The organism is Streptomyces sp. NPDC041205, from assembly GCF_055591765.1.
Genome location: NZ_JBVIZH010000009.1, coordinates 1 through 57,671 on the forward strand (window position 1 = coordinate 1; position 57,671 = coordinate 57,671).

The 57,671-nt window shown below is 74.3% G+C and carries 16 protein-coding genes and 2 pseudogenes (1 of these 18 running past the window's edge); 7 read left to right on the forward strand and 11 right to left on the reverse strand.

All coding sequences use genetic code 11. The features are described from left to right. Positions 1-3: 3 nt before the first annotated feature. From ACZ6BG_RS31745 to ACZ6BG_RS31755, 3 genes and pseudogenes are all read left to right on the forward strand, one after another. Positions 4-4,023: pseudogene (locus ACZ6BG_RS31745) on the forward strand (amino acid adenylation domain-containing protein); the annotation flags it as partial. Positions 4,024-4,086: 63 nt separating this feature from the next. Then, on the forward strand, positions 4,087-4,602 hold the full coding sequence (locus tag ACZ6BG_RS31750) for a phosphopantetheine-binding protein (RefSeq protein WP_469008159.1): 516 nt from the start codon (positions 4,087-4,089) through the stop codon (positions 4,600-4,602). Position 4,603: 1 nt separating this feature from the next. After that, the gene (locus tag ACZ6BG_RS31755) at positions 4,604-21,043 is read left to right on the forward strand and encodes an amino acid adenylation domain-containing protein (RefSeq protein ID WP_469007704.1); all 16,440 of its coding nucleotides are present in this window, start codon (positions 4,604-4,606) and stop codon (positions 21,041-21,043) included. A 185-nt stretch (positions 21,044-21,228) separates the two neighbouring features. On the opposite strand, the gene ACZ6BG_RS31760 is transcribed toward ACZ6BG_RS31755, so the two are convergent. From ACZ6BG_RS31760 to ACZ6BG_RS31795, 8 genes and pseudogenes are all read right to left on the reverse strand, one after another. Next, positions 21,229-22,422 (reverse strand): alpha-hydroxy-acid oxidizing protein, encoded by a 1,194-nt coding sequence (locus tag ACZ6BG_RS31760; protein ID WP_469007705.1) that lies wholly within the window; start codon positions 22,420-22,422, stop codon positions 21,229-21,231. After that, on the reverse strand, positions 22,419-23,204 hold the full coding sequence (locus tag ACZ6BG_RS31765) for a thioesterase II family protein (protein ID WP_469007706.1): 786 nt from the start codon (positions 23,202-23,204) through the stop codon (positions 22,419-22,421). Before ACZ6BG_RS31765 ends, ACZ6BG_RS31760 begins: the two co-directional genes overlap by 4 nt. Before the next feature lie 17 nt (positions 23,205-23,221). Continuing rightward, the gene (locus ACZ6BG_RS31770; RefSeq protein WP_469008160.1) at positions 23,222-26,101 is read right to left on the reverse strand and encodes an SDR family NAD(P)-dependent oxidoreductase; all 2,880 of its coding nucleotides are present in this window, start codon (positions 26,099-26,101) and stop codon (positions 23,222-23,224) included. A gap of 60 nt (positions 26,102-26,161) precedes the next feature. Beyond that, positions 26,162-29,719: pseudogene (locus tag ACZ6BG_RS31775) on the reverse strand (type I polyketide synthase); the annotation flags it as partial. A 71-nt stretch (positions 29,720-29,790) separates the two neighbouring features. Further along, positions 29,791-44,007: a type I polyketide synthase gene (locus tag ACZ6BG_RS31780; RefSeq protein WP_469007707.1), complete on the reverse strand. Its 14,217-nt coding sequence runs from the start codon at positions 44,005-44,007 to the stop codon at positions 29,791-29,793. A gap of 84 nt (positions 44,008-44,091) precedes the next feature. Continuing rightward, entirely contained in the window at positions 44,092-45,264 is a 1,173-nt protein-coding gene (locus ACZ6BG_RS31785) for a cytochrome P450 (RefSeq protein ID WP_469007708.1), read from the reverse strand. Positions 45,265-46,308: 1,044 nt separating this feature from the next. Further along, positions 46,309-47,037 carry a sigma-70 family RNA polymerase sigma factor gene (locus tag ACZ6BG_RS31790; RefSeq protein WP_469007709.1) on the reverse strand — a complete coding sequence of 243 codons (729 nt, stop codon included), beginning with the start codon at positions 47,035-47,037 and terminating at the stop codon, positions 46,309-46,311. A gap of 322 nt (positions 47,038-47,359) precedes the next feature. Next, positions 47,360-48,277 carry a hypothetical protein gene (locus tag ACZ6BG_RS31795; protein WP_469007710.1) on the reverse strand — a complete coding sequence of 306 codons (918 nt, stop codon included), beginning with the start codon at positions 48,275-48,277 and terminating at the stop codon, positions 47,360-47,362. 672 nt (positions 48,278-48,949) lie between these two features. Here ACZ6BG_RS31795 and ACZ6BG_RS31800 point away from each other — a divergent pair. Both ACZ6BG_RS31800 and ACZ6BG_RS31805 read left to right on the forward strand, forming a co-directional pair. Further along, entirely contained in the window at positions 48,950-50,089 is a 1,140-nt protein-coding gene (locus tag ACZ6BG_RS31800) for an MFS transporter (protein WP_469007711.1), read from the forward strand. Further along, positions 50,082-51,338 (forward strand): sugar ABC transporter permease, encoded by a 1,257-nt coding sequence (locus ACZ6BG_RS31805; RefSeq protein WP_469007712.1) that lies wholly within the window; start codon positions 50,082-50,084, stop codon positions 51,336-51,338. Before ACZ6BG_RS31800 ends, ACZ6BG_RS31805 begins: the two co-directional genes overlap by 8 nt. 51 nt (positions 51,339-51,389) lie before the next feature. Here ACZ6BG_RS31805 and ACZ6BG_RS31810 read toward each other — a convergent pair whose 3' ends face one another. Then, positions 51,390-52,553 (reverse strand): acyl-CoA dehydrogenase family protein, encoded by a 1,164-nt coding sequence (locus tag ACZ6BG_RS31810; RefSeq protein ID WP_469008162.1) that lies wholly within the window; start codon positions 52,551-52,553, stop codon positions 51,390-51,392. 229 nt (positions 52,554-52,782) lie between these two features. Here ACZ6BG_RS31810 and ACZ6BG_RS31815 point away from each other — a divergent pair, with 229 nt between their 5' ends. Both ACZ6BG_RS31815 and ACZ6BG_RS31820 read left to right on the forward strand, forming a co-directional pair. Continuing rightward, positions 52,783-54,771: a CoA transferase gene (locus ACZ6BG_RS31815; protein ID WP_469007713.1), complete on the forward strand. Its 1,989-nt coding sequence runs from the start codon at positions 52,783-52,785 to the stop codon at positions 54,769-54,771. 82 nt (positions 54,772-54,853) lie between these two features. Continuing rightward, positions 54,854-56,701, forward strand: coding sequence for a class I adenylate-forming enzyme family protein (locus ACZ6BG_RS31820; RefSeq protein ID WP_469007714.1), 1,848 nt, complete (start codon positions 54,854-54,856; stop codon positions 56,699-56,701). A gap of 119 nt (positions 56,702-56,820) precedes the next feature. Here ACZ6BG_RS31820 and ACZ6BG_RS31825 read toward each other — a convergent pair whose 3' ends face one another. Both ACZ6BG_RS31825 and ACZ6BG_RS31830 read right to left on the reverse strand, forming a co-directional pair. Then, entirely contained in the window at positions 56,821-57,636 is an 816-nt protein-coding gene (locus ACZ6BG_RS31825; RefSeq protein ID WP_469007715.1) for a metal ABC transporter solute-binding protein, Zn/Mn family, read from the reverse strand. Next, positions 57,579-57,671, reverse strand: the 3' end of a protein-coding gene (locus tag ACZ6BG_RS31830; RefSeq protein WP_469008165.1) for a metal ABC transporter permease. It continues 792 nt past the right edge of the window; only the last 93 of its 885 coding nucleotides appear in the window; its start codon lies beyond the right edge, outside the window; it ends in the stop codon at positions 57,579-57,581. Before ACZ6BG_RS31830 ends, ACZ6BG_RS31825 begins: the two co-directional genes overlap by 58 nt.

Consider the following 57,671-nt stretch of genomic DNA (forward strand, 5'->3'; position numbering starts at 1 on the left):
GCGATGGTCCTGGACCTGCCCGAAGGCATCAGTGCCGAGCAGCTCACGGCCACCCTCTCGGCCGTGTTCGACCGGCATGACCTGCTGCGGGCGCGGCTGGTCGAGGACGGCGGGGGCGGCCTGGAGGTCGCCGCGCCGGGGTCCGTCGATGTCGCCGCGCTTCTCAAGCGAGTGGAATCCGATGGGGTTTGGGAGGGTGAGGCCTGGCATGCGGAGCTGATGGCCGAGCTGGAGACGGCTGCCGCGTCGTTGGAGCCGGGGGCGGGGGTGGTTGCGAAGTTCGTGTGGTTCGACCCGGCCGGGGACACGCCGGGACGGTTGCTGATCGCGTTGCATCACCTGGTGGTGGACGGGGTGTCCTGGCGCATCCTGATGCCCGACCTCGCGCTGGCCTGGGAGCAGGTCCGCGACGGGCGCGCCCCTGAACTCGCGCCGGTGGCGACGTCGATGCGGGCCTGGGCGCACGCCCTGGCCGAGGAGGCCGCAAGCGATAAGCGCACCGCCGAACTCGCCCTGTGGCAGTCCATTGTGGAGGGTCCCGACCCGGTCCTGGGCATCCGCCGCCTGGACCCGGCCCTGGACACCATCGCCACCCTCACCGAAACCCGCGTCCAACTCCCGCCACAGCTCACCGAGGCGCTGCTCACCACCGTCCCGGCGGCTTTCCACGGCGAGGTCAACGACGGCCTCCTGGCCGGTCTGGCTCTGGCGCTGGCCCAGTGGCGCCGCACCCGCGGCACCGAGGAGTCTTCTTCCCTGATCCGGCTGGAGGGCCACGGGCGTGAGGAGGCCGCCGCGCCGGGCGCGGATCTGTCGGAGACGGTGGGCTGGTTCACCAGCGTCTTCCCCGTCCGCCTCGACCTGACCGGCACCGACCTCGACGAGGCGATCAGCGGCGGTCCGGCCGCCGCCCGCGTCCTGAAAACCGTCAAGGAGCAGCTGCGCGCGATCCCGGACAAGGGCATCGGCTACGGGCTGCTGCGCCACCTCAACCCCGACACCGCGCCGGTGCTGTCCGCGCACGGACACGGCCAGGTCGGCTTCAACTACCTCGGCCGTTTCTCCGCGCACAGCGACATGCCCGCCCACGCCCAGAACCTCGGCTTCACCCAAGCCACGGGCATCACCGGACTCGACGCCCTGGACGCGGCCCAGGACCAGGCCATGCCCGCCCCGGCCGAAGTCGACATCAACGCCTCCGTCACCGACACCCCCCAAGGCCCCCAGCTCACCGCCCTGTTCACCGCCCCCGCCGGCGTGCTCGCGCAGGAGGAGGTCCGTGAGCTGGCCGACCTGTGGTGCACCGCCCTTGAGGGTCTGGCGCGGCGCGCCGCCCAGTCCGGCGCCGGTGGTCTGACGCCGTCCGACATTCCCCTCGTCAACGCCACCCAGGCCGACATCGAAACCTGGGAAGAGCACTACCCCGGCCTCTCCGACGTCTGGCCCACCTCCCCCCTCCAATCCGGCCTCCTCTTCCACACACTCATGGCCGACGACACCGAGTCCTCGTTCGACGCCTACCAGGTGCAATACGCCCTCCAGCTCTCCGGCCGGATCGACCCGGCACGGATGCGCGCCGCCGGACAGGCCATGCTCGACCGCCACCCCGCCCTGCGCACCGCCTTCGTCAACGACGCGTCCGGCGACCTCGTCCAACTCGTCATCGACGGCATCGAGCTCCCCTGGCAGGAAGTCGACCTCAGCGGCACGCCCGAGGGCGAACGCGACGCGGCGTTCGAGAAGTTCATGGCGGACGACCTCAAGGCCCACTTCGAGATCACCAAGCCGCCGATGCTGCGGCTCTCCCTGGTCAAGCGCGAGGCCGAGCGGTTCGAGCTGGTCCTCACGGCGCACCACGCGCTGTTCGACGGCTGGTCGCTGCCCCTGCTCGTCCAGGACGTGCTCCGCTTCTACGGCACCGGCGGCGACACCTCGGGCCTGCCGCCCGCGCGGACGTACCGCGACTACCTCGCCTGGCTGGCCCAGCAGGACCCCGAGGTGTCCGCCGAAGCCTGGCGGCGCGAGCTGGACGGCGTCGACGAGCCGACCCTCCTGGCCCCTGGCGCGGAAACCGGAAGCCACAGCTCCGGCATCGCCCAGGTCGACGTACCGCTGACCCCGGCCGAGGCCACCGAGCTGACCCGGCGCGCCGCGGACCTCGGCGTCACCCTGAACACCCTCGTACAGGGCTCCTGGGGCCTGCTCCTCGGGCAGTTGACGGGGCGTCAGGACGTGGTGCTCTCGTCCACGGTCGCCGGGCGTCCGCCCGCGCTCGCCGGGGTCGACTCGATCGTCGGCATGTTCCTCAACACCCTTCCCGTACGCGTCCAGTGCGCCCCCGGCGACACCCTCGCCGACCTGCTCACCGGCCTCCAGGACCGGCAGGCCGCCCTCCTGGACCACCACCACTACGGCCTCACCGAGATCCACAAGACCACCGGCCTCAAGGCCCTGTTCGACACCCTTGTCGGGTTCGAGTCCTTCCCGCTGGACCGCGGCACGATCAGCGAGGTCAGCGCGGCCGCCGGCATCACCATCACCGGCATCCGCGCGTTCACCGCGAGCCACTACCCGGTGACCGTCTTCGTCTACCCGGACGGGGAGCACCCGCGCCTGAACGTCCAGTACCAGCGGGACGTTTTCGACCAGGACGAGGCGGACACCCTCGCCGCGCGCTTCGGCCGGATCCTCGCCACCGTCGCCGCCGACCCGCACCAGGCCGTCCGCGCCGTCGACGTGCTCGACCCCACCGAGCGCGAGCGTCTCCTCGTCGGGCTCAACGAGACCGCCGAGCCGACGCCCGAGCTGACGATCCCCGGCTTCTTCGAGGAGCAGGCGGCGAAGACCCCGGACGCCGTCGCCGTCGTCTTCGACGACCAGCAGCTCACGTACGCGGAACTCGACACCCGCGCCAACCGCCTCGCCCGCGAACTGATCAAGCAGGGGGCGGGCCCCGAGACCATCGTCGGCCTCGCCCTGCCGCGCTCAGCCGACCTCGTCGTCGGCATGCTCGGCATCCTCAAGTCCGGCGCCGGATACCTGCCGATCGACCCCAAGTACCCGAGCGCGCGCCTCGGTTCGATCCTCACCGAGGCCGCCCCGCGGTTCGTGCTCACCGACTCGGCGACGACCGGGGTGCTGCCCGCCTCCGACGTCCCGCACGTGCACCTCGACGAGCTGGCGCTCGACGACGCGCCGGGCGGACCCGTCACCGACGCCGACCGACACTCGCCGCTCAACCCCGACGGCATCGCGTACGTGATGTACACGTCGGGCTCCACCGGCACCCCCAAGGGCGTCGTCATCACGCACGCCAACGTCGTCAACGGCGTGACACGGCTTGCGGCGCGGGTCGCCGGGGGCCCCGGCTCCCGGATGCTCGCGGGCACCTCCGTCAACTTCGACGTGTCGGTGTTCGAGACGTTCACGACGCTCTGCTCCGGCGGCACCGTCGAGGTCGTCCGGGACGTCCTCGTCCTCACCGAGCGCGACAGCTGGTCGGGCAGCGTGATCAGCACCGTGCCGTCCGTCTTCAACGAACTGCTCGAGCAGATCGCCGCCAAGACCAAGGTCGAGACGCTGGTGTTCGCCGGTGAGGCGCTGCCCGCCGCGCTGGTGGGCCGCATCCGCGAGGCCATGCCCGGTGTGAAGGTCGTCAACGCCTACGGCCAGAGCGAGAGCTTCTACGCCACCACCTTCGCCCTCGCCGCCGACGAGCCCTGGACCGGCTCGGCCAGCGCCCCCATCGGCACGCCCATCGGCAACATGCGCACCTACGTCCTCGGCCCGGGCCTCACCCCCGTACCGGAAGGCGTCGTCGGCGAGCTGTACGTGGCCGGGAACATCGGCCGCGGCTACTACGGCCGGTCCGTCCTCACCGCGGACCGCTTCGTCGCCGACCCCTACGGCCCGGCCGGAGCGCGCATGTACCGCACCGGCGACCTGGCCCGCTGGAACGCCGACGGACAACTGGAGTACGTCGGCCGCGGTGACGCGCAGGTCAAGGTGCGGGGCTTCCGCATCGAGCCCGGCGAGGTCGAGGCCGCCCTCACCGCCTTCCCCGCCATCGCGCAGGCCGCGGTCGTCGTGCACGACGGCGGCGAGAGCGTCGGCAAGCGGCTCGTGGGCTATGTCGTGCCCACCGAGACGGACGGCGCGAGGAGCACGGTCGACATGACCGAGCTGCGTGACTTCATCATGGGCCGCCTGCCCGAATTCATGGTGCCCGCCGCGGTCGTGGTCCTCGACCGCTTCCCGCTGGCCCCGAACGGAAAGCTGGACCGCAGGGCCCTGCCCGAGCCGGAGTTCGCGGGCGCGGCCTACCGCGCGCCGCGCAACGAGAAGGAAGAGACGCTCTGCACGCTGTTCGCCGAGGTCCTCGGCGTGGAGCGGGTCGGCATCGACGACGACTTCTTCGACCTGGGCGGGAATTCCCTGTTGGCCACGCGGCTGACCAGCCGCATTGGCAAGGCACTCGGAGTCAGTGTGCCGATCCGGGCGATCTTCGAATCGCACAGCATCGCCGAACTATCGCGCACGGTGCAGAACGCCACGGCGTCGCGCCGACCCAAGCTGCGCAGGATGAACAGGAGTGGACAGTAAAATGATCCCGTTGTCTTTCGCGCAGCGACGGTTGTGGTTCATCAGCCGCTTCGAGGGCCCCTCGGCGACGTACAACCTTCCCTTCCTGCTCCGCTTCAGCGGCGACCTCGACACCGCCGCCCTGGAGGCGGCCGTACGCGACGTGGTGGAGCGGCACGAGAGCCTGCGCACCCTCATCGTCGAGAACGCCGACGGCGTTCCGGCGCAGGAGGTCCTCGCGCTCGCCGACGCCCGCCTGGAGATGCCGCTCGTCGAGGTGGCCCCCGAGGCCCTCGAGGCCGCCATCGCCAAGGAGGCCGAGTACGTCCTCGACCTCGCCACCGAGATACCCCTGCGCCCGACCCTGCTCAAGTCCGGCGAGCGGGAGCACGTCCTCGTGCTCCTCATCCACCACATCGCCAGCGACGGCGAGTCCATGGGCCCGCTGGCCCGTGACCTCGCCACCGCCTACCGCGCCCGGCTCGCGGGCGCCGCGCCGGACTGGGAGGAACTCCCGGTCCAGTACGTGGACTACACGCTGTGGCAGCGCGAGCTGCTCGGCGACGAGAACGACCCCGAGAGCGTCCTCGCCGCGCAGGTCGAGTACTGGCGCGGCGAGCTGGCCGGTGTTCCGCAGCCGCTGCAACTGCCCGCCGACCGGCCCCGCCCGCCCGTCGCCAGCCACCAGGGCGACGGCGTCAGCCTGCACGTCGACCCCGACCTGGTCGCGAAGGTCGAGCGGCTGGCGCGCGAGCGCGACGTGACCGTACCGATGGTCATGCAGGCCGCCCTGATGGTCACCCTCCAGCACCTCGGCGCCGGTGAGGACATCGCGCTCGGCTCCACCATCGCGGGCCGCACCGACGACGACCTCACCGAACTCATCGGCTTCTTCGTCAACACCTGGGTGCTGCGCGGCGACCTCTCCGGCGCCCCGACGTTCGAGCGGCTGCTCGCGCAGGTGCAGGACAAGGCGCTCGCGGCGTACGACAACCAGGACGCGCCGTTCGAGCGCCTGGTGGAGATCCTCAACCCCGAGCGCTCCACCGCCTACCACCCGCTCTTCCAGGTCATGTTCACCTGGGAGACCGAGGTCGGCACCACCCTCGAACTGCCCGGCCTGACCACGCGCCTTGAGATGCTGTCGACCACGACGGCCAAGTTCGACCTGGAGTTCAACTACTTCCACGACCCGGCCAAGCAGTCGATGCTGGTGTACCTGGAGTACGCCACCGAACTGTTCGACCGGCGCACCGCCGAAGCCATCACCGAGCGCTACGTCCGTGTCGTGCGCCAGCTCGTCGAGAGCCCCGCCGCCCCCGTCACCCGCGTCGACGTCCTCCAGCCCGGCGAACGCGAGCTGGTCCTCGGCCAGTTCAACGACACCGCCGCGGCCGTGCCCGCGCTCACCGTGCCCGGCGCCTTCGAGAAGCAGGCGGCGGCCACCCCGGACGCCGTCGCCGTCGTGCACGAGGACACGGAGCTGACGTACGCGGAGCTGAACGCCCGCGCCAACCGGCTCGCCCGCGACCTCATCGGCCGCGGCGTCGGCCCCGAGAGCGTGGTGGGCCTGTGCCTGCCGCGCTCCGCGGACCTCGTCGTCGGCATGCTCGGCATCCTCAAGGCGGGCGGCGCCTATCTGCCGATCGACCCCAAGTACCCGAGCACCCGACTCGACTTCATCCTCTCGGACGCCGAGCCGCACCTGATCCTCACCGACGCCGACACCGTCGGCGTGCTGCCCCAGGGCCCGGACGACGCCGCGCCGCGGCTCTTCCTCGGCGACGTCGACCTCGACACCGTCACCGCCGCCGACGCGGAGCTGACCGACGCCGACCGGACCGCGCCCCTCGGCCCGGACCACGTCGCGTACGTGATGTACACCTCCGGCTCCACCGGCACGCCCAAGGGCGTCGCCATCACGCACGGCAACGTCGTCAACGACGTCACGGGGCTCGCGTCCGCCGTGGGCGTCCAGGCCGGTTCCCGGGTGCTCGCGGGCACCTCCATCAACTTCGACGTGTCGGTCTTCGAGACCTTCACCACGCTGTCCACCGGCGGCACCCTCGAAGTGGTCCGCGACGTCCTCGTCATCGGCGAGCGCGGCGGCTGGACCGGCGGCGTCGTCTCCACCGTCCCGTCCGTCTTCGCCGAACTCCTCGACCAGGTCGACGGCAAGATCAACGTCGACGCCGTCGTCTTCGCCGGCGAGGCGCTGCCCGCCGCCCTGGTGCAGCGCGTGCGCGAGGTCATCCCCGGCGTGCGCGTGGTCAACGCCTACGGCCAGAGCGAGACCTTCTACGCCACCACCTTCGCGGTGTCCGAAACCGACCAGTGGCACGGCACCAGCAGCGCCCCCATCGGCAGCCCGCTCGGCAACGTCCGCACCTACGTCCTCGGCCCGGGCCTGGAGCCCGCCCCCGTCGGCGTCGCGGGAGAGCTCTATGTCGCGGGTGTCGTCGGCCGCGGCTACCACGGCCGCCCCGACCTCACCGCGGACCGCTTCGTCGCCGACCCCTACGGCCCGGCCGGGTCCCGCATGTACCGCACCGGCGACCTCGCCCGCTGGAACGCCGACGGCCGCCTGGAGTACGTCGGCCGCGGCGACGCGCAGGTCAAGGTCCGCGGCTTCCGCATCGAGCCCGGCGAGATCGAGGCCGCGCTCACCGCCCACCCGGGCGTCGCCCAGGCCGTCGTGACCGTCCACCAGAGCCGCGGCAGCAAGCAGCTCGTCGGCTACGTCGTGCCCGTGGGCTCCGACGACGGCGCGGTGGGCTCCGGCGACGTCGACAGCCTCGGCGAGCTCGACGTCGACCTGACCATGGTCGTCTCCTCGCGCGAGCTGCGCCGCTTCGTCTCCACGCGCCTGCCCGAGTTCATGGTCCCGTCCGTCTTCATGATGCTGGACCGCCTGCCGCTGGCCCCGAACGGCAAGCTGGACCGCAAGGCCCTGCCCGAGCCGGAGTTCACCGGCGGCCAGTACCGCGCCCCGCGCACCCCCACCGAGGAGGTCCTCACCGGCGTCTACGCCGAGGTCCTCGGCCTGGACCGGGTCGGCATCGACGACGACTTCTTCGCCGTCGGCGGCGACTCCATCCGCTCCATCCAGGTCGTCTCGCGGGCCCGCGCCCAGGGCGTCGAGGTCAGCCCCCGGCAGATCTTCGAGTGCCGCACCGTGGCCGAGCTGGCCGACGTCGCGGCGGCCGGGGGACAGGCCACCGTCCTGGAGGAGCTGGAGGGCGGCGGCGTCGGCTGGATGCCGCTGCTTCCCGCCGGGCACTTCCTCGAGGAACTGGGCGGCGGCAGCGACCGCTTCTCCATGTCGATGGTCCTCGACCTGCCCGTCGGCATCGACGAGGCGGGCCTCGTCGCCACCCTGGGCGCCGTCGTCGACCACCACGACATCCTGCGCTCGCGCCTGCTCACCGACGGCGACGGCGGCCTTGAGGTCACCGCGCCCGGCACCGTCGATGTGGCCTCGCTCGTCCACCGCGTCCCGTGCGACGGCCAGTGGGACCAGGCGTGGCGCGAGCGCGCGTTCACCGAACTCGACGCCGCCACCGCCCGCCTGGACGCCGCCGCCGGCAGCATGGCGCGGTTCGTGTGGTTCGACGCGGGCGCCGACAAGCCGGGCCGCCTGCACGTCGTCCTGCACCACTTCGCCATCGACGGCGTGTCCTGGCGCGTTTTGCTGCCCGACCTCGCCGCCGCCTGGGAGCAGATCAAGGCGGGCAGGACACCCGCGCTCGACCCCGTCTCCACCTCCGTGCGCCGCTGGGCGCACGCCCTGGTGGACGAGGCCGCGACGCCGGAGCGCACCGCCGAGCTCGAGCTGTGGAAGTCCGTCGTCGCGGGGCCCGACCCGGTGCTCGGCAGCCGCCACCTCGACCCGGCCACCGACACCGTCTCCACCGTGGAGCACGTCGTCGTACAGGTGCCCGTGCCCGTCACCGAGCAGCTCCTGACCACGCTGCCCGCGGCCTTCCGCGGCGGCGTCAACGACGGCCTGCTCGCCGGCCTCGCCCTCGCCGTCACCCGCTGGCGGCGCGCCCGCGGCGTGGACGAGCCGACGGTGCTCCTTCGCCTGGAGGGCCACGGCCGCGAGGAGTACGCGGTGCCCGGCGCGGACCTGTCCCGCACCATGGGCTGGTTCACCAGCATGTTCCCGCTGCGCCTCGACATCGGCGGCATCGACGTCGAGGAGGCCTTCGCGGGCGGCGCCGCCGCGGGCGCCGCGGTCAAGGCCGTCAAGGAGCAGGCACTCGCCATCCCCGACAAGGGCCTCGGCTACGGCCTGCTGCGCTACCTCAACCCGGAGACCGCCGAGATCCTGCGCCGCTACTCCACCGGCCAGATCGCCTTCAACTACCTCGGCCGCTTCTCCACGTCCACGGACATGCCCGACCACCTGCGCGGCCTCGGCTTCAGCCAGGCCGAGGGCACCGCCGACATCCTCGCCGACCTCGACGCGGACATGCCCGCCCTGTCGGTGTTCGACGTCAACGCCCTGGTCCTGGACTCCGACGAGGGCCCGCAGCTCAACGCCCGCATCGGCTTCCCCGCGGGCGTCCTCTCCGCCGCCGACGTGCAGGACCTCGCCGACCTGTGGATCCAGGCCCTCGAAGGCCTCGCCCAGCATGTGTCGGCGCCCGGCGCGGGCGGCCTCACGCCGTCCGACGTGCCGCTGGTGACGACCACGCAGGCCGACATCGAGCTGTGGGAGCGCCGCTACCCGAGCGTGTCCGACGTGTGGCCGCTCACCGCCGCCCAGTCGGGTCTGCTGTTCCACACGATGCTCTCGGACGCCTCCTTCGACGCGTACCAGATGCAGCTCGTCTTCCACCTGTCCGGCAAGGTCGAGCCCGCCCGCATGCGCGCGGCCGGACAGGCCCTGCTCGACCGGTACGCGAGCCTGCGCACCGCGTTCGTCACGGACACCGAGGGCAACCAGGTGCAGCTCGTCCTCGACGAGGTCCCGCTGCCGTGGCTGGAGTTCGACTACAGCTCCCTCGGCGACGCCGAGCGCGACGCCGCCCTGAAGAAGCTCCTCGCCGACGACCACGCCAAGCACTTCGACCCCGTGAACCCGCCGATGCTGCGGATGACCCTGGTCACCCTCGGCGACGACCGCGCGGAGCTGGTGTTCACCGCCAACCACGTGCTGTTCGACGGCTGGTCCGTGCCGCTCCTCCTGCAGGACCTGCTGCGCCTGTACGGCTCCGACGGCGACGCCTCCGAGCTGTCGCGCGTCCGCGGCTACCGGGACTTCCTGGTCTGGCTGAACCAGCAGGACCGAGCCGAGGACACCCGCGTCTGGGCCGAGGAGCTGGCCGGGGTCGACGAGCCCACCCTGCTCGCCCCCAGCGCCCGCCCCGGCGCGGAGCCGGGCGGCATCGGCCAGGTCGACGTGCCGCTGGCCGCCGAGTCCGCCCGTGAGCTCGCCCGCCGCGCCGCCGAGCTCGGCATCACCATGAACACCGTCGTGCAGGGCGCCTGGGGCCTGCTCCTCGCGGAGCTGACCGGCCGCAGGGACGTCGTGTTCGGCGCCACGGTGTCCGGCCGTCCGCCGGTCGTGCCGGGCGTGGACTACATGGTCGGCCTGTTCATCAACACCCTTCCGGTGCGGGTGGACTGCGCGCCGCGCGAGTCCCTCGCCGACGTCCTCACCGCCCTGCAGAACCGGCAGGGCTCGCTCCTCGACCACCAGCACTTCGGTCTCAGCGACATCCAGAACGCGGTCGGCCTGACCTCGCTGTTCGACACGATCGTCGTCTTCGACTCCTACCCCGTCGACTCCGTCGGCATCACCGACGCCTACTCGGCGGCGGGCCTTGAGGTCACCGGCATCAGCCCGCTCAGCGGCACCCACTACCCGCTGATCGTCTCCGCCGACGCCGAGCCGCACCTGCGCCTCGGCCTGCAGTACCAGCACCACCTCTTCGAGCGCGCGGACGTCGAGGCCATCGCGGCCCGCTTCCACCGCATCCTGCTGCAACTCGTCGAGGACCCGCGGATCCCCGCGGGGCACGTCGACGTCCTGGAGGCGCAGGAGCGCGAGCACGTCCTGTACGGCCTGAACGCCACGGCCGCCGAGACGCCCGCCCTCACCATCCCCGGCCTGTTCGAGCGGCAGGCCGCGGCGACCCCGGACGCGGTCGCGCTCGTGCACGGCGACACCTCGCTGACGTACGCCGAGCTGAACGCCCGCGCCGACCGCCTCGCGCGGGAGCTGATCGCCCGTGAGGTCGGCCCGGAGACGATCGTGGGCCTGGCGCTGCCGCGCTCGGCCGACCTGATCACGGGTCTGCTCGCGGTCCTGAAGGCGGGCGGCGCCTATCTGCCGATCGACCCGAAGTACCCGAGCTCCCGCCTGGACCACATCCTGTCCGACGCGGCGCCGAAGCTGCTCCTCACCGACGCCGACACCGTGGGCGTGCTGCCCGAGACGGACATCCCGCGCCTGTTCCTCGGCGACGTGGACCTCGCGGCCACCACCGCCGGGGCTCCGTTGACGGACGCCGACCGCAGGGCCCCGCTCAAGCCGGACAACGTGGCGTACGTGATGTACACCTCCGGCTCGACCGGCACCCCGAAGGGCGTGGCGATCACCCACCACAACGTGGTGAACGGCGTGACCCGCCTCGCCGAGTCCGTGGGCATCGACGCCGGCACGCGCGTCCTCGCGGGCACCTCGGTCAACTTCGACGTGTCGGTCTTCGAGGCCGTCACGACCCTGTCCCAGGGCGGCACCCTGGAGGTCGCACGGGACGTCCTGGTCATCGGCGAGCGCAACGGCTGGACGGGCGGCGTGATCTCCACGGTCCCGTCGGTCTTCGCCGAGCTCCTCGACCAGGTCACCGGCGAACTCGCCGTGGAATCCGTGGTGTTCGCGGGTGAGGCGCTGCCCGCCGCGCTGGTGGAGCGGGTGCGCGAGGCCGTCCCGGGCGTCCGGGTGGTCAACGCCTACGGCCAGACGGAGTCGTTCTACGCGACGACGTGGGCGCTGCCCGCGGGCGACGAGTGGGACGGCACCGGCAGCGCCCCGATCGGCGCTCCGCTCGGCAACATGCGCGCCTACGTGCTCGGTGCGGGTCTCGCGCCCGTCCCCGTGGGGGTCGTGGGTGAGCTGTACATCGCGGGCAATGTGGCGCGCGGCTACTTCGGCCGCGCGGACCTGACCGCGGACCGCTTCGTGGCCGACCCCTACGGTCCTGCGGGTGCGCGGATGTACCGCACGGGTGACCTGGCCCGCTGGAACGCGGACGGGCAGTTGGAGTACGTCGGCCGTGACGACGCGCAGGTGAAGGTGCGGGGCTTCCGCATCGAGCCCGGCGAGGTCGAGGCCGCCCTGACGGCCCACCCGCAGGTCGCCCAGGGCGTGGTCGTGGCCCGCGGCACCGGCACCACCGACAAGCGCCTCGTGGCGTACGTCGTCCCGGCCGGGACCGTCGAGGACATCGACATCACGGCGCTGCGCGAGTTCGTGGGCGGAAAGCTGCCCGAGTTCATGGTGCCGTCGGCGTTCGTGGTCCTTGAGCGCCTGCCGCTGGCGCCGAACGGCAAGCTGGACCGCAAGGCGCTGCCCGAGCCGGAGTTCACCGGCGCCGAGTACCGCGCCCCGCGCACTCCGCAGGAAGAGGCCCTGTGCGGCCTGTTCGCGGAGGTCCTCGGCCTGGAGCGGGTCGGCATCGACGACAACTTCTTCACCGTCGGCGGCCACTCGCTGCTCGCCACCCGCCTCGTCAGCCGCATCCGCACCACGCTCGACGTCGAGATCCCGATCCGCGTCGTCTTCGCCTCGCCCACCGTCGCGGAGCTCGTCGAGCACCTGACCGGCGGCGGCAGCGTCCGCGCGCAACTGCGTCGGGCCGAGACCCGCCCCGAGTTCGTGCCGCTGTCGTACGCGCAGCGCCGCCTGTGGTTCATCGACCGCTTCGAGGGCCCCTCGGCGACGTACAACACGCCGTTCCCGCTGCGCCTGACCGGCACCCTGGACACCGCCGCGTTCGAGGCCGCCGTCAACGACGTGGTCACGCGGCACGAGAGCCTGCGCACGCTGATCATCGACGACAGCGAGGGCGTGCCCTTCCAGAAGGTGCTGCCCGCCGCCGACGTGCACATCGACGTGCCCGTCGTCGACGTCGCCCCCGACGCGCTCGACGACGCCATGGCCGAGGCCGCCGGGTACAGCTTCGACCTGGCCGGTGAGGTCCCGACGCGGGCCACCGTGTTCCGCTGCGGCGAGGACGAGTTCGTCCTGCTGCTGCTCTTCCACCACATCGTCAGCGACGGCGTGTCCATGGGCCCGCTGTCCCGCGACCTCGCCGCGGCCTACACCGCCCGGCTCGCGGGCGCGGCCCCGGCGTGGCCGGAACTGCCGGTGCAGTACGTGGACTACACGCTGTGGCAGCGCGAGCTGCTCGGCGCCGAGGACGACCCGGACAGCGTGCAGTCCGGGCAGGTCGACTACTGGCGCGAGGAGCTCGCGGGCGTGCCCCAGCCGCTCCGCCTGCCCACCGACCGGCCCCGCCCGCCGGCCGCGAGCCACCGCGGCGCCACGGTCGAGTTCGCCCTCGACCGGGACGTCATGGACGCCGTCGAGGAACTGGCCCGGCGGCGCGGCGCGACCGCGTCGATGGTGCTCCAGTCCGCCCTGACCGTGCTGCTGCACGGCCTCGGCGGCGGTGACGACATCACGATCGGCGCGCCGATCGCAAACCGCACCGACGAACTCCTCGCGGACCTGGTCGGCTTCTTCGTCAACACCTGGGTCCTGCGCGCCGACCTGTCGGGCAACCCCACCTTCGAGGACCTGCTCGACCAGGCCCGCGACAAGTCCCTGGCCGCCTACGACAACCAGGACGTGCCGTTCGAGCGCCTGGTGGAGGTGCTCAACCCGGAGCGGTCCACGGCGTACTCGCCGCTGTTCCAGGTGATGTTCGCCTGGCAGAACTTCAACCGGAACGACTTCGCCCTGCCCGGCCTCGACGTGCGGTTCGAGCGGATCCGCAACGAGAGCGCCAAGTTCGACCTGTTCTTCAACATGGCCGACATCCCCGGCTACGGCGTCGTCGGCCACCTGGAGTACGCCACCGACCTGTTCGACCACGCGAGCGCCCAGGAGATCACCGACCGGTTCATCCGCGTCGTGGGCCTCCTCGCGGCCGACCCGGCGCAGCGCGTCGGCGCCGTCGAGCTGGTCGAGCCCGCCGAGCGTGACCTGGTCCTGCGCGGCTTCAACGACACCGCGCAGCCGACGCCGGACCTCACCATCCCCGGCCTGTTCGAGAAGCAGGCGGACAAGCACCCGCACGCCGTCGCCGTGGTCGACGGCGACACGTCGTGGACGTACCGCGAACTGGACGCGCGCGCCAACCTGTTGGCGCGGGAGCTGATTCGGCGGGAGGTGGGCCCGGAGACGATCGTGGGTCTGGCGCTGCCGCGGTCGGCGGATCTGATCGTGGGTCTGCTGGGTGTGCTGAAGGCCGGTGCGGCGTATCTGCCGATCGACCCGAAGTACCCGAGTGCGCGGCTGGACTACATCCTGTCCAACGCGCGGCCGAGGCTGCTGCTCACCGACGCGGACACCGTCGGCGTCCTGCCCGTCAACGACGTGCCGCGGCTGTTCATCGGCGACCTCGACCTGGAGCCGAGGAAGCGCAACGTCAAGGTCCGCGACAAGGACCGCAGGGCCGCGCTCAAGCCGGACAACGTGGCGTACGTGATGTACACCTCCGGCTCGACCGGCACCCCGAAGGGCGTGGCGATCACCCACCACAACGTGGTGAACGGCATCACCCGCCTCGCCGCGTCCGTGGGCATCGACTCGTCCACGCGGATGCTCGCCGCGACCTCGGTCAACTTCGACGTGTCGGTCTTCGAGACCTTCACGACCCTGTCCCAGGGCGGCACCGTCGAGGTGGCCCGCGACGTGCTCGTCATCGGCGAGCGCGGCGGCTGGACGGGCGGCGTCGTCTCGACCGTCCCGTCGGTCTTCGCCGAGCTCCTCGAGCAGGTCGACGGCGAACTCGAGGTCGACTCGGTGGTGTTCGCCGGTGAGGCGCTGCCCGCGGCCCTCGTCGAGCGGGCCCGCGAGGCCATCCCCGGCGTCCGCGTCGTCAACGCCTACGGCCAGACCGAGTCGTTCTACGCGACGACGTTCGCGCTGCCCGCCGACCAGGAGTGGACCGGCGCGGGCAGCGCCCCCATCGGCGCCCCGCTCGGCAACATGCGCGCCTACGTCCTCGGTTCGGGCCTCGCGCCCGTGCCCGTCGGCGTCGTGGGCGAGCTGTACATCGCAGGCAACGTGGCGCGCGGCTACTTCGGCCGCGCCGACCTGACCGCGGACCGCTTCGTCGCCGACCCGTTCGGCCCCGCGGGCGGCCGCATGTACCGCACCGGTGACCTGGCCCGCTGGACCCCCGAGGGCCAACTGGAGTACGTCGGCCGCGACGACGCGCAGGTCAAGGTGCGCGGCATCCGCATCGAGCCCGGCGAGGTCGAGGCCGCGCTCGCCGCGCACCCCGGTGTCGCCCAGGCCGTCGTGGTCGTCAAGGACGGCCGCGGCAGCAAGCAGCTCGTCGGCTATGTGGTCCCCGCCGGTGAGCAGATCGAGGACGTCAACGCCGACCTCGACCTGACCGCCGGTGTCTCGGTGGAGGAACTGCGCAAGTTCGTCTCCGCGCGCCTGCCGGAGTTCATGGTGCCCGCGGTGTTCGTGGTCCTCGACCGCCTGCCGCTGGCCCCCAACGGCAAGCTGGACCGCAAGGCCCTGCCCGAGCCGGAGTTCACGGCAGGGGAGTACCGGGCGCCCCGCACCGCCGAGGAGAAGGTCCTCGCCGGGGTGTACGCCGAGGTCCTGGGCCTCGGCCGGGTCGGTGTCGACGACGACTTCTTCGCCGTCGGCGGCGACTCCATCCGCTCCATCCAGGTGGTGTCCCGCGCCAAGGCGCAGGGCATCGAGATCACCCCGCGGCAGATCTTCGAGTGCCGCACGGTGGCCGACCTCGCCGTCGCGGCCGTCGAGAACCGCCTCGCGGGCGCCGGCGCGGTCCTGGAGGAGCTGGAGGGCGGCGGTGTCGGCTGGATGCCGCTCCTGCCCGTCGCCCGCTACATGACCACCGAACTCGGCGAGAACACCGACCGGTTCTCCATGTCGACGGTCCTCGACCTGCCGAAGGACATCGACGAGGCGGGCCTCTTCGCGACCCTCACGGCCGTTGTCGACGCCCACGACGTGCTGCGCTCGCGCTTGATCACCGAGGGCGACGGCGGCCTGGAGGTCACCGCGCCCGGCACTGTCGACGTGGCGTCGCTGGTGCACCGGGTGGAGTGCGACGGCGAGTGGTCGGCGGAGGCCTGGCAGCGGCTCGCCGCCGCCGAACTCGACGCGGCCACGGGCCGGTTGAACCCGGCGGCGGGGGTGATGGCGCAGTTCGTGTGGTTCGACACCGCGGGTGTCGAGGCGGCCGGGCGGCTCATCGTCGTGCTGCACCACCTGGTGGTGGACGGTGTGTCCTGGCGCATCCTGGTGCCGGACCTGGCCGCGGCCTGGGAGCAGGTCAAGGCGGGCAGGGCGCCGGAGCTCGCGCCCGTGGCGACCTCGCTGCGCCGCTGGGCGCACGCCCTGAAGGACGAGGCGCACAGCGAGACCCGTACTGCCGAACTCCCCCTGTGGGAAAGCATGCTGGACGGCGATGACCCGGTCCTCGGTTCGCGCCCGCTCGACCCGGCGGTGGACGTCACCGCCACAGTGGAGACCGTGTCGGTCAAGCTGCCGGTGGCGGTGACGGAGTCGCTCCTGACGACCGTCCCGGCCGCTTTCCACGGCGGCGTCAACGACGGCCTGCTCGCCGCGCTCGCCCTCGCGGTGTCGCGCTGGCGGGACGAGCGGGGCGTGTCGGAGTCCTCGACGCTGATCCGCCTCGAAGGCCACGGCCGCGAGGAGTACGTGGCTCCGGGTGCGGACGTGTCGCGCACGCTGGGCTGGTTCACGAGCATGTTCCCGGTACGTCTGGACGTGGCGGGGCACGACGTGGCGGAGGCGTTCGCGGGCGGCAGGGCCGCGGGGTCGGTCGTCAAGGCGGTCAAGGAGCAGCTGCTGTCCGTGCCGGACAAGGGCATCGGCTTCGGTCTGCTGCGCTACCTCAACCCGGTGACGTCGCTGGCTCTGGAGGGGCGGCCGACGGGGCAGATCGCGTTCAACTACCTGGGCCGGTTCTCCGCCGACGACATGCCCGAGGAACTGCGCGGCCTCGGCTGGAGCATCGCCCCCGACACCGACGCGCTCATCGCCGACCTCAACGCGGAGATGCCCGCCCTCGCGACGGTGGACTTCGCCGCGTACGTCACGGACAGCGCCCAGGGACCGGAGCTCACCGCGAGCATCGGCTTCCCGACCGGTGTGTTGTCCCGCGCCGAGGTGCAGCGCCTGGCGGACCTGTGGTGCGAGGCCCTGGACGGCCTCACCCGCCACGCCGCCACCCCGGACGCGGGCGGCCTCACGCCGTCCGACGTGCCGCTGGTCAACGTGGAGCAGTCCGACATCGAGGCCTGGGAGAAGAAGTACCCGGGCGTCTCGGACATCTGGCCGCTCACGACGATGCAGTCGGGCCTGCTGTTCCACAGCATGCTCGGCGCCGGCGACACCGACGGCCCGGCCGACGCCCGCGACGCGTACCACATCCAGCTCGTGATGCACCTGTCCGGACAGGTCGACCCGGCCAGGATCCGCACGGCCGGGCAGGCACTGCTCGACCGGTACGCGAACCTGCGGGCCGCGTTCGTCACCGACGCGCGCGGCGAGCAGGTCCAGTTGATCGTGGACGGCGTCGAACTCCCCTGGAGCGAGGCCGACCTGAGCACGCTGCCCGAGGACGAGCGCGAGGAGGCGTTCGAGAAGCTCCTCGCCGAGGACCAGGTCACCCACTTCGACCCGGCCACCGCGCCGCTGCTGCGGATGTGCCTGGTCAAGCTGGACGACAACCTCTCCGAGCTGGTCTTCAGCGCCCACCACGTGCTGTACGACGGCTGGTCCTTCCCCATGCTCATCCAGGACCTCCTGCGCCTGTACGGCTCCCACGGCGACCCCGCGGACCTGCCGCGCGTGCGCAGCTACCGCGAGTTCCTGGCCTGGCTCTCGCAGCAGGACCGGGGCGAGGCGGCCCGGGCCTGGGCCCAGGAGCTGGACGGGGTCGAGGAGCCGACGATGCTGGCTCCGGGTGCCTCGGAGGAGCAGGGCGGCCTGGACATGGTCGAGGTGCCGCTGCCCACGGAGGACGCCCGCACCCTCTCGCGGCGCGCCTCGGAGCTGGGCATCACCCTGAACACCCTGGTGCAGGGCGCCTGGGCGCTGGCCCTAGGCCAGTTGACGGGACGTCAGGACGTGACCTTCGGCGCCACCGTCTCCGGACGCCCGCCGTCGGTCACGGGCGTCGACACCATGGTCGGCCTGTTCATCAACACCCTGCCCGTCCGTGTCGCGGCCGAGCCCGGCCAGACCCTCGCCCAGCTCCTCACCGGCCTCCAGGACCGCCAGGCCGCCCTCCTCGACCACCACCACTACGGCCTGTCGGACATCCAGCAGGCGACCGGACTCAGCACGCTCTTCGACACCATCGTGGTGTTCGAGTCGTTCCCGGTCGACCACGCGGGCATGAGCGACGCCAACGCCACGGCGGGCATCGCGGTGACGGGCCTGCGCGCGTCCAGCGGGACGCACTACCCGCTGATCGTGGGCGCCGACGCCTCGCCGCACCTGCGCATGGGCCTGCAGTACCAGGACACCATGTACGACAAGGACGTGGTGAAGGGCATCGCGGGCCGTCTCGGCCGGGTGCTCCAGCAGATCGCGGCCGACCCGGAGACGCCCGTCAAGGACGTCGACGTGCTCGAGCCGGGGGAGCGGGAGCGGCTGCTCGGGGCGTACAACGACACGGCCGCCGAGACGCCCGCACTCACCGTGCCCGGCCTGTTCGAGGAGCAGGCCGCGCGGACCCCGGACGCGGTCGCGGTGGACTTCGGCGACACGTCGTGGACCTACCGCGAACTGGACGCGCGCGCCAACCTGTTGGCGCGGGAGCTGATTCGGCGGGAGGTGGGCCCGGAGACGATCGTGGGTCTGGCGCTGCCGCGGTCGGCGGATCTGATCGTGGGTCTGCTGGGTGTGCTGAAGGCCGGTGCGGCGTATCTGCCGATCGACCCGAAGTACCCGAGTTCGCGGCTGGACTACATCCTGTCCAACGCGCGGCCGAGGCTGCTGCTCACCGACGCGGACACCGTCGGCGTCCTGCCGGACAACGACGTGCCGCGACTGTTCATCGGCGACCTCGACCTGGAACCGAAGCAGCGCAACACCAAGGTCCGCGACCAGGACCGGGTGACGCCGCTGCGGCCGGACAACGTGGCGTACGTGATGTACACCTCCGGCTCGACCGGCACCCCGAAGGGCGTCATGGTCACGCACGCCAACGTGGTCAACGGCATCACGCGGCTCGTCGAGCGTGTCGGCGGCGCGGGCTCGCGGATGCTCGCGGGCACCTCGGTCAACTTCGACGTGTCGGTCTTCGAGACCTTCACGACGCTGTCGACCGGCGGCACCCTCGAAGTGGTCCGGGACGTCCTGGTCATCGGCGAGCGCAACGGCTGGACGGGCGGCGTGATCTCCACGGTCCCGTCGGTCTTCGCCGAGCTCCTCGACCAGGTCACCGGGGAGATCAGCGCCGAGTCCGTGGTGTTCGCCGGTGAGGCGCTGCCCGCCGCGCTGGTGGAGCGGGTGCGCGAGGCCGTCCCGGGCGTCCGGGTGGTCAACGCCTACGGCCAGACGGAGTCGTTCTACGCGACGACGTGGGCGCTCCCCGCCGACCAGGAGTGGGCCGGCACCGGCAGCGCGCCGGTCGGCACCCCGCTCGGCAACATGCGGGCGTACATCCTCGGACCGACCCTCACCCCCGCACCCGAGGGCGTGGTAGGCGAGCTGTACGTGGCGGGCGCCGTCAGCCGCGGCTACTTCGGCCGCGCCGACCTGACCGCGGACCGCTTCGTGGCCGACCCCCACGGTCCGGCCGGATCGCGGATGTACCGCACGGGTGACCTGGCCCGCTGGAACGCGGACGGGCAGTTGGAGTACGTCGGCCGTGACGACGCGCAGGTGAAGGTGCGGGGCTTCCGCATCGAGCCCGGCGAGGTCGAGGCGGCGCTCACGGCGCACCCGCAGGTGGCGCAGGGCGTGGTCGTGGCCCGCGGCACCGGGACGGTCGACAAGCGCCTCGTGGCGTACGTCGTCCCGGCCGGGGAGCGGGACGTCGACACGTTCGACATCACGGCGCTGCGGGAGTTCGTGGCCGGGAAGCTGCCCGAGTTCATGGTGCCGTCGGCGTTCGTGGTCCTTGAGCGCCTGCCGCTGGCGCCGAACGGCAAGCTGGACCGCAAGGCGCTGCCCGAGCCGGAGTTCACGGGGGTCGAGTACCGCGCCCCGCGCACTCCGCAGGAGGAAGTCCTGTGCGGCCTGTTCGCGGAGGTCCTCGGCCTGGAGCGGGTCGGCATCGACGACAACTTCTTCACCGTCGGCGGCCACTCGCTGCTCGCCACCCGGCTCGTCAGCCGCATCCGTACGGTCCTCGGGGTCGAGATCCCGATGCGGGTCGTGTTCCAGTACTCCACGGTCGCGGACATGGCCGACTGCCTGACCTCGGGCAGGGAGTCGTTCAGCTTCACCGACCCGTTCGGTGTGGTGCTCCCGATGAAGACCGACGGCGACGGCGGACCCCTGTGGTTCATCCACCCCGGCGTCGGCCTGTCCTGGGTCTACCTCGGCTTCGCCACGCAGCTCGGCGACCGGCCCGTCCACGGCATCCAGGCGCGGGGCTTCGACGGTTCCGAACTGCCGGGCTCCATCGACGAGATGGTCGCGGACTACCTGGAGCAGATCCTCGCCGTCCAGCCGGAGGGTCCCTTCCGACTCGTCGGCCTGTCCATCGGCGGCACCCTGGCGCACGCCCTCGCGGGCGAACTCCAGGCGCGCGGCCACGAGGTGGCGCTGCTCGGCCTGCTCGACTGCGTGCCCGCGGAGTGGTTCGCGCGGAACAACACGTCGCTGGAGATGGCCGAGGTGGAGGACGTGCTCGCCGGGTACATCCCGCACACGGGCCCGGAGGGCGGCGCCGCCGGCGACGCGGACGGGGCCGACGGCGGCGAGCGGAACTCGCTCGTGAAGAACGCGTCCCTCATCGCCGTCCGGCACACCGACATGATGATGGAGTACACGCAGCCGAAGTACCGCGGCGACGCGGTGTTCTTCAACGCGACGCTGAACCCCGACGAGTCGTACGCCCCGCAGTGGGCGGCGTACATCGAGGGAACGGTGGAGGAGCACGACATCCACTCCACGCACATGGGGATGTATCTGCCGCGGCCCGCGGCGGAGATCTGCCGGATCCTCAGCCGTCACCTCGACAGCGAGTAGGGGGCGGGAGCGGGCAGGACGAAACCCCGGAGGGGGCGAGGCCGGAAGGCCTCGCCCCCTCCGGGGTTTCCTGCGCCGGGTACGCACGACGGCGTCCACCGCGGCGGCGTACACAGCGAAGCGGTCCTGAGCCGCGCCTTCCGGCGCCGCTCAGGACCGCTTCAGTGGGTTGTGCGGGCCGCCCGCTAATGCGCGAGCGGACCCGACGGGACCACCAGGTCCCGGGTGATGTCCGCGATCGTCCTGCTCCCCGTGAGGGTCATCGCCAGGTCCAGATCGGCGAGCAGGCACCTCAGGACGTGTTCCACGCCCGCCTGTCCGTCAAGGGCGAGACCGTACAGGTACGGCCTGCCGAACAGGATCGCGTCCGCGCCGAGCGCGAGCGCCTTGACCACGTCCGTGCCGGTGCGCACCCCGGAGTCCATCAGGACCGGGACGTCGGGCCCGAGGGCCGCGCGCACCGCGGGCAGCGCGTCGAGCGCGGCCACACCGCCGTCCAGCTGGCGGCCGCCGTGGTTGGAGACCACGACACCGTCCGCGCCGGACGCGAGCGCCTTGCGGGCGTCGTCCGGGTGCTGGATGCCCTTGATGAGGATGGGCAGCGTCGTCCACGACCGCAGGCGCGGCAGATCGTCCCAGGTGAGCGTCGGGTTGGCCGAGATCTTCGCCCAGTGCCCGACGGCCGCCATCGCCCCGCCGCCCTCCGGCAGTTGGGCCTGGAACGCCGGGTCGCTGGTGAAGTTGGCGATGCCCTGGCCGTGCACGAACGGGATGTACGCGGTGTCCATGTCGCAGGGCCGGTAGCCGAAGGTGGGGTTGTCCACCGTGACCACGATCGCCGAGTACCCGGCCGGTTCGATCCGGCGGACCAGGGACTCGGCCACCTCCGGGTCGTTCGGCCAGTACAGCTGGTACCAGCGCGGCTCGCTCCCGGCCGCCTTCGCCACGTCCTCCATGGAGTGCGAGGAGAAGGACGACAGGACGAACGGCAGGCCGACCTCGGCGGCGGCGCGGACCGAGGCCAGCTCGCCCTCGGGGTGCGCCACCGTCTGCGCGGCCACCGGCGCGAGCAGCACCGGCGCGTCCAGGCGCTGCCCGAACAGGGTCACCGACATGTCCCGCTCGCTGACGCCCTTCCACATGCGCGGCAGCAGCCGCCAGCGCTCGAACGCCTCGCGGTTGACGTGGCCGGTGGTGCCGGTGCCCGCGTCCCCCGCGATGTAGGCGTGCGCGTGCGGTTCGAGGACCGCGCGCGCCGCCTCCTCCAGCGTCGTCAGGTCCGTGGACAGCTTCGGCTTCTGCCCGGAGATCCCGGCCAGATAGATCTGCCGGACCATCTCGGCCCGGGGCGGCCGCGCCTGACCGGTCTGCTCGCTCATGCGCCGCCCGCCTGTCCCGCCGTGCCGGGGGCCGCGGCCCGCGCCAGGTCCTCGCGGATGACGCGGGTGAGCAGCGGGACCACCGCCGGGTCGGGCTCGGTGAGGGCGAAGTGGCCGCCGGGAAGCAGCTCCAGGCGGTACTCGCCCGTGGTGTGCCGCTCCCAGTCGGCCATCTGCTCGGCCGTGTTCTTCGGGTCGTCCTCGGCGAGCAGGACCGTCAGCGGCGCCGTGACGGCGGCGCCGTCCTTGGCCTGGTAGCGGCCGAGGACCTCCTGGTCGCCGCGCATCAGCCGGATCATCTCGCCGACCATCTCGGGGTCGTTGAGGATGATGTCGGGTACGCCGCCGAGCCACCGGATGTGGCCGAGGATCTCCTCGTCGGAGTGCGCCCCGTCGGCGTGCGCCCGCCAGTCCGCCGACGGCGGCCACGCCGCCGACGCGAACAGGCGGGCCAGGCCGGCCCGCTCCTGCAGGAGCCGGGCCGACTCGAAGGCCACGAGCGAGCCGAAGCTGTGCCCGAGCAGGAACAGCGGCCGGTCGTCGAAGTCGGCGAGCGCGTCCACGATGCCCGTGGCGAGCGTCGTCACGTCCTCGGCGAACGGCTCGGACCTGCGGTCCTGCCGCCCCGGGTACTGCACGGCGAGCAGTTCGACATCGGCGGGCAGCGCCGCCGACAGAGCGGTGAACGCGATCGCGGGACCGCCGGCGTGCGGGAAGCACACCAGGCGGGCCTTGGCGTCGGGCTTCGCATGGAACGTACGAATCCATTTGTTGCGACTCATGGTGTGGGTCCCGTTCCTCAGGAGCCGAGCTTGGTGAGCAGGGCGTTCAGACGGTCGGTCACGGTGTCGCGCACCGCGTCACCGAGCTGAGCCCCGGTGACCTCGGCGAACACCGACTCCAGCTTGGTGATCTCGTCGAGCAGCGCCTGCGGGTCACCGGCGGCGTCCGCGGGGCTCGCGGCGGCGCTCTCGGCCTCGTCGGCCCCCGCGGCTCCCTCTACGTAACCCTGCTCCGCCTTCAGGTGCTCCACGAGCTCGGCCGGGGTCGGCCAGTCGTAGATGAAGGTGGCGGGCAGCTTCACGCCGGTGGTGGCGCCGAGCCGGTTGCGCAGCTCCACCGCCGTCAGCGAGTCGAAGCCGATCTGGTCGAAGGCACCGTGCGGGTCGACGACCGCCGCGGACGCGTGGCCGAGGACGGCCGCGACCTCCTGCAGGACCGTGTCCAGGAGCCGGTCGCCGGTGCCCGCGCTCTGGGCGGGGGCGTCGGCGGTGGCCGCGGCGGCCTTGCGGGCGGCGGCCGGGACCAGGTTCTTCAGGAGCGCCGGGATGGTGCCGCCGTTCGCGAGCTGGTCGCGCAGACCCTCCAGGTGCCACGCGGCGGCCACGGCCACCGCGGAGTCCCTGCGGACCGCCGCGTCGAGCAGTTCCAGACCCCGCTCCGACGTCAGCGGCGCGACGCCGATACGGCTCATGCGGGTGATGTCGGTCTCGGTCAGGCCGGAGCCCATGCCGCCGACGCCCTCCCACAGGCCCCACGCGATGGACACGCCGGGCTTGCCGATGGAACGCCGGTACTCGACGAGGCCGTCGAGGAAGGAGTTGCCCGCGGCGTAACCGCCCTGCGCGGGCGAGCCCATGGTGCCCGCGAGCGAGGAGAACAGCACGAACGCGTCCAGACCCAGGTGCTCGGTCAGCTCGTGCAGGTTCAGCGCCGCGTCCACCTTCGGGCGCAGCGACCGGTCCAGGCTCTCCGGGGTGAGGTCCGCGAGGATGCCGTCGTCCAGGACGCCCGCCGCGTGCAGGACGCTGCCGACGTGCACGCCGTCCGCCGCGAGGGAGTCCAGAGCCGCGGCGAGCGCGTCCCGGTCCGCCGCGTCGCACGCCACCACGCGCACGTCCACGCCCTGCGCGCGCAGCTCGTCGATGTCGCGCTGCGCCTCCTCCTTCGGCGCGCCGCGGCCCATCAGGACCACGCTGCGCGCGCCGTGCTCGGCCACGAGGTGCTTGGCGACGAGGCGGCCGAGCCAGCCGAGGCCACCGGTGATGAGGGCGGCGCGGGTGGTGTCGTACGGCTCGTCCGGGTCGGACAGGGCCAGGACGACCTTGCCGATGTGCCGGGCCTCGCTCAGGTACCGGAAGGCCTCGGGGGCGCGCCGGATGTCCCACACCGAGATCGGCGGGGCCTTGAGCGCGCCCTGCTGGAACAGCTCCAGGAGTTCCAGGAGCATGCCCTGGATGCGGTCGGGGCCGGGCTCGCGCACGTCGTAGGCGCGGTAGTCGACGCCCTCGTGCCGCGCGGCCACCTCGGCCGGGTCGCGCCGGTCGGTCTTGCCCATCTCCAGGAACCGGCCGCCGCGCGGAAGCAGCCGCAGCGACGCGTCGGCGAACTCGCCCGCGAGGGAGTTCAGGACGACGTCGACGCCCTTGCCGCCGGAGACGCCCAGGAAGGACTGCTCGAAGTCGAGCGTCCGGGAGGAGGCGATGTGGTCGTCGGCGACACCCGCGGCACGCAGCGCGTCCCACTTGCCCTGGCTCGCCGTCGAGTAGACCGTGGCGCCCAGGTGCCTGGCGATCTGGATGGCCGCGGTGCCGACGCCGCCGGCGCCCGCGTGGATGAGGACCGACTCGCCCTTGCCGAGCCGGGCGAGGTCCACCAGGCCGTAGTACGCGGTCAGATACGTCACCGGGACCGCGGCGGCCTGCCGGAACGACCAGCCGTCGGGGATCCGGCACACCAGGCGGTGGTCCGTCACCGTGTTCGGGCCGACGCCGTTGATGAGGCCCATCACCCGGTCGCCGGGCTTGAGGTCACTGACGCCGGGGCCGACCTCGACGACGACACCCGCGCCCTCGCCGCCACCGCCGTTGTCGGACGCGTTGGCGTCGACGGAGGCGTGGATGACGCCGAGCGCGAGCAGCGCCTCACGGAAGTTCAGACCCGCGGCGCGCAGACGCAGCCGGATCTGGCCCTCCTTGAGCGGCTCGGCGATCTCCGGCCACGGCTCGAAGGACAGGTTCGCGAACGACGACTTGGCGACGTAGTCCAGGTACCAGTTCGGCTCGTTCAGCGGCGGGCGCAGCGTGGTGCCCGCGGCCGTGGTGCTCAGGGCCGGGCGGTAGCCGGTGCCGCCGCGCAGCGCGAGCTGCGGCTCGTCGGCGGCGACGGCGACCGCGCCCGCGAGCGCCGCCCGCGAACCGGCCGTGCCGTCCTCGTCCAGGAGCGCGAAGCGGCCCGGGTGCTCGGCGACCGCCGAACGCAGCAGACCCCACACCGCGCGCTGGCCGAGCCGTCCGGTGGGCTGCTCGGCGTCCACGGCGACCGCGCCGCGCGTGACCGCGACCAGGCGGGTCGTCGACAGACGGTCGTCGGCGAGGAGGAGCTGAGCGGTCGTCAGGACGTGCCGCAGGGACGCGCGGACGGCCGCCGGGTCCGGCGTCTCGTCGGCGGCGCCCGCCGCGACGGGCAGCAGGATGACCTCGGGGGCCTCCTCGCCCTCGTCCAGGGCGTTGGACAGGGACGCCTGGTCGGCGAAGCGGCGCGGGACGACGCCGTGCGTCGCCTCGTCCGCGAAGTCGCCGATGACCGCCCACAGGTCCGTGTCACCGGACGCGGGCAGCTCCGAAAGAGCCTCCCACGACGGCACGTACAGGCCGTCGCGGTCGCTCGCGGACGCCATCGCGGCCGGGCGCAGCGCCAGCGAGCCGATCGACGCGACCGGCTTGCCCGCGGCGTCGGCGACGTCCACGGAGATCGCGTTCTGGCCGGCGGGGGCGAGCCGCACGCGCAGCGCGGCGTCGGCGGAGCCGAGGGTGCGGGCGTTGTTCCAGGCGTAGGGCAGCAGCGTCTTGCCGCCCGAGGTGTCGGTCAGGCCGCCGGCCGCCGACGGGTGCAGGGCCGCGTCGAGCAGCGCCGGGTGCAGGCCGTAGCCGCCCGTGCCGGGCTGCTTGTCGTCCGGCAGCGCCACCTCGGCGAACACCTCGTCGCCGCGCTTGTACATCGCCTTGACGCCGCGGAAGACCGGGCCGTACGACAGGCCCTTCGCGGTGAGGTCGGCGTACAGGTCGTCCAGGGCGACCGGCAGCTCATCGGCGTCCCGCGGCGGCCACACCGTGAGGTCGGCGGGGGCCGCCTCGTCGGTGGCCTTGGCGACGGAGCCGCTGGCGTTGCGCAGCCAGCCGCCCAGATCGGCCTCCCCCTCGCGGCGCGAGTGGATCGTCACCTCACGGCTGCCGGTGGCGTCCGGGGCCGCGAGGAACACCCGCAGCTGCACCTCGGTGTCCTCGGCGACGATCAGCGGCGCCTCCAGGAGCAGCTCCTCCACGACGTCGTAACCCGCCTCGCGGGCGGAGCGCGCGGCCAGGTCGAGCAGGGCGGTGCCCGGCACCAGGACCTGGTCGCCGACCTTGTGGTCGGCCAGCCACGCGTGCGTGGCCAGGGACAGGCGGCCGGTGAGCAGCAGGCCGTCGAGCTCAGGGAGTTCGGCGACGGCCGTCAGCATCGGGTGGTCGAGAGCGACCAGGCCGGCCGAGCGCACGTCACCGGCGACGACGCGCTTGTCGAGCCAGTACGGGCGGTGCTGGAAGGCGTACGTCGGCAACTCGACGCGGTGCGCGCCGTGGCCCGCGAACACCGCGGCCCAGTCGACGTCGCCGCCGCTCGTGTGGGTGCGGCCGAGCGCGGCGAGCAGCGTCTCGGTCTCCGCGTGCCGGCGGCGCAGCGAGGGGATCAGCTCGTGCGCGGAGCGCGCGGTGCGCTGCTCGGCGAGGCAGTCCGCGGCCATCGCGGTGAGGTCACCGGACGGGCCCATCTCCAGGAACCGCACGCAGCCGTCGGCGGCGAGGCTGTGCACGCCGTCCTGGAAGCGGACGGCGCTGAGCATGTGCCGCACCCAGTAGTCGGGGTCGGCCAGCTCGTCGGGCTCCACCGGCTGCCCGGTGAGGTCCGAGACGACCGTCAGCTCCGGGAAGCGGAACTCCAGGCGGGCGGCGAGCGCGCGGAACTCGGCGAGCGCGGGCTCCATCAGCGGGGAGTGGAAGGCGTGGCTGACCTTCAGCCAGGTCGCCTTGCCACCGGCCTCCTCGAACGGCTTGACGGCGGCGGCCAGCGCCTCCTTGTCGCCGGACAGCACGGTCGCGGCGGGGCCGTTGACGGCGGCGAGCGACACCTTGCCCTCGAACCCGGCGAGGAGCCCCGCCGCCTCCTCCTCGGAGGTGCGCAGCGCCACCATGGCGCCGCCCGCGGGCAACTGCTGCATGATGCGGCCGCGGGTGACGGCCAGTTGGGCGGCGTCCTCCAGGGACAGCACTCCGGCCGCGTGCACGGCCGCGAACGCGCCGACCGAGTGGCCGAGCACGGCGTCCGGGCGGATGCCCCACGACTCGAAGAGCCGGAACAGCGCCACCTCGACGGCGAACAGCGCGGGCTGCGTGTACTCGGTGCGGTTCAGGAGCTCGGCCTCGGGCGTGCCCTCGGCGGCGAAGACCACCTCGGACAGCGGCTTGGCCAGGTGCGGGTCGACCACGGCGCACACGGCGTCGAAGGCCGCGGCGTACGCGGGGAACGTCGCGTACAGCTCCTTGCCCATGCCCGGGCGCTGCGAGCCCTGCCCGGCGAAGAGGAACGCGGTGCGGCCCTCGACCGCCTTGCCGCGCACGACCTCGGCGCCCGCCGTGTCGTCGGCCAGGGCGCGCAACTGGGTGAGCAGGGACGCGCGGTCGGCGGCCGTCAGGACGGCGCGGTGCGCCAGGTGGGCGCGCGCGGTGGCCAGGGACAGGCCGAGCGGCACGAGGCCCTCGGCGGTCACGGAGGGCTCAGCCGTCAGGTGCTGGTGCAGCCGGTCGGCCTGGGCGCGCAGGGCGGCCTCGGTCGTGGCCGAAAGGACGTGCGGGACGGCGGGCAGCGGCTTGGCGGCCGGCTCCTCGGCGGGCCGCTCGGCGGGCTCGGGGGCCTGCTCCAGGATGACGTGCGCGTTGGTGCCGCCGATGCCGAAGGAGGACACGGCGGCGCGGCGCGGCCGGTCGACCTGGGGCCACGGCTTGGCCTCGGTCAGCAGCTCCAGGGTGCCGGTGGACCAGTCGACGTTCGGGCTGGGCTCGTCCACGTGCAGCGTCTTGGGCATCACGCCGTGCTGCAGCGCCATCGTCAGCTTGATGAGGCCACCGACACCGGCGGCCGCCTGGGCGTGCCCGATGTTGGACTTCAGGGAGCCGAGGTACAGCGGGTTGTCCGCGGTGCGGGCCGCGCCGTACGTGGCGAGCAGCGCGTTGGCCTCCAGCGGGTCGCCGAGCGGCGTGCCCGTGCCGTGCGCCTCCAGGAGGTCGACGTCGGCGCCGCTCAGGCCGGTCCCGGCAAGCGCCTGCTTGATCAGGGCTTCCTGGGCCGGGCCGTTGGGCGCGGTCAGGCCGTTGCTCGCGCCGTCCTGGTTGACGGCCGAGCCGCGCACCACCGCGAGGACGGGGTGGCCGAGGCGGCGCGCGTCGGACAGGCGCTCGACGAGCAGCAGGCCCGCGCCCTCCGCCCAGGCGGTGCCGTCGGCGGACGCCGCGAAGGACTTGCAGCGGCCGTCCTTCGACAGGCCGCGCTGACGGCTGAACTCCACGAAGGAGTTGGGGGTCGCCATCAGCGTCGCGCCGCCCGCGAGGGCCAGCGAGCACTCGCCGCGGCGCAGCGAGTTGACGGCCAGGTGCAGCGCCACCAGGGACGACGAGCACGCCGTGTCCACGGTGATCGCCGGGCCCTGCAGGCCGAAGGTGTACGACACGCGGCCGGAGGCGACGCTGCCGGTGCTGCCGATGGTCAGGTACGCCTCGTACTCCTCCGGGGCGGGGGACAGGCGCGCCGCGTAGTCGTCGTACATGGTGCCGACGAACACGCCGGTGCGGCTGCCGCGCAGCGTCGCCGGGTCGATGCCCGCGCGCTCGAAGGCCTCCCAGGCGGTCTCCAGGAGGAGCCGCTGCTGGGGGTCGATCGCGTGCGCCTCACGCGGGGAGATGCCGAAGAACTCGGGGTCGAACTGGGCGGCGTCGTAGAGGAATCCGCCCTGCTCGACGTAGGAGGTGCCGGCGTGGTCGGGGTCCGGGTCGAACAGGTTGGACAGGTCCCAGCCGCGGTCGGTGGGGAAGGCCCCGACCGCGTCGACCTCGTCGGTGACCAGCTGCCACAGGTCCTGCGGCGAGCTGACGCCGCCGGGGAAGCGGCAGCCCATGCCGACGATCGCTATCGGTTCCTCGTCGCGCTCCTTGGCGCGGGCGTTCGCGGCCTTCAGCCGCTCGTTCTCCTTCAGCGCGGCCCGCAACGCGTCGACGACTTGCTGGGGTGATGTGGACGCCATCGTGTCTCTCTCCATAGTTCCCTGCTGGGGCTGTGTCAGGACTCGCTGTCGCCTAGAGCCAGGCGGATCAAGTCGTCGGTGTTCATGTCGTCCAGGAGGCTTTCGCTCTCGGACAAGTCGGTGCCGATCAAGGCGTTCTGCGGGTCGTGCGGACCGGCTTCGCCGTGCGCCGCGGACTCCTCGACGGGCTCGGGAGCGAGCGCGCCGAGCAGCCACTGCGCGAGGGAACCGGGGGTCGGGTGGTCGAAGACCAGGGTCGGCGGCAGCTTGATGCCGGTCGCGGCGATCAGCCGGTTGCGCAGCTCCACCGCGGTCAGCGAGGTGAAGCCGAGGTCCTGGAAGCGCCGGCCCGCCGAGACCTGCCCCGGCTCCTGGCCGAGGACCGCGGCGACCTCGGCGCGGATGAGCTGCAGCACGATGTGCCGGTGCTCGCGCTCGGGCGCCCGGCCCAGCTTCTCGCGCAGCTCCGCCGCCGTGTCCTTCGGGGGAGCCACGGCCGCCGCGCGGTGCGGGGCCAGGCCCTTGAGGAGCGCGGGGGCGGTCGCCTTGTCCAGGGCGCGCGGGTCGAGCACGAAGGCCGCGAGGACCGGAGCGCCGTCGTCGAGCGCCGCGTCGAACAGGGCGAGCCCGTCCTCGGCGGACAGCGTCCCGATGCCGGAGCGCTGCAGCCGCAGCAGGTCGGCCTCGCTGAGGCCGCCCGTCATCGTGGACTCGTCCGCCCACAGGCCCCACGCCACGGACAGCGCGGGCCGCCCCTCGGCGCGGCGCCGCTGCGCGAGGCCGTCCAGATAGGCGTTGGCCGCCGCGTAGTTGGCCTGGCCCGGGGTGCCGAGCGTGCCCGCGAACGACGAGAACAGCACGAACGCCGTCAGGTCCAGATCGCGCGTCAGCTCGTCCAGGAGCGCGGCGCCCACGGCCTTGGGCCGCAGGACCGTGTCCAGGCGCTCCGGGGTGAGGGAGCCGACGACGGCGTCGTCGAGGACACCGGCCGCGTGCACCACACCGGTCAGCGGGTGCTCGGCCGGGACCGCGCCGAGCACCCCCGCGAGCGCGGCCCGGTCGGCCGTGTCGCAGGCCGCGACCCGCACCTCGGTGCCGGTGGCCCGCAGGGAGGCCACGAACTCCTCGGCGTCCGGGGTGCTCATGCCGCGGCGGCCGGTCAGCAGCAGTCGGCGTACGCCGTGCTCCGTGACGAGATGCCGGGCGAGCAGGCGGCCCAGGGTGCCGAGGCCGCCGGTGATCAGGACGTGGCTCGTGCCGTCGAAGACCGGGGTGGCGGCCTGGCCAAGCCCGGCCCGCTCACCGGGGGTGCGCGGCTCGTGCTTGTGCAGCAGCGGCACCGTCATCCGCCCGGCGCGCAGCGCCAGTTGGGGGTCGTCGCTGGCCGCGGCCTGGACCACGCCGGGCGCGGACTCGGGGCGCCCGTCGGTGTCGATGAGGGTGAAGCGGCCCGGGTTCTCCGTCTGCGCCGAGCGCAGCAGGCCCCACACCGGGGCCCCGGTCAGGTCGACGCTCTCGTCGGCGCCGACCGCGACCGCCCGCTCCGTCACCACGGCGAGCCGGGATCCGGTCAGACGGGTGTCGGCGAGCCAGTCCTGGGCCAGGGCGAGGGCCGCGCGGGTGGCGGCGGCAGGCCCCTCGGTGGGTCCACCGGGTTCGGTGGACCCACCGGCCGTGGCGGGCCCGGTGGTGGCGGGCTCGCTGATGGGGGATCCGCTGGGTGCGGCGGATCCGCCAAGTCCGGTGGCGACGACGACGGTCGGCACCGCTGCCCCGTCGTCGAGCGCCCGGCGCAGTCCGGCCAGGTCGGGGTAGGCGTCCACCGACACCCCCGCGGCCCGGACCACGCCCGTCAGGTGGGAGCGGTCGTGACCCACGACCGCCCAGGTGCCCTCCGGGGTCGCCCCCGGCGTCTGCGGCTCGGCCCAGTCCAGGGCGAACAGCGCCGCCCCGTCGGCCGATGCGGCCGATGCGGCCGAAGCGAGCGTCTCCGCCGGAAGCTCGCGCACCGCGAGGGTTTCGGCGTCGAGAACCGGCGTACCGGTTTCGTCGGCGATGTGCACGGAGCAGGAGTCCCTTTCGTGTTGCCGGATGCGGACGCGCAGCGCGGTCGCGCCGGGCGTGTAGAGGGTCAGGCCGCTCCAGGCGAACGGCACCACGAGCCGGGTGCCCTCGCCGCTCGTGCCGCTGACCAGGGTCTGCAGCGCGGAGTCGAGCGCGGCCGGGTGCAGTTGGAAGCCGCGGCCGTGCGTGTGCGCCTCCGCGGGCAGCTCCACCTCGGCGTAGACGTCGGCGCCCCGGCGCCAGACGGCGCGCAGCCCCTGGAAGGAGGGCCCGTACTCGTACCCGATCTTGGCGAGTTCGGAGTAGAGGCCGTCGATGGGCACCGGCACCGCGTTCAGCGGCGGCCACAGGGCCAGGGCGGCGGAGCCCTCCGGGTCGGCGGTGGGCTCGGCGACCTCCAGGACACCGGCCGCGTACCGCTTCCAGTCGTCCTTCGCCGCGGCCTCGGGCCGGGAGTACAAGGTGAAGGCGCGCGATCCGTCCGCGTCGGCCGGGCCCACCATCAGCTGCAGGCCCATCGGCTCGGACAGCAGCAGTGGCCGCTCGAGGGCGATGTCGCTGACGCGCTCCGCGCCGGACTTGCGTCCCGCGTACAGGGCGAGTTCGGCGACGGCCGCGCCCGGGAGCAGCGGCTGGCCCATCAAGGTGTGGTCGGCCAGCCAGTGGTGCACCTCCGGGTCGATCTCACCCGTGAACAACCAGCCTTGGCCACCGGCCAGTTCGACGGCCTGGCTCAGCAGCGGGTGCCCGGTGGAGTTCTGCGCGGGCGCGCTGCTCGAGGCGGTCAGCCAGTAGCTCTCGCGCTGGTACGCGTACGTGGGCAGCGCCACCGTACGGCCGCCGCGCAGCAGGTCGCCCCACTCCACGGTGACGCCCTGCGCGTGCGCCTCGCCGAGTGCGAGCGCGAACCGGGCGAGGCTGCCGTCGCCGCGGTGCAGCGTACCGACGGCCGCCGCGTCCCGGACGCCCGCGCGGCGCGCGGTCTCCACGACCGCCGACGTCAGGACGGGGTGCCCGCCGGTCTCGACGAACGTGCGGTAGCCGAGGCCCACCAGGCTGCTCACCGCGCGGTGGAACTCCACCGGCGAGCGCAGCCCGCGCGCCCAGTACCCGGCGTCGAGGCGCGCGGTGTCCACGGCCTCGCTGTCCACCGTCGAGTAGAACGGCACCTGCGAGGAGCGCGGGGTGATCCCGTCGAGCAGACCGGGCAGTTCGGCCGCTGCCGCGTCCGCGGCCGCCGTGTGCGCGGCGTGCCCGGCGTCGACGCGGCGGGCCGTGATCCGCTCCGTCGCGCAGGCCGCGAGCAGCATCTCCAGGGCCGCGGGCTCACCCGCGACGACCGTGGACGAGGGGCTGTCGACGGCCGCGACGGCGATCCGCCCCGCGGAGCCGGTGATCCGGGCCTCGGCCGCGGCCCGCGGCAGGCCCACGGCGACCGCGCCGCCGCGGCCCGCGAGGTGCTCGGCGATCAGCTTGGAGCGGACCGCGACGACCCGGGCGGCGTCCGTCAGGGACAGCCCGCCGGTGACGGCGACGGCCGCCAGTTCGCCGTGGCCGTGGCCGACGACCGCGGCCGGCTCGACGCCGTGCGCGCGCCACAGCTCCGCGAGCGACACCATCACGGCCCACGACAGGGGCTGCGTGATGTCGACGCGGTCCGGGCTGCCCGCCAGTTCGGTGGCGAAGTCCCAGTCGACGAACGGGGCGAGCGCGTCCCCGCACTCCCGCATCCGGTCCGCGAAGACCGGCTCGGACTCCATCAACTCACGGGCCGCGCCCGCCCAGTGCGCGTCCTCGCCGGGGAAGACGAAGACCGCGTCACCGGCCTGCCGGGCCTTGCCCACGACCGTCAGCGGCGACTGCTCGCCCCGGGCGACGGCCTCAAGACCGGCCAGCAGCTCGTCCCTGCCGCCCGCGACCACCACGGCCCGGTGCTCCAGGGCCGCACGGCCGCGCACCAGCGACGCGGCCACGTCGACCGGCGCGAGCCCGGGCCGCCCGGCGACGTGCGCCCGCAGCCGCTCGGCCTGCGCGCGCAGCGCCGCCGGGCTCTTCGCCGACACCGTCCACGGCACCACGGCGGGCGCCGGGACCGGTGCCCCTTCGGCCGCGGCGGCCTCGGTGTCGGGGACCGGCTGCTCCAGGATCACGTGCGCGTTCGTACCGCTGACGCCGAACGAGGAGACGCTGGCGCGGCGGGCGCGGCCGGTCTCGGGCCACGGCCGCTCCTCGGTGAGCAGCGACACCGCGCCCGAGGTCCAGTCGACGTGGGTCGTCGGCCGGTCGACGTGCAGGGTGCGGGGCAGCACGCCGTGCCGCATCGCCATGATCATCTTGATGACGCCGCCGACGCCCGAAGCCGCCTGCGCGTGCCCGATGTTGGACTTCAGCGAGCCCAGGTACAGCGGCTTGTCGGCGTCGCGGCCCTGACCGTAGGTGGCGAGCACGGCCCGCGCCTCGATCGGGTCGCCCAGCTTGGTGCCGGTGCCGTGCGCCTCGACGGCGTCGACGTCGGCGGCGGCCAGGCCCGCGAAGGCCAGCGCGTCCCTGATGACCCGCTCCTGCGAGGGGCCGTGCGGGGCGGTGATGCCGTTGCTCGCGCCGTCCTGGTTGACCGCCGAGCCGCGCACGACCGCGAGGACCTCGTGGCCGTTGCGGCGCGCGTCGGAGAGCCGCTCCAGGAGCAGCACGCCCACGCCCTCGCTCCAGCCGAGCCCGTCCGCGGACTCCGAGAACGACTTGCAGCGCCCGTCCACGGAGAGGCCGCGCTGGCGGCTGAACTCCTGGAACGTGCTGGGCGACGACATGATCGCGACACCGCCCGCGAGCGCCAGGTCGCACTCGCCGCCGCGCAGCGCCTGCGCCGCCAGGTGCAGCGACACCAGCGACGAGGAGCAGGCCGTGTCGACGGTGACCGCCGGGCCCTGCAGGCCGAACGTGTACGACACGCGGCCGGAGGCCACGCTCGGCGAGTTGCCGATGAAGCGGTTCGCCTCCACGTCGTCGGGCGCGGTGTGCAGACGCGAGGTGTAGTCGCTGTACATCACGCCGCTGAACACGCCGGTGCGGGTGCCGTGCAGGGACGTCGGGGCGATGCCCGCGCTCTCCACGGCCTCCCAGCTGGTCTCCAGGAGCAGCCGCTGCTGCGGGTCGAGACGGACGCTCTCACGGGTGCTCAGACCGAAGAACTCGGCGTCGAACTGGTCGGCGTCGTACAGGAACCCGCCGTGGCGCGTGTAGGACTTGCCGTGCCGGTCCGGGTCGGGGTCGTACAGGTCCTCCACGTCCCAGCCGCGGTTCTCCGGGAACGGGCCGATCGCGTCGGTGCCGGACGCCACCAGGTTCCACAGGTCCTCGGGGGAGCGGGTGTCGCCCGGGTAGCGGCAGGCCATGCCGACGATGACGACGGGGTCGTCCTGCGCGGCCGAGGCGCGCGCGGGGACCGCCTTCGCGGCCTCCTCGGGCCGCTCGTCACCGGCGACCTCGGCGACCTGCGCGAGGAGGTGGTCGACGAGCGCGCCCGGCGAGGGGTGGTCGAAGACCAGCGTGGTCGAGAGCGCCACACCGGAGGCGGCACCGAGCCGCCCGCGCAGTTCGAGGGCCGTCAGCGAGTCCATGCCGAGGTCCTTGAACGCCACGGCGTCGGCGACGGCCGCGGGGCCCGCGAGCCCGAGCACGGCCGCCACGGTCGAGCGGACCAGGTCCGTGACCGCGCGCCGCCGCTCGCCCTCGGGCAGCGCCGCCGTCGTACGCGCCCACGTGGACGCGTCCGCACCGGCCGCCGCGGCCTTGGCCACCGTGCGGCGGCGCGCGGTGCGCACCAGGCCGCGCAGGAGCGCGGGCGCGGACTGGGAGGCGTCCGCGTCGCGCAGCGCGGCCAGGTCCAGCTCGGCCGCGAGGAACACCGAGTCGGTGGTCGTGAGGGCCGCGTCGAAGATCTCCGCGCCGCGCGCGGCCGTGATCGGGGCGAGCCCGCTGCGCCGCCAGCGCGCCAGGTCGCCCTCGGACAGCGTCCCCGCCATGCCGTCGGTGCCCCACAGGCCCCAGGCCAGCGAGGTGGCGGGCAGGCCCCGGTCGCGGCGGTGCCGGGCCAGGGTGTCGAGGAAGACGTTGGCCGCCGCGTAGTTGGCCTGGCCCGCGTTGCCGATGAGGCCCGCGATCGAGGAGAACAGCACGAAGGCCGCGAGCGGCGCGTCGGCGGTCAGCTCGTGCAGGTTCCAGGCGGCGTCCGCCTTCGGCCTGAGGACCGCGTCCAGGTCGGCGTCCGTGAGGTTCTGCAGGGTGGCGTCGGCCAGCACGCCCGCGGTGTGGACGACGGCGGTCAGCGGGGCTTCCGCGGGTACGCCGGAGAGCAGCTCCGCGAGCGCGGCGCGGTCGGCCACGTCGCAGGCCGCGACGGTGACCTCGGCGCCCAGGCCCTCCAGGAACGCGGTGAGTTCACCGACGCCCTCGGCGGCCGGGCCGCGGCGGCTGGTCAGGAGCAGACGGCGGACGCCGTGCCGGGTGACGAGGTGCTCGGCGAAGAGCCGGCCGAGGGCGCCGGTGCCGCCGGTGATGAGGACGGTGCCCTCGGGGTCGAGGACGGTGCCGGTGGGGTCGAGGGCGGGGGCCGTCCGGCCCGTGGTGCTGTCGGCCGGGGTGGCCGGAGTGGCCGGGTTGGCCGGGGTGCGCTCCAGGGTGGGCTCGTGCAATTCCCCTGCGCGGAGCGCCAGTTCGCCCCCGTCGGCTACGACGGCCAGGGCGGCGGCGACGGCCTGCGCGGGCAGCGTGGCGTGGGCGTCGGTGTCGGTGTCGGCGTGGATCTGGGCGTCGGTGTGGGCATCGGCGTAGGTGCCCGCCACGTCCAACAGGGCGAAGCGCCCCGGGTGTTCGCTGCGCGCGGTGCGCACGAGCCCCCACGCGGCGGCGCCGGGCAGGTCCCGCACCGCCTCGTCGGCGCCCGCGGCCACCGCGCCCTGGGAGAGCAGAAGGAGTCGGCTCGGCGCCAGGCGCTCGTCGGTCAGGCAGCGCCGGACGGCGTCCAGGGCGTCGGCGGCCGCGGTGTGCGCGGCGTCGGCGACGGCTCCGGAGGTGCCCGCGGCGCCGGGCTCGGGGCGGGTCAGGACGACCACGTCCGGGGCGCCCGCGCCGAGCACGGCGTCCAGGGCGGCGGCGTCCGCGTAGCCCTCGGCGATCACACCGGCGGCGGTCAGCGCCGCCGCGAGGCCGAGCGGGTCGGCGCCGAGCACGGCCCAACGGCCCGCCGCGGCAACGGCGTCGGCCTCCACCGCGGCGGGAGCCTGTCGCACCGGCTTCCAGCCGAAACGGTAGAGCCCGTCGTGGTGCGCGCCCGCCCGCTGCGCGAGCCGGTCGGCGGGCAGCGCCCGCAGGACCACCGAGCCGACGGTGAGCACCGGCTCGCCGCCGGGTGTGACGGCGGTCAGGGTGGCGCCGTCACGCCCCGCCGGGGTCAGCCGCACCCGCAGCGCCGTGGCGCCCGCGGCGTGCAGCGTGACGCCGTCGAAGGAGAACGGAAGCCGCAGTTCGTCGCTCAGGCCGCCCTCGGGCCCGGCGAGCAGCAGCGCGTGCAGGGCCGCGTCCAGGAGCGCCGGGTGGACGCCGTACCCGGCGGCCTCGGCGTGCAGGTCGGCGGGCAGCGCCACCTCCGCGTACCGGTCCTCGCCCGCCTGCCAGGCGCCGACGAGACCCTGGAAGGCCGGGCCGTAGGTGTAGCCGAGATCGTTCAGGCGGTCGTACACCCCGTCGACGTCGATCGGCGTCGCGCCCCGCGGCGGCCAGACCTCGCCGATGGCCGACGGCGCGTCGCCGTCCACCGCGAGGACGCCCGACGCGTGCCGCGTCCAGCCGCCCTCGTCCCACGGCTCGCCCTGGCCCGCGCTCTCCTGGCGGGAGTAGACGGCCACCGGACGCTGACCGGCGCCGTCGGTCGCGCCGACGGTCACCTGGACGCGGACCGCCCCGTCCACGGGCACGATCAGCGGCTCCTCCAGGACGACCTCGCGCAGCCGGTCGCAGCCCAGACGGTCGCCCGCGGCCACGGCCAGCTCGACCATCGCGGTGCCCGGGAGCAGCGCGGCACCGGCGATGACGTGGTCGGCGAGCCACGGGTGGCCGCGCAGCGAGAGCCGTCCGGTCAGGAGCAGGCCGTCGCCCTCGGCGAGGCTCGTCATGCCGCCGAGCAGCGGGTGGTCGGCGGGGGAGATGCCGAGGCCGGTGGCGTCGGCCGCGGCGGCGGGCGCGTCGAGCCAGTAGCGCTCGCGCTGGAAGGCGTACGTGGGCAGGTCGGTGCGCAGGGCGCCGGGGAAGAGGCGCGCGGTGTCGGGCGCGGCGCCGCGCAGCGCCGCGTGGCCGAGCGCGGCGGCGACGGTCAGGGACTCGGCCCTGCCCTTGCGGAGGACCGCGACGGGTGCCGCCGCCTCCGCCTGCTCCTCGCCCAGGCAGTTGCGGACCATGGCGGCGAGCACGGCGTCCGGGCCGAGTTCCACGTACGCGGTGACGCCCGCGTCGCGCAGGACGCGCACGCCGTCCTGGAAGCGGACGGTGCCGCGCAGGTGGCTCGTCCAGTAGTCGGGCGAGGCCAGCTCCTCGGGGGTGGCGAGGGCGCCGGTGAGGTTGGAGACGACGGGGATGCGCGGGGCGGAGTACGTCAGACCGGCGGCGACCGCGCGGAACTCGTCGAGGACGCCGTCCATGTGGTGCGAGTGGAAGGCGTGGCTGACCTTCAGGCGCGAGGTGCGGCGACCCTGCTCCTTGAAGGCGGCGGCCAGTTCGAGCGCGGCGTCCTCGTCGCCGGTCACGACGGCGGCGAGCGGGCCGTTGATCGCGGCGACGTCCAGGCGTCCCGCGTACGCGGGCAGGGCCTCGCGGACCTCCTCCTCGGTGGCCTCGACGGCGACCATCGCGCCCCCGCCCGGCGCGGCCTGCATCAGCCGGCCGCGGGCCGCGACAAGGGCGCAGGCGTCCGCGAGACCGAGCACGCCCGAGACGTGGGCGGCGGCCAGCTCCCCGACGGAGTGGCCGATGAGGTAGTCGGGGGAGAGGCCGCTGTGCTCCATGAGGCGGAACAGCGCGACCTCGACGGTGAACAGCGCCGCCTGCGTGTACAGCGTCTGGCCGAGCAGCGCGGCCTCGTCGCTGCCCTCGGCGGCGAACATCACGTCCTTCACCGCGTGCGGCAGATGCGGGTCGAGGTGCGCGCACACCGTGTCGAGGGCGACGGCGAACGCCGGGCAGTTCTCGTACAGCTCCCGCCCCATGCCGAGGCGCTGGCTGCCCTGCCCGGTGAACAGGAACGCCGTCCCGCCCTTGGTGGAGCGGCCGGTGACCGCCTTCGTGGGGACGGCGGGCGGGCCCGCGAGGACCTCGGCGGCCGACTCGCCCGCGGCGAGCGCGGTCAGGCCGCGGACGAAGCCGTCGCGGTCCTCGGCGACGACGGCCGCCGTGTGCGCGAACAGGGTGCGCGCGGACATCAACGACAGGCCGATGTCGGCGAGTTCACGCTCGGGGTGCTCGGCGACGAAGTCCCGCAGCCGGGCCGCCTGGTCACGCAGCGCGTCCTCGGTGCGGCCGGACAGCAGCCACGGCGTGGCCGGGACCGGCGCGGGCCCGACGGCGCGCGGCGCGGGCTCGACGGCGGGCGCCTGCTCCACGATGACGTGGGCGTTGGTGCCGCTGATGCCGAACGAGGAGATGCCCGCGCGGCGGGCGCGGCCGGTCTCGGGCCAGGGGCGCGCCTCGGTCAGGAGCGTCACGGCGCCGGCGGTCCAGTCGACGTGGCTGCTGGGCGTGTCGACGTGCAGCGTGCGCGGCAGGACGCCGTGGCGCATCGCCATCACCATCTTGATCAGACCGCCGACGCCCGCCGCGGCCTGTGCGTGGCCGACGTTGGACTTCAGCGAGCCCAGGTACAGCGGCTCCACGGCGCCGTCGCGCTGCCCGTACGTCGCGAGCAGTGCCTGGGCCTCGATCGGGTCGCCCAGCTTGGTGCCGGTGCCGTGCGCCTCGACGGCGTCCACGTCGGCGACGGTCAGGTCCGCCCCGGCGAGCGCGTCGAGGATGACCCGCTCCTGGGAGGGGCCGTTGGGGGCGGCGATGCCGTTGCTCGCGCCGTCCTGGTTGAGCGCGGAGCCGCGCACGACGGCGAGGACCTCGTGGCCGCCTCGGCGCGCGTCGGAGAGGCGCTCCAGCATCAGCATGCCCGCGCCCTCGGCCCAGCCGGTGCCGTCGGCGGAGTCGGCGAACGCCTTGCAGCGCCCGTCGGGGGACAGGCCGCGCTGGCGGCTGAACTCCATGAACAGGCCGGGGCTCGACATCACGGTGACGCCGCCCGCGAACGCGAGGTCGCACTCGCCGTCGCGCAGCGCCTGCGCGGCCATGTGCACGGCCACGAGCGAGGAGGAGCACGCGGTGTCGACGGTGACGGCGGGGCCCTGCAGGCCGAAGGTGTACGAGGCGCGGCCGGAGACCACGCTGGTGAAGTTGCCGGTGATCAGATAGCCGCTCGCGGTCTCGTCGGCGGCGTCGAGGCGGGGGCCGTAGTCCTGCTTGATGGCGCCGACGTACACGCCGGTGCCGCTGCCGCGCAGCACGGAGGGGTCAATTCCGCTTCGCTCGACGGTCTCCCACACCGTCTCCAGGATCAGCCGCTGCTGCGGGTCGAGACCGAGGGCCTCGCGCGGGCTGATGCCGAAGAACTCCGCGTCGAACAGGTCCGCGTCGTGCAGGAAGCCGCCCTCGCGGGCGTAGGAGCGGCCCGCGCGGTCCGGGTCGTCGTCGAACAGGGCGTCCAGCGGCCAGCCGCGGTTCTCGGGGAACGGCGAGATGGCGTCGCGGCCGTCGAGGACGAGCTGCCACAGGTCCTCGGGCGACGTCACGTCGCCGGGGAAGCGGCAGGCCATGGAGACGATCACGATCGGGTCGTCCGCGGCGCCGCCCCGCGCGGCCGCCTTGCGTCCGCTCGCCTTCGGCGCGGTCTTCGTGCCGAGGATCTCCTCGGCGATGCGGGCGGCGAGGTTCCGCGGCGTCGGGTGGTTGAAGAGCAGCGTGGCCGGGAGCTTCAGACCGGTCGCCTCGACCAGGCGGTTGCGCATCTCCACGGCCGTCACCGACTCGAAGCCGAGGTCGATGAACGCGCCCTCGGGGTCGACGTCGGCGCCGCTGTCGTGGCCGAGCACCAGGGCCGCCTCGGCGCGCACCAGGTCGAGCGCCCGCTCCAGGGTCTCCTCCGGGCTCAGCCCGCGCAGCCCCGACTCGTCGTCGAAGTCGGCTGCGTCGGCCGGGTCGGCTGTGCCGGGGGCGCCGGGGGTGTCGTACTCCGCCCGCGCCGGGGCGGCCGTCGCCGGTACGAGGCCGGCGCGCGGCTCGTCCGCGGCGGGGGCCTGCGACGTGGCGGGCACGGCGTCGGCCGCGGGGGCCGCGGTGCCGGTCGCGTCAGCGGCAGGGGCGGTGCCCGCGAGGCCCTCCAGCCAGTAGCCGCGCCGCTGGAACGCGTACGTCGGCAGCTTCACGACCGAGGCGTCCGCAGGGAACGCCGGACGCCAGTCCACGTCCACGCCACTGGCGTTGAGCTGCGCGAGCGAGGTGAGGAACCGGCGCCGGCCGTCCTCGCCGCGGCGCAGCGTGCCGACGATCGCCGCGTCCGAGCCGACGTCCTCCGTGATCTGCTGCAGCGCCATGCCGAGCACCGGGTGCGGGGTGATCTCGACGAACGCGTCGGTCTCGGGGGCGAGTTCACGGACGGTGCGCTCGAAGTTCACGGTGCCGGTGAGGTTGCTCATCCAGTACGCGCCGTCGAGCACCGGCCCGGCCACGCGCTCGCCGGTGATGGTCGAGTACATCGGCAGCGTCGGCGTGCGCGGCTGGATCGGCTCCAGGAGGCCGAGGATCTCCTCGCGCAGGACCTCCATCCACGCGCAGTGCGGCGCCAGGTCGATCTGGATGCGCCGGGCCTGTACGCCCTCGGCGACCAGCTCGGCCTGCAGGGCCTCGATGGCCTCGACGTCACCGGACAGCGTGAACAGGCGCGGCCCGTTGATGGTGGAGACGAAGAGGCGGTCCCGCCACGCGGACAGGCGCGGCGTGACCTCGGCGACCGGCAGCGGCACCGAGAGCATCGTGCCCTGGCCGACGACGGCCAGCATCGCCTTGCTCCACAGCGCCACCACCCGCGCGCCGTCCTCCAGGGACAGGGCGCCGGAGACCACGGCGGCGCTGATCTCGCCGTTGCTGTGCCCGACGACGGCGTCCGGCTCGACGCCGAACGACTGCCACAGGGCGGCGAGGGACACCATGACTGCGAACAGGGCGGGCTGGGCGACGTCCTCGCGCTCCAGCGAGGCCGCGCCGGGCGCGTCGCGGAGCACGGCCTCCAGGTCCCAGTCGATGTGCGGCGCGAGCGCGGCCGCGCACTCGTCGATACGGGCCCGGAACACGTCCGAGGCGTCGAGAAGGTCGCCCGCCATGCCGGTCCACTGCGGGCCCTGGCCGGGGAAGACGAACACGACGCGCTCGCGCGGCTTGGCGGTGCCGCTGATCCGCGTGGCCGAGCGGCGGCCCTCGGCGAGCGCGGCCAGCTCGGCGGTCAGCTCCTCACGGCCGGAGCCGAGGACGACGGCGCGGTGCTTGAAAGCGGTACGCGTGGTGGCGAGCGAGAGCCCGATGTCCGCGGCGGTCCCGGTGCCGCCCTCCAGGTGGGCGAGGAGCCGCTCGGCCTGGGCGCGCACGGCGGCGGTGGTGCGGCCGGAGACGAGCCAGGGGAGGGTGTCGCCGCGCAGGGACGGGGAGCCCGTGGCCACCGCTTCCTGACGATCCGTCACATCGGCTGCGGCCGCATCGCTCTCCGCACCGCCCGAGACCTCCCCGGCGCCCGCCGGAGCTTCCGTGCCCTCGGGCGCCGAAGCCACCACGACATGGCAGTTGGTCCCGCCGACGCTGAACGACGAGACACCGGCGAGCCGCTCGCCCTCGCCCGGCCAGTCGCCCACCGTGTCCTGCACCCGCAGGTTCAGCTCGGCCATGGGGATGTGGGGGTTGGGCGAGGCGTAGTGGAGGCTCGGCGGGAGCTGGCCGTGGGTGAGGGAGAGGACGACCTTCAGGAGCCCGGCCATCCCGGCCGCGGCGCCCAGGTGTCCGATGTTGGTCTTCACGGAGCCGACGAGCAGCGGCTCCCCGGCGGGCCGGGCGGCGCCGAGCACGGCGCCGAGTGCGGCGGCCTCGACGGGGTCGCCCACGGGGGTGCCGGTGCCGTGCAGTTCGACGTAGCCGACCTCGGCGGGCGCGGTCCCGGCCCGCTCGTGGGCGCGGCGCAGCAGGTCGCGCTGGGCGTCCTCGTGCGGCACGGTCAGGCCCGCGCCGCCGCCGTCGTTGTTCACGGCGCTGCCGCGCAGCACGGCGTGCACGCGGTCGCCGTCGGCGAGGGCACGCCGCAGCGTCTTCAGGACGACGACGGCGCCGCCCTCACCGCGTACGTAGCCGTTGGCGCGGGAGTCGAAGGTGTAGCACCGGCCGTCGGGGGACAGGCCGCCGAACTTCTGGGCCAGGGCGGTCTTCTCGGGCGCCAGGTGCAGTTCGACGCCGCCCGCGAGGGCGACCTCGGACTCGCCGTTGCGCAGCGACTGGCAGGCCATGTGCACGGCGACCAGGGAGGAGGCCTGGCCCGCGTCGACGGTCAGGCTCGGGCCGCGCAGGCCGAGCACGTACGAGACGCGGTTGGCGATGAGGCTGCGGTCGAGGCCGGTGAAGGAGTGGTGGGTGACGTTCGAGCCGTCGGCGGCGCGGTGCACGAGGTCGGCGTAGTCGCCGGTGGTCGCGCCGAGGAAGATGCCGGTGTCACCGCCCTGGAGGTCGGCGGGGACGACGCCGGCCTGCTCCAGGGCCTCCCAGCCCAGTTCGAGTACGAGCCGCTGCTGCGGGTCCATCATCGCCGCCTCGCGCGGCGGGATGTTGAAGAAGCCCGGGTCGAAGCGGTCGATCCCGTCGAGGAAGGCACCCTTGCCCGCCGGGCCGTGCTCGATGCCGAGGCCGAGCTCCGCGCGCTCCGCGGGCATGTCGGTGACGGCGTCCTGCCCGGTCACGAGCAGCCGCCAGTACGCCTCGGGATCGTGGGCGCCGGGGAAGCGGCAGGACATCCCGACGACGGCTATGGGTTCCCCGGCAAGCCCTGCATCGCTGCGGGTGTTGTCAACAGACATGCCATTCCTCACTGAAGGTCAAGCGGTGTTCTAGGGAGAGCCGCCACCAGGGGGCGGGCGGCGCGCGGGGGCGGGTGGAGCCGACTACCAGGCGACGAGCAGCCGGGAGAGGCCGCGGGTGCCCATGCCGTCCTTCCAGACCACCGGCTCGGGGACGTCGGCGAAGCGCAGTCCGGGGAACCGTTCGACCAGTCGGCGGAAGACGATCTGCAGCTGGATCCGGCCGAGCGGGGCGCCGAGGCAGCGGTGCAGGCCGTGGCCGAACGTGAGATGGACCGAGTCGCGGCCCTCGGGCTCCAGGAGGTCCGGCTCGGGGTAGACCTTGGCGTCGCGGTTGCCGTTCAGGAGCGACACCATCAGGGCGTCGCCCGCCTGCACCTGGACGCTGCCCAGTTGCACGGGCTCCGTCGCCACGCGCGAGAAGCTCAAGGGGGTGGTGGGGGTGAGGCGCATCAGCTCCTCGACCGCCGCGTCCACGCGCTCGGGGTGCTCGACCAGGTCGCGGTAGCCGGCCGGGTCGGAGAGCAGCACGTGCGCGGAGAGGGCGATCTGGCCGACCGTCGTCTCGTAGCCCGCCATCAGGAGGGTCAGGCCGAGGGTGATCAGCTCGCCCGGGGTCAGCTCGCCCCGGTCCTGCGCCTGGATGAGCGAGGAGAGCAGGTCGTCCTCGGGCGCGCGGCGCTTGGTGGCGAGCAGATCGGCCATGTAGCCGCTGAGTTCGAGGCGCTTGCGGCCCTTCTCCTGCGGGGAGCTGGCCGAGATGTCGAAGAGCACCTCGACCCAGTCGCGGAACTTCGCGCTGTCCGTCAGCGGGATGCCGAGGAGCTGGCACAGCACGTCGAGCGGCAGCGGGTTGGCGAGGCCCTCCATGAGGTCGGCGCCGGGGCCGCGCTCCTCGAGGGCGTCCAGGTAGCGGTCCGTCACCTCGGTGATGCCCGGGGCCATCGCGGCCATCTTGCGGGCGGTGAACGCGCCGATGACGGTCTTGCGCAGGCGGGCGTGCTCGGCGCCGTCCATGCTCATCATCGACTCGGCCACGGGCTGCGCGTCGTTGAACATCGGCGCGCCCGGCGCCACGGCGGCGGTCCTGCTGAACCGCTTGTCCGCGAGGACGAGACGGCTGAGCGCGTAGTCGCGCACGAGCCACATCTTGTCGCCGGTCGGCGTGATCATCTGCGTGACGTCGTCGGCGCCCGGCTCCCCCGGCTCGAAGAAGTCCGGCAGCGGGCCCAGCTGGTGATAGGGGCACTGCGTCATGGGTGTCTTTCCTCCCCCTGGTTGGCGGCTGTCAGGCAGCCGGAATTCGGCGCTCCGTTTGTCGCGGTGTCACGGTGTCGTGGTGTCACGGCCGTCGGTAGAACGCTCCGCACGCTGTCCCCGGACGCACGGAGGCCCGCCGCGGGGGCGGGACGGTGACGCGTACTCAACGGCCTTGCGGTCCCCCGCCGCGGACGGCCGGTGGGCCGAGCAGTCGCGGGTGACACGGCACGAGGTCGGTGGTGAGCCGCCCTGGTGTGCGGCCGGTACCGAAGAAACCGGAAGAGCCGGAAGGCGGGACATGGCGCGATCGCGCGGTCGCGGACACGGCCATATCCCCCCTTCACCTCGAATTCACTGTGCACAAGCCTGGATCGGCCCCGGGAATCCTTCTCCATTCCATACCTGGAAAGGAGGGCTGCTGCCGTGCCCGCTCCTGGATTTCCGGCTTTCTGGCCGAGCTCGAACATACCCTCCGGCCGGGAAACGGTGAACCGGAAACTGGAGACTACGGGGGTAGTTGGCGACAGGTCGCGAGACCGCTGCCGCCGGTGCGCTCGCGGCTGTCCTGTCAACGGGACGGACTGGGCTGTCGGCCCTCCGATGAGGGGCCGTCGGGCCCGCGTGAAGGGGGCCCGACGGGCCGAACTTGACACGCGCGACCCGCTCGTACTCGCTCTTCGGCGAATCACGAATTCCGCATGAGCGGCCGTCGGGAAATCTTTGACGCATTCATAACGGACCGAACTTCGGATGTTCTTCGTTACGTACTCGGGTGCGTCGCCGAAGAACACCTGGAGTTCGCCCGGAAGTCGGCTGCCGAGGCTCCGCGCATGGTGACACGGGTGGGAACCGGTACGGCAGTGAACTCCGTCATATTCATTTAACAGTTCGCGGCGCGGTGAGGGGCGACCGGTCCTGCGGGGCCGGGGGGAGAGACGGCGGGAGGCGCCGGGAGATGCCGGGAGACGGAGGGGGCCGCCGCCGCGAGCGCGGCAGCGACCCCCTTCAGCGGTGCGGTTCCTCCGTGGTCCGTTTCTTCCGTCAGGCCGCGGCGAGGGCCTCGATGAGCGTGGCCCGCGCCCGGGCCACCCGGGAGCGGACCGTGCCGACGGGGCAGCCGATGGCGGCGGCCGCCTCCGCGTAGGGCTGCTGGAGGAGCTGGGTGAGGACGAACGCCTCGCGCCGCTCGGCCGGTATGCCGTCGAGCAGTTCGGCGAGCGCGATGCCGTCGTCGAACCCGGGCAGCCCGCGCGGCTGCGCCTGCTCGGCGGCGGCCTGCCAGTCGTCGCGGTCCGAGAGCCGGGGACGGGCGGCCGCGTGCCGCAGGCTGTCGACGACGGTGCGCCGCGCGATCGAAAGCAGCCAGGTGCGCGCGGAGGAGCGTCCCTCGAACCGGTGCAGGCTGCCGAGCGCCCGCAGGAACGTGTCCTGCGCGAGGTCGTCGGCGGCCTGCGGGTCGGCGCTCAGGTGCGCCACGTAGCGCAGGACGTCCCGGTGCAGGGCGCGCACGAAACGCTCTACGGCCTCGGGGTCACCGTCGCGCGCGGCGAGGGCGAGCCGCGTGACGGGTTCGTCGGCGGCGTCGGTGCGGCGGGTGCGGGTACGGGTGGGAGCGGCTGGGCCGGGACAAGGGGAGGGCGCGGGTGCGGGTGCGGATTTCCGCGCCGCCGGTGCCGGTGCGGATTCCCGTGCTGTCAGTGCCGGTGCTGATGTGTGGGCCGGTGCCGGTGTCGCGGTGTGGGCAGGGGGTGCCGTCAGGGCAGGAGTCATCGCCTGAAGTCCTTTAGGAGTCCGGGATTTCGGGATCCGGCCGCGCGGGGCGGGGCCGGTGAGGTGTCGTACGACCCGGCGCCGTGAAGGCGGCGCGGGCCGGTGCCCGACCTGCTCGGGGCGTGCGCGCCACGACGTGCCGCGGTGCGGCGTGACGTGGCGGGACGCGCGCGGACGGTACGCGGCCCGTCGGCGGGGTACGGCGGCACGGACGCGGAGCCGTGGGGCGCCGAGCCTGATGTGCGGGACGAAGCCGTACCGTGCCGGGCGGATGCCGTGCGAGCGCCGTGCGATGCCGTGGCGGGTCGGGGGAAACCAGCTGTCAGACGACAGCGATCCCGAGGGGCGGACCCCTGGACGTGATGGCGTGGACGAGCAGCAGACGCCGCGCACGCCGGGCGCCGAAGTCGCGGCGCGGGCGCAGTCGCGGCCGGTGCGGGGGTTGCGGCAGGCGCAGGGCGAGCCGCAGTGGGGCGACGAGCCAGCCCGCGACGGCGCGGCCGACGCGGAACGCGGCGCGCTCGCCGTACGCGAGCCACAGTCCGCACAGGAGTGCGGCCAGGAGGTGGGCGGCGAGCATGCCCGACGGGGACATGCCGCCCATGTCGTGCCCGGAGTGCATGCCTGACATGCCAGGCATACCCGTCATATCGGCCAGATCGGCCATGCCGGAACCCGAGCCCGAGCCTGATCCCGAGATGCCGCCCGACGGGTCGTGCGTGCCGGACATGCCGTGCCCCATGGAGGCGTGGGCGCTGCCCGCGCCGGACGCCCCCGCGGTCCCCGCGTCGACGGTCTCCTGCATGCCCATGGAGTGCCGGGCGTGCCCCGGCGGCGGCCCGTGCAGCCGGTCGGCGAGGCCCGCGTCGGTGACGGCGCGTACCGCGTCCGCCTCCGGCAGCATCCCCGTACCGCCCGCTCCGCACAGCAGATGGCGCGCCCACTGCTGGGCGATCGACGCGCCGCCGCCCGCCGAGGACTGCGCCATGGCCTGCGCCAGTGAGAACCAGGTGTGCAGCGCGGCCTGGGCCACGACGGACGCGGAGGTGACGGCGAGGACACCGCGTTCGCGCCCGGCGATGAGCCAGGCGCCCGCGAACGTCACGCCGCCCGCGCCGGGCAGCGCCCACCAGGGCAGCGGCGCCGACGACATCAGGGCGTGGCCCGTGGCCGCGAGCAGCACGCAGGAGGCCGCGAACACCGCAGCCCGTACCGCGCGACAGCTTCGGCCCCCAGTCATGGCGGCCTCATCCTTGCATCCGCCTCGCGGCGGCAACGGGCGGGTCCGGAATGTTCCGTCGGGAGGCGCGGGGAGGCCGGGCGGCGCCTGGGCCCCGACTGGGGTGTGGCCGGGGTCACGAAGACGCCCGGGAACCCCGGAGGGAACGGATCCGACTCCTGCGGCGGCGCGTTGGGCCACGACGCGCCCGAGGCACGGGAGCGCGCGGCGCGGTGCGCTGTGAACGCGGTGGATTCGTCCGGCTGTACGAGACTTCCTGGGGGCGGCTGAGTGGGGACGGAGCAGGCGGGGGTCGGGCCGGAGCGCGCGGGGCGCGGGCCGGTGGCGGTGGGGCGCGGGGCGGAGCCGCGGCTTCAGCCCGCGCCACAGCCGGAGGCCGCCGAGCCGCGGTCTCAGCCGCAGGGCACCGAGTCGCGGTCTCAGCCGGAGGGCACCGAGTCGCGGTCTCAGCCGGAGCCGGACGGCGCCGAGCCACAGCCTCAGCCGGAGCCGGACGGCGCCGAGCCACAGCCTCAGCCGGAGCCGGACGGCGCCGAGCCACAGCCTCAGCCGCAGTCGGACGGCACCGAGCCGCGGTCTCAGCCGAAGGCCCCCGACCCCCGCCGACCGGCGCGACCCCCCTCCCCGCCCCCAGCGGCGCGCCCGCTCCCCACCGCCCTCCTCACCTGCGCGATGGCCTTCTCCATGCTCCAGCTCTTCCTGCTGGGAGCACTCGGCCCGCGCCTGGTGGACGAGTTGGACATCTCGCCCACGGTCCTGGGTCTGACCACGACGATCGGCTTCGGTACCGCGGCCGTGCTGTCGCCCGCGGGCGGCCGGATCGTGGACCGCGTGGGCCCGCGCCGGGCGCTGGCGGCGCTGCTCCTGCTGTCGGCGCTGGCGCTGGCGCTGATCGGCGCGGCGCCGGGGGCGGCTTTCCTGCTGGCGGCGGTGGCCCTCGGCGGGCTGCCGCAGGCGCTCGCGAACCCGGTGACGAACAAGGCGATCCTGGCGGCGGTGGAACCGGCGCGCCGGGGCGCGGTGACCGGCATGAAGCAGTCGGGCGTCCAACTGGGCGCGTTCGCGGCGGGCCTGCCGCTCGCGGCACTGGCCGGGTGGCTCGGCTGGCGCGGCGCCGTGTGGACGGCGGCGGGCGCGGCGGTGGTGACGGCGGTGTGGGCGCTGCGGACGCTGCCGCCGGACGCGCCCGCCCGGACCGGCGCGCCACCGGCCTCCCTGGTGCCGCGCGGCACCATCGCCTGGCTGGCGGGCTTCTCGCTCCTGCTCGGCTGTGGCATCGCGTCCGTCAACACATACCTGGCGCTGTACGGGGCGCACCGCCTCGGCCTCGGACCGGGAGCGGCCGGGGCGCTGGTGGCGGTGCTCGGGGTGTCCGGGGTCGTGGGCCGTGTGGCCTGGTCCAAGGCGGCGACGCCCGGCCGTGCGGAGTGGCTGCCGGGCCTGCTCGCCGCGGGCGCGGTCGGCGCGGCGCTGCTCCTGGCCGGGGCGGCGGCGCTGGGCGCGCTGGTGTGGCCGGGCGCGGTGGCGGTGGGGGTGTTCGCGGTGTCGGCCAACGCGGTGTCGATGGTCCTGGTCATGCAGCGCGCGGCACCGGGCCGGGCAGGCCAGGACTCCGCCCTGGTCTCGGCGGGCTTCTTCGCGGGCTTCGCCCTGGGCCCACCCCTCTTCGGCCTCCTGGCCTCCGCCGGCCACTACGGCTGGGGCTGGACCCTGGTGACGACGGAGTTCGCGGCGGCGGGCGCGGTGGCACTGACGTGGGCGGTACGGGAACGGGGGCGCGGGGCCGGTGCGGGGGAGGGCCGGGGTGCTTGAGGGCCGGGGCGGGACGACGGACGGGTGGGCCGGTGGCGCCCTCGAGGCCGTCCTCGGCCGGGCCGCCGTGACCCTCGCCGAGGTCGGCCCCCGCTTCCCGCTGTCCGCCGACCCCGCCACCGGCACGTGGACGACGACCAGGCGGGGCTCCTGGACGGGCGGCTTCTGGGCCGGACTGCTCTGGCTGCGGGCGCGGTACACGGGCGCTCCGGCCGACCGGACCGCCGCCGAGGACTGCACGGCACGCCTCGCCGACTGGGCCGACGCCGACACCGCGACGCGCGGCCTGATCCTCTGGTACGGCACCGCCCTCGCCACCGACTCGGAGCCCGCCGACGCCCTCCGCGCCCGCGCCGCCCGCGCCTGCCTCACCGCCTTCGACCCCGAACTCGGCCTGGTCCCCTGGGGCTCGGCCTTCGGCGGCCCCCGCCTGCTCGCCCGCGCGGACGGGGCACCGGGGCTGGGCCCGCTCCTCGCCTCGGCGGGGCAGCGGGGGAGGGAGGCGGCGGCCGCACACCTGCGGCGGCACCTGGCGCTGTGCGTCGGGGACGACGGGCGCCTCACCCCCGCCTGGCGTCACGACCCCGCCACCGGCTGGCACCCCCTCGCCGAACCGGCCCCCGGCTGGAGCCGCGGCCGAGCCTGGCTCCTGCTCGCCGTGGCGGACGCGCTGACGCGGCCCGGTGACGCCGTGGCGCGCCCGGACCACCTGCGCGCGACGGCTGCGTGGCTGGGGGCACCGGGGCCCGAGCCGACTGCGGACGAGGCGGGGGCGGCCTCACCCCCGCCGACCCCCCTCGTCCCACCCGCCGACGAATCCCGCCCCGACGGCCCGCCCGACACCTCCGCCGCCGCCATCACCGCCGTCGCCCTCCTCAAACTCGCGACCCTGCCCGGCCAAGAGGCCTGCGCCCGCCGAGCGGAGGCCGTCCTGCACCGCCTGGCCACCGCGCACCTGAGCGGCACTGGAGCCAGCAGCGCAACCGGGACCAACACCGCGACCGCCACCAACTCCCGCACCGGCACCGATACCAACTCCGGCACCGGCACCGGAAAAGCCCTCGCCGCCCCGACCCCCAGCCCCTCCACCGCCCCCAGCCCTTCCATCCCCCCACCCGGCATGCTCCTCCACGGCTGCCACGACGCGGCCACCGGCACCGCCATCCAACACGAGCTGATCTGGGGCGACTTCTTCCTGGCCCTCGGCCTCGCCGCGCTGACGGGTCTGGTGGACCCGCGCGAGGCGTGAGGCGCCGGACGGGGGCCGCGTCGTCCGCGGAGGCCCCCGGCCGGGCAACCGCTACGCGTACCCGCCCAACACCCGCCGAGCCACCGACGTGATGTGCAACTCGTCCGGCCCGTCGAGGATCCGCGCAGCGCGCCCCGTGCGCAGGAGCGCGGGCAGTGCGGTGTCGGGCCCGAGCCCGGCCGCGCCGTGCACCTGGACGGCCGCGTCCACGACCTGCTGCAGCGTGCGCGCCGCCGCGACCTTGGCGAGGCCCACCTCGACGTGCGCGTCCTCCTCGGCGACGAGCCGCGCCACCGCCTCGTGCACCAGCGGCCGCGCCGTACGCAGCGCGAGCAGCGACTCGAAGACATGGCGCTGGACGAGCTGGTGGGAGGAGAGCGGCCCACGGGACCCCGTACGGGCGACGGCACGCGCGGCCATCAGGTCGAAGGCCCGCTGCGCCTGCCCGAGCCAGCGCAGACAGCGCAGCGTACGGCCGAGTTGGAGCCGCTGCCCGGCGACGGCGAGCGCGGCGCCGCGCGCCCCGACGAGATGGTCGCCCGGCACCCGTACGCCGTCGAACTCGATCTCCCACTGGCCGCCCGCCCCGAGCACGGGCAGTTCGCGTACGACACGGAAGCCGCGCGACGCCGTGGGCACGAGGAACAGCGAAAGGCCGTCGCGGTCCGGCGGCGCGCCGTCCGTGCGGGCCAGCACGGTGACGAGGTCCGCGCCCGCCGCCCCGGAGGTGAACCACTTGCGGCCGGTCAGACGCCAACTCCCGTCCGGCCGGAGGGTGGCGCGGGTACCGGTGAGGAAGGGGTCGGTGCCGGGCACGTCGGGCTCGGTCATCGCGTAACAGGTGCGGAGTTCGCCCGAGACGAGCCGGGTGAGATACGCCTCGCGGACCCGCGCGGTGCCGTGGCGGCGCAGCATCGCCACATCGAGGAGCGGTGCGGAGCCGAGCGCGGCGGGCCCGTGATCGCTGGCGCCCTCGGCCTCGGCGAACGTCGCGTACCGGGCCAGGCCGAGCCCCTGCCCGCCCAGTTCGGCGGGCAGGGGCAGCGCCCACAGCCCGGCCCGCCGGGCCCGCTCCCGCAGGGACCGCAGCACGGCGTCGGCCGGTGGTCCGCCCGCGTCCAGGGTGTCCTCGTACGGGATGACGTGTTCGCGTACGAAGGCGGCGACGCGCTCGGACAAGGACGCGACGCCGTCGGCCGGGGGCGCAGCGCCCACCCCGCCCCCGGCCGCGTCCCCGCACCGCTCGCCCGGCCCGTCCACCACATCCACCACGTCCTCTGCTCCCACCGCTCCCACCGCTTCCTTTGGTTCACCGGGAACCCGCGGGCCCGGGCGCCCGACTGTCTTCCAAGGAACTGGTCGGGTGCCGACGGCCTCGGGTTCCCGCGTTCGGAACGACCCCGGCGGGGGCTGCCCCCGCACCGGGAGAGGAGACACGACTGACATGACGTCACCACCCCTCACCACAGTGCGGACCGCCGCCCTGCCCCTGGAGTCGCTGCGCTGCGACATCGCAGGGCCGCCGGAGCTGACGCGGGTCGTGACCGAGCATCTGCGCCTGCTCGGCGCCGAGACGGCCGAGGCGGCGGAAGCGGCCGGGACGGCGGAGGCGTCGACCGGGACGGCCGGGACCGCGGAGGCCGCCGAGACCGCAGTGCCCGCCGGGGCCACCGGAACCGAGCCGACCGCCGGGACCCCGGAGCCCGCCGCAGAGCCCGGCACGCATGCCCATGCCGTCCTCACCGGAGGCGGGTTCGGGCCGGTGACGGCGGAGGTGCACTGGGCGGAGGAACGGACGGCCGCGTCGCGGGACGCGGTGGGCACGCCGCCACAGGACGCGGCGGGGGCCGTACCGCCCCCCACCCCCGACGAGGCCACCGTCCAGGCCGCCACCGGCATCATGTCCGTGCACGGCCGCCGGGACGGCAGCCCCCGCGGGCTCGGCGCCGACTACGCGGCCACCGCCGCGGGCGTCCTCGCCGTCCAAGGGCTGCTGGCCCAGCTCCTCGCCCAGGCCAGGGGCGGAGCCGCCCGCGCGGCCGGGCGGGTCACGACCAGTGCGGCACGGGCGGGGCTGCTCGCCGTGTCGCAGTACCTCGCCGCCACCGGCGCCGACGAGGACGAGGCGGCCCGACTCGCCCCGGGCGGGCCCCCGTTCACCTCCGCCGACGGCGTCCACTTCGAGCTGGAGACCCTCGACCCCGGCGCCTGGGCGGCGTTCTGGCGGGCCCTGGACGCGCCGGGCGAGGCGATACGCGGCGGCTGGCGGCCCTTCCAGTTCCGGTACGCCACCGCCTGCGCGCCCCTCCCGGAGGCCCTGCACGCCACGGCCCGCGCCCACGGGTGGGCGCGCGTCAGGCAGGCCGCGGCCACCTCCGGCGCCGAGGTCTGCGCCCTGCGCACCCTCGCGGAGCGGGCGGCCGAGCACGACGGTGCCGCGCCCTGGTCCCTGGCGAGGCTCGGCCCGGCCGCCGCCGCGCCGGAGCGGCAGGGCCGCCAACTCCCTTCCTCCGAGCGCCCACTGGCGGGAATCACCGTCCTGGAGGCGGGCCGCCGCATCCAGGCCCCCCTGGCCGCCCACCTGCTCCGTCTCCTCGGCGCCGACGTCGTCCGCGTCGAGCCCCCGGGCGGCGACCCCCTGCGCGGCATGCCGCCCGCCTGCGGCGGCGTCTCCGCCCGCTGGCTGGCCCTCAACCGCGGCAAGCGCGCCGTCGAGGCCGACATCAAGTCCCCCTCCGGGCGCCGCCGCCTGCGCGAACTCGTCGCCGACGCCGATGTGTTCCTGCACAACTGGGCCCCCGGCAAGGCCGCCCAGCTCGGCCTGGACGCCGCCGACCTCAGCGCCGTCAACCCGGGCCTCGTGTACGCGTACACGAGCGGCTGGGGCGACCGGATCGACGACGCCCCCATGGGCACCGACTTCATGGTCCAGGCCCGCACGGCCGTCGGCGCGGCGGTGCGCCCGGCCGACGAGCCGCCCGCACCCTCCCTGATGACCCTCCTCGACGTGCTGGGCGGCCTCCTCGGCGCGGAAGCCGTGCTCGCCGGGCTGCTCCTGCGCGAACGCAACGGCGGCCGCGGCGTACGCGTCGACTCCTCCCTGCTCGGCGCCGCCGACACCCTCACCGCCCCCGCCCTGCGCCGCGCGGCCCAGGGCGCCGACCCCCGCCCGCCCGCCGGTTTCCGCCGCCCGCTGCGCACGGCCGACGGCTGGCTCGCCCCGGCCGACACCTGCGCGGCGGCCGCGTCGGCGTACGACCTGACCGACCTGCCCACGCCCGAGGCCCTGGACCTGCTGCGCTCCCACGGTCTGACCGCGACCCCGGTCACCGCCGACCTCGCCGCCCTGCACACCGGCGCGCGCCGCACGGACTCCATCGGGCGTGACGCGCACGGGGCGCCCGTCGTCCCGGACCCGTGGGCCTTCTCCTGACGCCCGCCGTGCCCGTGACCGCCGCACCGGCTCGCGCGCGACACCTCGAAAGCCTCCGCCCCTCGTCCTTCCAGGAGCCCGTATGCCCCGCCCCCTGAACGACCTCCTGCCCGCCTCCCTCCGCCGCGCCTGGGCGGTCGACGGCACCTGCCCCGACCTCGACCTGTACAGCCTGTTCCGGGCGCGGCAGATCAGCGATCTGCACCGCACGGCCGTGATCGACGCCAAGGGCAAGCTCTGTTACACCGCCCTGGACCGCAAGGTCCGATGTCTGGCCGTCGGGCTCAGAGAGCTAGGCGTCGCACCGGGAGACGTCGTCGGCGTGCAACTCCCCAACGCCCGCGCGGCGGTCATCGCCGACCTCGCCCTCGCGGCGATCGGCGCGGTCGCCCTGCCCTTCCCCGTGGGCCGCGGCGCGGCGGAGGCCACGAGCCTGCTGCGGCGCGCCGACGCGGTGGCCGTCATCGCCGCCGCGGAGCACCGCGGCGCCCACCCGGCGGCGGCCCTCCTCGCCTCGGCGCCCGAGGCCCAGGACCGGCCCGGGACCCCCGGGCGGCCCGAGGCCCCCGACCGGCCGGGGACCCCCGTTCTGCCCGCCGCCCCCGACGAAGCTCCAGCCCTCGACCTGCCCGCGGCCTCCGACGAGGCTGCCGCCCCCGCACCCCTGCGCCACGTCATAGCCGTAGGCCCCGGTCCCCTCCCCGAAGGGGCCGTCCCCTTCGCCCAGTTGCTGCGCGCCGACCCGGCCGCGTTCGTGGCCGCGCGCCCCGACCCGGACGGCCCCGCCCGCATCCTGGTGTCCTCCGGCTCCGAGGCCGAGCCGAAGATGGTCGCGTACTCCCACAACGCCCTTGCCGGGGGCCGCGGCAACTTCTTCGCCTCGCTGATGCCGGACCCGGCGGAACCGCCGCGCTGTCTCTTCCTGGTGCCGCTGGCCTCCGCGTTCGGCTCCAACGGCACGGCCGTCGCCCTCGCCCGGCACGGCGGCACCCTCGTCCTGCTCGACCACTTCACGCCCGAGGCCGCCATCGCCGCCGTACGCGAACACGAACCCACCCACGTCCTGGGCGTCCCGACGATGGCCCGCATGATCCTCGACCGCCTGGAGCAGGAGCGGGAACAGGAACAGGAACAGGAAGGGGCCGGGAAACTGCCGGCGCCCACAGCCCTCGTCCTCGGCGGCTCCTCCCTCGACGCCACGACGGCCGCCGAGGCCCGCCACGCCTTCGGCTGCCCCGTCGTGAACCTCTACGGCTCCGCGGACGGCGTCAACTGCCATACGGGACTGGGCGATCCGGAGGGGCCGCGGCGGAGCCCGGCCGGAGACGGGGACGGGCCCGAGACCGGCCACGGGGACCGCCACGGCATCGTCGCGGGCCGCCCCGACCCCCGCGTCGCCGACATCCGCGTCGCCGACCCCGCCACCCATGAGCCCCTGCCGGACGGCGCTGTCGGCGAGATCGTCGCGCGCGGCCCGATGACACCCCTGTGCTACGTCGGCGCCCCCGAACTCGACGCCCGCTACCGCACCCCCGACGGCTGGGTCCGCACCGGAGACCTCGGCCTCCTCGACGCCGACGGCGTCCTGCACGTCGTCGGCCGCCTCAAGGACGTGGTGATCCGCGGCGGCGCCAACATCAGCCCCGCGGAGGTCGAACGGGAGCTGAGCGCGCATCCGCTGGTACGTGACGTGGTGTGCGTCGGCGTACCCGACCCGGTGATGGGGGAGCGGCTCGCGGCCTGCGTGGTCCCGGCGTCCCGCGCGACCGGGCCCGCGCCGACCCTCGACGACCTGGGCCACCACCTCACCGGGCGCGGCCTCGACCGCGCCAAGCACCCCGAACGGCTTCTGCTCGTCGAGGAGTTGCCGCTGACCCCGGCGGGCAAGCCGGACCGCGCGGCGCTGCGGGAGCGGGCCGCGGGCGCCTGAGGCCGGAGGCGACCGGCCGGTGAAAGGGGCGGGGGCGGGGGCCGGGGGTTTCTCCCCGGCCCCCGCCCCCGCCTCAGTGCGCCCGGCGCGCCCGACTTCCGACCACGCGCCCGCGCCTGTCAGCTCTTCGCCTTCATCGCCTTCTTCAACTCCGCGGCCGCGTCCCGGTACACCGGGAGCAGGTCCAGGTCCTTGCCCGGGTAGTTGACGATCTTCACCTGTGCGGCGCCGGAGTCGGGGAGGACCTTCCCGGTGGACATGTGCGCGTTGTCGAGGACCAACGCGGGCTTCTTCGCGGAGAGCCGGGCGAGCTGTCCGGCGGTCACGGCCTCCGGTCCGTACGTGCCGACGGTCCGCGCGCCCGCCATGCGGGCCGACCACGTGGTGAACACCTGGCTGACGACGGCCGGGCTGCTGCCGCCGGGCCAGGACGCCTTGAGGTCCTTGGCGAGCGCGGCGTACTCGCGGTCGAAGGTCTTGGTCCAGCTCGCCGCGGCGGCCTTGGTGCCGAAGAGCCCGCCGAGGCGGGTCACCTCGCCGCGCACCTTGGTGGCGTCGTTGTCGAGGTCGACCTTCACCAGCTCGGCATCGGAGCCCGCCGCGTCCTTGATCTTCCCGGCGTACGGCTCGAAGGGCGCGTACAGCACGAAGTCGGCCTTCGCGACGGCGGCGAGGTCGGACGGCTTCGGGTCGTAGTCGGGGGCGTGCTGGGTGGACGGCGGGACGAGGACCGTGACGTTCTTGGCGCCCGCGGCCTTGGCGAAGGCGCCCTCCCACGTGGTGGTGGCGACCACGACGGGCCCGTCCTTCTTGCTGTCCGAGCCGCCGTCGGACGAGTCGTCGCCGCAGCCCGCGGCCGTCAGGGCGAGGACGGCGCTCAGTGCGAGGAGGGCGGGCTTGCGGGTGTGGGGGATGCGGACGCCGGTGCGCGCCATGAGGTGATGCTCCGTTCGGGGATGAGGTGGACGGC

Bases quoted from the DNA above. Each gene is read 5' to 3' on its own strand.
- ACZ6BG_RS31755 (WP_469007704.1), top strand. From the start codon at position 4,604: ATGATCCCGTTGTCTTTCGCGCAGCGACGGTTGTGGTTCATCAGCCGC.
- ACZ6BG_RS31760 (WP_469007705.1), bottom strand. From the start codon at position 22,422: ATGAGCGAGCAGACCGGTCAGGCGCGGCCGCCCCGGGCCGAGATGGTC.
- ACZ6BG_RS31765 (WP_469007706.1), bottom strand. From the start codon at position 23,204: ATGAGTCGCAACAAATGGATTCGTACGTTCCATGCGAAGCCCGACGCC.
- ACZ6BG_RS31770 (WP_469008160.1), bottom strand. From the start codon at position 26,101: ATGGCGTCCGCGAGCGACCGCGACGGCCTGTACGTGCCGTCGTGGGAG.
- ACZ6BG_RS31780 (WP_469007707.1), bottom strand. From the start codon at position 44,007: ATGTCTGTTGACAACACCCGCAGCGATGCAGGGCTTGCCGGGGAACCC.
- ACZ6BG_RS31785 (WP_469007708.1), bottom strand. From the start codon at position 45,264: ATGACGCAGTGCCCCTATCACCAGCTGGGCCCGCTGCCGGACTTCTTC.
- ACZ6BG_RS31790 (WP_469007709.1), bottom strand. From the start codon at position 47,037: ATGACTCCTGCCCTGACGGCACCCCCTGCCCACACCGCGACACCGGCA.
- ACZ6BG_RS31795 (WP_469007710.1), bottom strand. From the start codon at position 48,277: ATGACTGGGGGCCGAAGCTGTCGCGCGGTACGGGCTGCGGTGTTCGCG.
- ACZ6BG_RS31800 (WP_469007711.1), top strand. From the start codon at position 48,950: ATGGCCTTCTCCATGCTCCAGCTCTTCCTGCTGGGAGCACTCGGCCCG.
- ACZ6BG_RS31815 (WP_469007713.1), top strand. From the start codon at position 52,783: ATGACGTCACCACCCCTCACCACAGTGCGGACCGCCGCCCTGCCCCTG.
- ACZ6BG_RS31820 (WP_469007714.1), top strand. From the start codon at position 54,854: ATGCCCCGCCCCCTGAACGACCTCCTGCCCGCCTCCCTCCGCCGCGCC.
- ACZ6BG_RS31825 (WP_469007715.1), bottom strand. From the start codon at position 57,636: ATGGCGCGCACCGGCGTCCGCATCCCCCACACCCGCAAGCCCGCCCTC.